Origin of the sequence: Henriciella marina, assembly GCF_027213945.1 — a bacterium.
GTDB classification, from domain to species: Bacteria; Pseudomonadota; Alphaproteobacteria; order Caulobacterales; family Hyphomonadaceae; genus Henriciella; species Henriciella marina_A.
Genome location: NZ_JAPWGW010000004.1, coordinates 1 through 55922, shown reverse-complemented (window position 1 = coordinate 55922; position 55922 = coordinate 1). Strand labels below are relative to the sequence as shown.

55 protein-coding genes and 3 tRNA genes (1 of these 58 running past the window's edge) are annotated in these 55922 nt (G+C 59.4%); 22 read left to right on the top strand and 36 right to left on the bottom strand.

The genetic code is table 11. The features are described from left to right. Positions 1-638: the beginning of an RsmB/NOP family class I SAM-dependent RNA methyltransferase gene (locus tag O4G74_RS12215; RefSeq protein WP_269402888.1), read on the bottom strand. Its footprint begins 670 nt before the window's first position; 638 of the gene's 1308 nt are visible here — the first part of the coding sequence; it begins with the start codon at positions 636-638; its stop codon lies off the left edge, out of view. Positions 639-757: 119 nt separating this feature from the next. Between O4G74_RS12215 and O4G74_RS12210 the strand changes: the two genes are divergently transcribed. Beyond that, positions 758-1051, top strand: a complete 294-nt coding sequence (locus O4G74_RS12210; RefSeq protein ID WP_269402887.1) for a DUF1330 domain-containing protein — start codon at positions 758-760, stop codon at positions 1049-1051. Continuing rightward, positions 1048-1686: a GNAT family N-acetyltransferase gene (locus O4G74_RS12205; RefSeq protein WP_269402886.1), complete on the top strand. Its 639-nt coding sequence runs from the start codon at positions 1048-1050 to the stop codon at positions 1684-1686. The genes O4G74_RS12210 and O4G74_RS12205 overlap by 4 nt, the downstream gene beginning before the upstream one ends. Here O4G74_RS12205 and guaB read toward each other — a convergent pair. Continuing rightward, positions 1668-3122: an IMP dehydrogenase gene (guaB, locus tag O4G74_RS12200; RefSeq protein ID WP_269402885.1), complete on the bottom strand. Its 1455-nt coding sequence runs from the start codon at positions 3120-3122 to the stop codon at positions 1668-1670. The genes O4G74_RS12205 and guaB overlap by 19 nt on opposite strands. Before the next feature lie 202 nt (positions 3123-3324). Between guaB and O4G74_RS12195 the strand changes: the two genes are divergently transcribed. The 3 genes from O4G74_RS12195 to O4G74_RS12185 all read left to right on the top strand — a co-directional run bounded on the left by O4G74_RS12195 (position 3325) and on the right by O4G74_RS12185 (position 7941). Beyond that, complete coding sequence (locus tag O4G74_RS12195; protein ID WP_269402884.1) at positions 3325-5043, top strand: M28 family peptidase; 1719 nt, start codon at positions 3325-3327, stop codon at positions 5041-5043. Positions 5044-5145: 102 nt separating this feature from the next. Beyond that, the gene (locus tag O4G74_RS12190; RefSeq protein ID WP_269402883.1) at positions 5146-6342 is read left to right on the top strand and encodes an indoleamine 2,3-dioxygenase; all 1197 of its coding nucleotides are present in this window, start codon (positions 5146-5148) and stop codon (positions 6340-6342) included. A 723-nt stretch (positions 6343-7065) separates the two neighbouring features. After that, the gene (locus O4G74_RS12185) at positions 7066-7941 is read left to right on the top strand and encodes a hypothetical protein (RefSeq protein ID WP_269402882.1); all 876 of its coding nucleotides are present in this window, start codon (positions 7066-7068) and stop codon (positions 7939-7941) included. 75 nt (positions 7942-8016) lie between these two features. On the opposite strand, the gene O4G74_RS12180 is transcribed toward O4G74_RS12185, so the two are convergent. Next, positions 8017-8295 (bottom strand): hypothetical protein, encoded by a 279-nt coding sequence (locus O4G74_RS12180; RefSeq protein WP_269402881.1) that lies wholly within the window; start codon positions 8293-8295, stop codon positions 8017-8019. 148 nt (positions 8296-8443) lie between these two features. Between O4G74_RS12180 and O4G74_RS12175 the strand changes: the two genes are divergently transcribed. Further along, positions 8444-10030 (top strand): sensor histidine kinase, encoded by a 1587-nt coding sequence (locus O4G74_RS12175; RefSeq protein ID WP_269402880.1) that lies wholly within the window; start codon positions 8444-8446, stop codon positions 10028-10030. Continuing rightward, positions 10020-10436 (top strand): response regulator, encoded by a 417-nt coding sequence (locus tag O4G74_RS12170; protein ID WP_269402879.1) that lies wholly within the window; start codon positions 10020-10022, stop codon positions 10434-10436. The genes O4G74_RS12175 and O4G74_RS12170 overlap by 11 nt, the downstream gene beginning before the upstream one ends. On the opposite strand, the gene O4G74_RS12165 is transcribed toward O4G74_RS12170, so the two are convergent. Both O4G74_RS12165 and O4G74_RS12160 read right to left on the bottom strand, forming a co-directional pair. Beyond that, positions 10429-10887, bottom strand: coding sequence for a response regulator (locus tag O4G74_RS12165; RefSeq protein ID WP_269402878.1), 459 nt, complete (start codon positions 10885-10887; stop codon positions 10429-10431). The two genes, O4G74_RS12170 and O4G74_RS12165, sit on opposite strands and share 8 nt — an antisense overlap. Before the next feature lie 129 nt (positions 10888-11016). Further along, positions 11017-12450, bottom strand: a complete 1434-nt coding sequence (locus tag O4G74_RS12160; protein WP_269402877.1) for an amidase — start codon at positions 12448-12450, stop codon at positions 11017-11019. Between the two features lie 186 nt (positions 12451-12636). Here O4G74_RS12160 and O4G74_RS12155 point away from each other — a divergent pair, with 186 nt between their 5' ends. The 5 genes from O4G74_RS12155 to O4G74_RS12135 all read left to right on the top strand — a co-directional run bounded on the left by O4G74_RS12155 (position 12637) and on the right by O4G74_RS12135 (position 18537). Next, the gene (locus O4G74_RS12155; RefSeq protein WP_269402876.1) at positions 12637-12792 is read left to right on the top strand and encodes a hypothetical protein; all 156 of its coding nucleotides are present in this window, start codon (positions 12637-12639) and stop codon (positions 12790-12792) included. Positions 12793-13031: 239 nt separating this feature from the next. Then, entirely contained in the window at positions 13032-14627 is a 1596-nt protein-coding gene (locus O4G74_RS12150; RefSeq protein WP_269402875.1) for an ATP-dependent nuclease, read from the top strand. Next, positions 14614-15714 (top strand): UvrD-helicase domain-containing protein, encoded by a 1101-nt coding sequence (locus tag O4G74_RS12145; RefSeq protein ID WP_269402874.1) that lies wholly within the window; start codon positions 14614-14616, stop codon positions 15712-15714. Before O4G74_RS12150 ends, O4G74_RS12145 begins: the two co-directional genes overlap by 14 nt. Positions 15715-15946: 232 nt before the next feature. Continuing rightward, a complete protein-coding gene (locus O4G74_RS12140; protein ID WP_269402873.1) occupies positions 15947-16582 on the top strand; it encodes a hypothetical protein in 636 nt (211 codons plus the stop codon). 95 nt (positions 16583-16677) lie between these two features. After that, on the top strand, positions 16678-18537 hold the full coding sequence (locus O4G74_RS12135) for a putative bifunctional diguanylate cyclase/phosphodiesterase (protein WP_269402872.1): 1860 nt from the start codon (positions 16678-16680) through the stop codon (positions 18535-18537). A gap of 21 nt (positions 18538-18558) precedes the next feature. Here O4G74_RS12135 and O4G74_RS12130 read toward each other — a convergent pair whose 3' ends face one another. Genes O4G74_RS12130 through O4G74_RS12120 form a run of 3 tightly spaced genes read right to left on the bottom strand, consistent with a single transcriptional unit; the run spans position 18559 to position 22078 of the window. Continuing rightward, complete coding sequence (locus tag O4G74_RS12130) at positions 18559-18756, bottom strand: hypothetical protein (protein WP_269402871.1); 198 nt, start codon at positions 18754-18756, stop codon at positions 18559-18561. Then, the gene (locus tag O4G74_RS12125) at positions 18753-19889 is read right to left on the bottom strand and encodes a PepSY-associated TM helix domain-containing protein (protein WP_269402870.1); all 1137 of its coding nucleotides are present in this window, start codon (positions 19887-19889) and stop codon (positions 18753-18755) included. Before O4G74_RS12125 ends, O4G74_RS12130 begins: the two co-directional genes overlap by 4 nt. Positions 19890-19906: 17 nt before the next feature. Next, positions 19907-22078, bottom strand: coding sequence for a TonB-dependent receptor (locus tag O4G74_RS12120; RefSeq protein ID WP_269402869.1), 2172 nt, complete (start codon positions 22076-22078; stop codon positions 19907-19909). Between the two features lie 178 nt (positions 22079-22256). On the opposite strand from O4G74_RS12120, the gene O4G74_RS12115 reads away from it, so the two are divergent. Further along, positions 22257-23933: a diguanylate cyclase domain-containing protein gene (locus O4G74_RS12115; protein WP_269402868.1), complete on the top strand. Its 1677-nt coding sequence runs from the start codon at positions 22257-22259 to the stop codon at positions 23931-23933. A gap of 5 nt (positions 23934-23938) precedes the next feature. On the opposite strand, the gene O4G74_RS12110 is transcribed toward O4G74_RS12115, so the two are convergent. Genes O4G74_RS12110 through O4G74_RS12090 form a run of 5 tightly spaced genes read right to left on the bottom strand, consistent with a single transcriptional unit; the run spans position 23939 to position 27465 of the window. Then, complete coding sequence (locus O4G74_RS12110) at positions 23939-24337, bottom strand: hypothetical protein (protein WP_269402867.1); 399 nt, start codon at positions 24335-24337, stop codon at positions 23939-23941. Positions 24338-24396: 59 nt separating this feature from the next. Continuing rightward, on the bottom strand, positions 24397-24582 hold the full coding sequence (locus O4G74_RS12105; RefSeq protein WP_119380229.1) for a DNA gyrase inhibitor YacG: 186 nt from the start codon (positions 24580-24582) through the stop codon (positions 24397-24399). Continuing rightward, positions 24579-25634 (bottom strand): ribonuclease E/G, encoded by a 1056-nt coding sequence (locus O4G74_RS12100; protein WP_269402866.1) that lies wholly within the window; start codon positions 25632-25634, stop codon positions 24579-24581. The genes O4G74_RS12105 and O4G74_RS12100 overlap by 4 nt, the downstream gene beginning before the upstream one ends. Continuing rightward, the gene (locus tag O4G74_RS12095) at positions 25631-26344 is read right to left on the bottom strand and encodes an RlmE family RNA methyltransferase (protein ID WP_269402865.1); all 714 of its coding nucleotides are present in this window, start codon (positions 26342-26344) and stop codon (positions 25631-25633) included. The genes O4G74_RS12100 and O4G74_RS12095 overlap by 4 nt, the downstream gene beginning before the upstream one ends. Next, the gene (locus O4G74_RS12090) at positions 26341-27465 is read right to left on the bottom strand and encodes a Ppx/GppA phosphatase family protein (protein WP_269402864.1); all 1125 of its coding nucleotides are present in this window, start codon (positions 27463-27465) and stop codon (positions 26341-26343) included. The genes O4G74_RS12095 and O4G74_RS12090 overlap by 4 nt, the downstream gene beginning before the upstream one ends. Positions 27466-27678: 213 nt before the next feature. Here O4G74_RS12090 and hspQ point away from each other — a divergent pair, with 213 nt between their 5' ends. Beyond that, a complete protein-coding gene (gene hspQ / locus O4G74_RS12085) occupies positions 27679-28005 on the top strand; it encodes a heat shock protein HspQ (RefSeq protein ID WP_419715402.1) in 327 nt (108 codons plus the stop codon). Positions 28006-28017: 12 nt separating this feature from the next. On the opposite strand, the gene maiA is transcribed toward hspQ, so the two are convergent. Continuing rightward, on the bottom strand, positions 28018-28665 hold the full coding sequence (gene maiA, locus O4G74_RS12080; protein ID WP_269402862.1) for a maleylacetoacetate isomerase: 648 nt from the start codon (positions 28663-28665) through the stop codon (positions 28018-28020). Next, a complete protein-coding gene (locus O4G74_RS12075; protein ID WP_269402861.1) occupies positions 28662-29669 on the bottom strand; it encodes a fumarylacetoacetate hydrolase family protein in 1008 nt (335 codons plus the stop codon). The genes maiA and O4G74_RS12075 overlap by 4 nt, the downstream gene beginning before the upstream one ends. A gap of 89 nt (positions 29670-29758) precedes the next feature. Here O4G74_RS12075 and phhA point away from each other — a divergent pair, with 89 nt between their 5' ends. Further along, a complete protein-coding gene (gene phhA, locus O4G74_RS12070) occupies positions 29759-30640 on the top strand; it encodes a phenylalanine 4-monooxygenase (protein WP_269402860.1) in 882 nt (293 codons plus the stop codon). Continuing rightward, positions 30637-30957, top strand: coding sequence for a hypothetical protein (locus O4G74_RS12065; protein ID WP_269402859.1), 321 nt, complete (start codon positions 30637-30639; stop codon positions 30955-30957). Before phhA ends, O4G74_RS12065 begins: the two co-directional genes overlap by 4 nt. Here the strand turns inward: O4G74_RS12065 and O4G74_RS12060 are convergent. Next, on the bottom strand, positions 30954-32276 hold the full coding sequence (locus tag O4G74_RS12060; RefSeq protein WP_269402858.1) for an N-succinylarginine dihydrolase: 1323 nt from the start codon (positions 32274-32276) through the stop codon (positions 30954-30956). The genes O4G74_RS12065 and O4G74_RS12060 overlap by 4 nt on opposite strands. A 107-nt stretch (positions 32277-32383) precedes the next feature. Between O4G74_RS12060 and O4G74_RS12055 the strand changes: the two genes are divergently transcribed. Then, positions 32384-32920, top strand: coding sequence for a DsrE family protein (locus O4G74_RS12055; RefSeq protein WP_269402857.1), 537 nt, complete (start codon positions 32384-32386; stop codon positions 32918-32920). Positions 32921-32923: 3 nt separating this feature from the next. On the opposite strand, the gene astD is transcribed toward O4G74_RS12055, so the two are convergent. The 3 genes from astD to O4G74_RS12040 are packed head-to-tail and all read right to left on the bottom strand — an operon-like array spanning position 32924 to position 36663. Further along, positions 32924-34378 carry a succinylglutamate-semialdehyde dehydrogenase gene (gene astD / locus O4G74_RS12050; RefSeq protein WP_269402856.1) on the bottom strand — a complete coding sequence of 485 codons (1455 nt, stop codon included), beginning with the start codon at positions 34376-34378 and terminating at the stop codon, positions 32924-32926. Positions 34379-34387: 9 nt separating this feature from the next. Continuing rightward, a complete protein-coding gene (locus tag O4G74_RS12045) occupies positions 34388-35410 on the bottom strand; it encodes an arginine N-succinyltransferase (RefSeq protein WP_269402855.1) in 1023 nt (340 codons plus the stop codon). Then, complete coding sequence (locus O4G74_RS12040) at positions 35407-36663, bottom strand: hydrolase (RefSeq protein WP_269402854.1); 1257 nt, start codon at positions 36661-36663, stop codon at positions 35407-35409. The genes O4G74_RS12045 and O4G74_RS12040 overlap by 4 nt, the downstream gene beginning before the upstream one ends. A gap of 144 nt (positions 36664-36807) precedes the next feature. Between O4G74_RS12040 and O4G74_RS12035 the strand changes: the two genes are divergently transcribed. Further along, the gene (locus O4G74_RS12035) at positions 36808-37557 is read left to right on the top strand and encodes a DUF481 domain-containing protein (protein ID WP_269402853.1); all 750 of its coding nucleotides are present in this window, start codon (positions 36808-36810) and stop codon (positions 37555-37557) included. Between the two features lie 6 nt (positions 37558-37563). Here O4G74_RS12035 and O4G74_RS12030 read toward each other — a convergent pair whose 3' ends face one another. The 9 genes from O4G74_RS12030 to O4G74_RS11990 all read right to left on the bottom strand — a co-directional run bounded on the left by O4G74_RS12030 (position 37564) and on the right by O4G74_RS11990 (position 45503). Continuing rightward, positions 37564-38853, bottom strand: coding sequence for a cystathionine gamma-synthase family protein (locus O4G74_RS12030; RefSeq protein ID WP_269402852.1), 1290 nt, complete (start codon positions 38851-38853; stop codon positions 37564-37566). 137 nt (positions 38854-38990) lie between these two features. Continuing rightward, positions 38991-40382, bottom strand: coding sequence for a hypothetical protein (locus O4G74_RS12025; protein ID WP_269402851.1), 1392 nt, complete (start codon positions 40380-40382; stop codon positions 38991-38993). A 350-nt stretch (positions 40383-40732) separates the two neighbouring features. Then, positions 40733-41359: an energy transducer TonB gene (locus O4G74_RS12020; protein ID WP_269402850.1), complete on the bottom strand. Its 627-nt coding sequence runs from the start codon at positions 41357-41359 to the stop codon at positions 40733-40735. Positions 41360-41368: 9 nt separating this feature from the next. Further along, positions 41369-41785 (bottom strand): ExbD/TolR family protein, encoded by a 417-nt coding sequence (locus tag O4G74_RS12015; protein WP_269402849.1) that lies wholly within the window; start codon positions 41783-41785, stop codon positions 41369-41371. Between the two features lie 11 nt (positions 41786-41796). Next, positions 41797-42204 carry an ExbD/TolR family protein gene (locus O4G74_RS12010; protein WP_119380247.1) on the bottom strand — a complete coding sequence of 136 codons (408 nt, stop codon included), beginning with the start codon at positions 42202-42204 and terminating at the stop codon, positions 41797-41799. Next, positions 42204-42719 carry a MotA/TolQ/ExbB proton channel family protein gene (locus O4G74_RS12005; protein ID WP_269402848.1) on the bottom strand — a complete coding sequence of 172 codons (516 nt, stop codon included), beginning with the start codon at positions 42717-42719 and terminating at the stop codon, positions 42204-42206. Before O4G74_RS12005 ends, O4G74_RS12010 begins: the two co-directional genes overlap by 1 nt. A 30-nt stretch (positions 42720-42749) precedes the next feature. Further along, on the bottom strand, positions 42750-44156 hold the full coding sequence (locus tag O4G74_RS12000; RefSeq protein WP_269402847.1) for a MotA/TolQ/ExbB proton channel family protein: 1407 nt from the start codon (positions 44154-44156) through the stop codon (positions 42750-42752). A gap of 26 nt (positions 44157-44182) precedes the next feature. After that, positions 44183-44962: a DUF3450 domain-containing protein gene (locus tag O4G74_RS11995; RefSeq protein ID WP_269402846.1), complete on the bottom strand. Its 780-nt coding sequence runs from the start codon at positions 44960-44962 to the stop codon at positions 44183-44185. A gap of 466 nt (positions 44963-45428) precedes the next feature. Beyond that, positions 45429-45503: transfer RNA gene (locus O4G74_RS11990), tRNA-Gln, on the bottom strand. 148 nt (positions 45504-45651) lie between these two features. Here O4G74_RS11990 and O4G74_RS11985 point away from each other — a divergent pair. From O4G74_RS11985 to O4G74_RS11975, 3 genes are all read left to right on the top strand, one after another. Next, positions 45652-45728: transfer RNA gene (locus O4G74_RS11985), tRNA-Pro, on the top strand. Positions 45729-45845: 117 nt separating this feature from the next. Further along, positions 45846-47630 (top strand): signal peptide peptidase SppA, encoded by a 1785-nt coding sequence (gene sppA / locus O4G74_RS11980; RefSeq protein WP_269402845.1) that lies wholly within the window; start codon positions 45846-45848, stop codon positions 47628-47630. 110 nt (positions 47631-47740) lie between these two features. Continuing rightward, entirely contained in the window at positions 47741-48085 is a 345-nt protein-coding gene (locus tag O4G74_RS11975; RefSeq protein ID WP_269402844.1) for a chorismate mutase, read from the top strand. Here O4G74_RS11975 and O4G74_RS11970 read toward each other — a convergent pair. Next, positions 48034-48417: an Hpt domain-containing protein gene (locus O4G74_RS11970; RefSeq protein WP_269402843.1), complete on the bottom strand. Its 384-nt coding sequence runs from the start codon at positions 48415-48417 to the stop codon at positions 48034-48036. The two genes, O4G74_RS11975 and O4G74_RS11970, sit on opposite strands and share 52 nt — an antisense overlap. Before the next feature lie 161 nt (positions 48418-48578). Between O4G74_RS11970 and O4G74_RS11965 the strand changes: the two genes are divergently transcribed. Continuing rightward, the gene (locus O4G74_RS11965) at positions 48579-48722 is read left to right on the top strand and encodes a hypothetical protein (RefSeq protein WP_269402842.1); all 144 of its coding nucleotides are present in this window, start codon (positions 48579-48581) and stop codon (positions 48720-48722) included. A gap of 107 nt (positions 48723-48829) precedes the next feature. Here the strand turns inward: O4G74_RS11965 and acs are convergent, their stop codons facing one another. The 7 genes from acs to O4G74_RS11930 all read right to left on the bottom strand — a co-directional run. After that, positions 48830-50779: an acetate--CoA ligase gene (gene acs, locus O4G74_RS11960; RefSeq protein ID WP_269402841.1), complete on the bottom strand. Its 1950-nt coding sequence runs from the start codon at positions 50777-50779 to the stop codon at positions 48830-48832. 128 nt (positions 50780-50907) lie between these two features. After that, on the bottom strand, positions 50908-51708 hold the full coding sequence (locus tag O4G74_RS11955) for a copper resistance protein B (RefSeq protein ID WP_269402840.1): 801 nt from the start codon (positions 51706-51708) through the stop codon (positions 50908-50910). Beyond that, entirely contained in the window at positions 51705-53786 is a 2082-nt protein-coding gene (locus O4G74_RS11950; RefSeq protein WP_269402839.1) for a copper resistance system multicopper oxidase, read from the bottom strand. The genes O4G74_RS11955 and O4G74_RS11950 overlap by 4 nt, the downstream gene beginning before the upstream one ends. 80 nt (positions 53787-53866) lie before the next feature. After that, a complete protein-coding gene (locus O4G74_RS11945; protein ID WP_269402838.1) occupies positions 53867-54295 on the bottom strand; it encodes a hypothetical protein in 429 nt (142 codons plus the stop codon). An 81-nt stretch (positions 54296-54376) separates the two neighbouring features. After that, a tRNA-Trp gene (locus O4G74_RS11940) sits at positions 54377-54452 on the bottom strand. Positions 54453-54525: 73 nt separating this feature from the next. Further along, the gene (locus O4G74_RS11935) at positions 54526-55275 is read right to left on the bottom strand and encodes a sulfotransferase domain-containing protein (protein ID WP_269402837.1); all 750 of its coding nucleotides are present in this window, start codon (positions 55273-55275) and stop codon (positions 54526-54528) included. A gap of 107 nt (positions 55276-55382) precedes the next feature. Then, positions 55383-55922 (bottom strand): EF-Tu/IF-2/RF-3 family GTPase (locus tag O4G74_RS11930; protein WP_269402836.1); only part of this gene is annotated, 540 nt, incomplete at its 5' end.

Sequence of the window (55922 nt, the reverse complement as noted above, 5' to 3'; positions counted from 1 at the left end):
TCGACCCAGCCTTTCGAGTAGGCCGGAATGCTCTCCAGAGAGGTCTCACGCTCAGACGGGTCACGTGCCGGAATATGATAGGCATTCTTCAAGAGCGATGAGCTTTCCGCATTCGCAGACCGCATCGGCCCGCCCGCCTTCTCGGCGTCCACTTTCAGCGTATTCACCCGGATATCGACGTCGGCGCGCACGGCCATGGCCTGCGCCTCGACGACTTTCTCCTCACCGAAAACGCGGTCCATCATCGGCTCCATCCAGTCAGGATAGTCGCCAGACACCCAAGGCTCGGCCGTCACATCCGGCGCCATGACCAGCCGCTCGCGCTCTTCCAGCGTCAGCTTGGACGGCGCATGCTCCTCATCCATGGCCCCATCGATCTTCATGATGTCCCAGCCCCAGGCGAAGCTCAGTGCACCGAGCACCAGCGCGCGTGGCTCATCAGAGCCCATCGCATGGGCAATTGAGTTCTTCTTGCGCAGCGCGTCGAGCACCAGACCTGACACCCAGGCCCGGTCCTTGGAACCCGCATACCGCGCCCGCTTGCCCCAGTCGCGCGCAGCCGACTTCACAGGCTGGTGCCGGTTCAGCACATCACCCAGCACATCAATCGCCGCCGCTATCCGTCCACCGTCGCGCATATTGCTACCTCTTCAACATTCTGGCGCAGGCTTTACGCGCACAGGCCGCGTTAGAAAACCGATGGACTCCACATGCCGACAGGTTTTCAATCTGCATCGTCATTGAGGGAGGACCCGCCATGAGCGTCTATATAAATGCGCAGATCACCATCCACGACCGTGAAGCCTACAACAAGTATGAGGCCGGCTTCATGGAAATCTTCAACGCCCATGCCGGCAAGCTTCTGGCCGTCGAAGAGGCGCCGACGGTGCTCGAAGGCGACTGGGCCTGCACGAGAACCATCATCGCTGAGTTTGCGGACAAGGACAGCGCCCTCAACTGGTACAATTCAGACGCGTATCAGACCCTCATGAAGCACCGCCTCGCGGGCTCGACAGGCAGCATCGCAATTCTGAACGGTTTGCCAGCATGACGTCCAGCACGCGCTTCGAAGGCATGAACATCAACCTCCCCACCTCCATCCGCTCGGCCAACCGCAGAGACTGGCGCCAGATCGGCGACATCACGGCTGAAGCCTTCTCAGAAGACCCCTTCAATCTCTGGCTGTTTAGCGGCGGGCGCGCCCTGCGCCCCCTCTTCCGGATCATGGCGCGCGATATCTATCTGAAGGAAGGCTTCTGCCACCTGCACGGCGATGAGGCTGCCACCATGTGGGCCACCCACGAGTCCAATCTGCGCTTCCCGCCGCTTTCGCTGTTTCAGCTCATGGCGGCTCAGATGATCCACGGAACGAAAGGTGCGATGAAGCGCGGCATGGCTGCAGGTGAAGCGCTCGAAAAGCACCACCCGCACGCGCCGCACATCTATCTTTTCACGATCGGCACAAGGACAACCGCGCGAGGCAAAGGCCTCGGCACGACCATGCTAGCGCCCGTCCTCGCCGCCGCCGACCGGGAAGGCCTGCCCGTCTACCTAGAAAACTCCAATCCCGCCAATCACGGCTTCTACACCTCATTCGGCTTCGAAAAGATCGGCGAGTTCAGCGTCCTCGATGAGAGCCCACCCATGGCCCCGATGTGGCGAGAGCCTCAGCGCCCGATCGAATAGTTCGGCGCTTCCCGCGTCATCGTCACATCGTGGACGTGGCTCTCCGAAAGGCCCGCGCCGGTGATCTGGACGAACTCGGCTTTCTCGTGCAGCTCGGTGATCGTCCTGGCGCCGACATAGCCCATGGCTGCGCGAAGGCCGCCGACCATCTGGTGCAGGATATTGCCGATCGGCCCCTTGAACGGAACCTGTCCTTCAATGCCCTCTGGGACCAGCTTGTCTCCCGACACTTCCTTCTGGAAATACCGGTCAGCTGAGCCGCGTGACATCGCGCCGAGTGAGCCCATACCGCGATAGGCCTTGTAGCTCCGTCCCTGGAACAGGAAGACCTCGCCCGGTGCCTCTTCGGTACCAGCAAAGGCAGAGCCCATCATCGCCGTCGAAGCGCCGGCCGCCAGCGCCTTGGCAAAGTCGCCCGAGAATTTGATGCCGCCATCGGCGATGATCGGCGTGCCCGATTTCGCGGCTGCATTGGCGCAGTCCTCGATCGCCGTCAGTTGCGGCACACCCACGCCGGCAACGATGCGTGTCGTACAGATGGAGCCTGGGCCGATGCCCACTTTCACCGCATCTGCACCTGCATCGATCAGCGCCTTGGTGGCGTCGCCGGTCGCGACATTGCCCGCGATGATCTGGACGGAGTTGGAGAGCTTCTTCGCACGCGTCACAGCGTCCAGCACGGACTGCGAGTGGCCGTGCGCCGTATCTATCACGACCGCGTCCACGCCCGCCTCGATCAGCGCCTGCGTACGTTCAAAGCCTGCATCCCCCACGGTTGAGGCCGCAGCGACGCGCAGGCGGCCCTGCTCATCCTTCGCGGCGTTCGGGTTGAGCTGCGCCTTCTCCATATCCTTGACGGTCAGGAGGCCAACACACTTGCCAGCGTCATCGGTGATGACCAGCCGCTCGATACGGTGTTTGTGCAACAGCTGGCGAGCTGCCTCGATCGGCTCTTCCATCGTGACCGACACGACATTGCGGGTCATGAATTCGGCGACTTTCCCATTCGGGTCGTCGACAAAACGCGTGTCACGATTGGTGATGATGCCGACAACTGTGCCATCGGCCTCGACCACGGGCACGCCGGAAAAACCGGTGCGCGCCTTGATGTCGTTCAGCTCTTTCAGGCTGGCCGTCGGAGCGATGGTGATGGGGTTCATCACGACGCCGCTCTCATACTTCTTCACCTGCGTGACCTGACCGGCCTGCTCTTCAACGGTCAGGTTCCGGTGCACGACACCAATACCGCCAGCCTGCGCCATCGCAATCGCAAGGCGCGCTTCGGTTACCGTATCCATGGCAGCGGAGAGTAGCGGAATATTGAGGGGGATGGCTTTGGTCAGCCAAGTCGACGTGTCCACATTGGCGGGCATGACTTCGCTCGGGCCGGGCTGCAGAAGCACGTCATCGAAAGTAATGGCTTGTCGGATTTTCATGTGGGGAGCTCCCTTTTTGGCCCCTTAATAGAGTCGCGGCCTTTCTGGAACCCCCTTTTGCAAGGAAAACTGAAACCGATTGGGGCCGTGCCGTGCCGCTCATCGCGGTCAAACCTCAGCCCGGACTTTGGCCCGCGCCAAAAACCCGTTAAACCCTCGTGGTTTGACCCATCCGGACGGGTCGCAAGCGGAGGTTTCACAGATGATCAGGACACTCATCAGCACATTAGGCATGGCAGCCCTCATCGCAGCTTGCTCACAGCCCTCTGATCCGCAGGAGAGCGACCCGGCCGCTGCCTCACAGCAAGACGAGGCCACCACTGAGCCCGCTTCGGTCAGCACAGAAAACCTCTCCGATATCGTCAGAGTGCTCGCCTCTGACGAGTTTGAGGGCCGCGCCCCCGGTACGCCAGGCGAGACGAAGACCATCGACTACCTGATCGAGAAGTTCGAGGAGATCGGCCTAGAGCCCGGTGGACGTGATGGCGGTTGGACCGATCCTGTCACCCTCGTTCATTCACGCGTCGTCGACCTTCGCACTCTTGATGTCCAGTCCAGCGAGACCACGATCGACATGCGTCAGGGCCGCGACATCGAGATCAGCTCGGCCAATCCGCGCGAAACCATCGCGATTGAAGACGCCCCCATCGTCTTTGTCGGCTTCGGTGCCAGCGCGCCGGAACGCGACTGGGACGATTATGGCGACATCGATCTCACCGGAAAGGTCGCCCTCTTTCTCGTCAACGATCCTGATTTCGGCGTCGCAGAGGATGACCCGGTCGCGGGCCGTTTCGGCGGCAACCGGATGACCTATTATGGCCGCTGGGTCTACAAGTTCGAGGAGGCCGCCCGCCGCGGCGCCGCCGCTGCCCTCGTTATCCATGAGACAGAGGCCGCAGGCTATGGCTGGAACGTCGCCGCCTCCGGGCCGGGCGACAATTACGCCGTCGCCAGTGACGGGTCCGGCAAGCCTTCGGTCGACCTGCAAGGCTGGCTCCACCTCGACATGGCGAAGCAATGGATGGAAGCTGCCGGTCAGGACCTCGACGCCCTTCGTACCGCCGCCCGCAGCGAGAATTTCGAAGCCTTCACCCTCGAGGGCCTGACCTTCAACGCCGACCTTGGCATGGAGGTCGAACGCATCGAGAGCCAGAACGTCCTCGGCAAGATCACTGGCACAGAGCGTCCTGACGAAACCATCATGCTGTCCGGCCACTGGGACGCCTATGGCAAGGGCATCGCCGACGCGCAGGGCCGCACCGTCATGCCCGGCGCAAATGACGACGCCCTTGGCATGGCAGGCATCATGGAAATCGCCCGCGTCCTGAAAGCGGGTGAACCGCTGGAGCGCACTGTCGTCATTGCTGCATGGACTGCTGAAGAACGCGGCCTTCTTGGCTCAGAGGCCTATGCGCAGGACCCGATCTATCCGCTCGAAACCACGGTCGCGAACTTCACCCTCGACATTCTCAACACGGCTGGTCCCGCAAAGGATGTCATCCAGGTCGGTGAGGGCCAGAGCGAGCTTGAAGACATGATGGCCGAAGCCGCAGACGCCCAGGGCCGCTATGTCTCGCCCGAAGGCCTGCCGCAAACCGGGCTCTTCTACCGCGCAGACCATTTCTCGCTCGCGCGGCGCGGCGTGCCGGTCATCCTCATCATGGGGATCGCAGGCGGGCCGAACCTCGTCGAGGGCGGACGTGAAGCCGGCGCTGAATGGGTCGCTGGCTATATCGCCAACCGCTACCACAACCAGAATGACGCCTGGGACCCGGACTGGGACCTTCGCGGCGCCGCGCAGGATGTTGAGCTTATCCTCAACATGACCCGCTCCCTCGCAAACAGCACGAAATGGCCCGCGATCAAGGACACCTCAGAGTTCAAGGATATTCGAAATGAAAGCGCAGACGCCCGCGACTAGAGAACGAGCCTTTCCCATGAAGCCCCAGCCTAAAAGCTGGGGCTTTACGTAACGTCCGTTCGGTGTGAGATAGTTTCAAAAGAAACTATCAAGGGGGAAATCATGCCGAAGCTCAAACCACTCGACCAGTACGACATCTCGCGCGATCGCGGCTTTCTCTGCCGCCATGATGCTGGCGCCGTCACCCTTCCGGCAGAGCTTCAGCCCGCCGTGGACGCGGCCATGGCCCTCCCTCACTCCATCGTCACCGGCCGCGTGCGTGAGATCCTCGCCCGCCTGCCCGTCATCGACCTCACAAGCTTCTGCGTGACCGCCAGCGATGAGCAGATCCGCAAGGCGTTCGTGCACTACACTTTCATGATCCAGTCCTGGGTCTGGGGTGAACGGGACGCGCCAGCCTCCCTGCCCAAATGCTTAGCCAAACCTGCCTGGCAGCTTGCCGACGCGCTCGATTCCAAGCCGCTGCTGACCTATGCCACTTACGTCCTCGACAACTGGGCCAAGATTGACGCGGACGGGCCCGTGGACCTTTCGAACGTCTATATGATCCAGCCTTTCCTCTCAGGGGAGGATGAGGCCTGGTTCGTCCTCGTCCACGTCGCTATCGAGGCACGCGCGGGCGATATGCTGGCCACCATCCCAGAAGTGATCACCGCCTGCGAGGCCCATGACGCGCCCGCCGTTGCTGCGGGTCTAGCGCGCATGTCCGAGGGCTGGAACGCCGTCAACGCCATCTTCGACCGCATGCCGGAGCGCTGCGACCCATACATCTATTTCAACCGCGTGCGCCCCTACATCCATGGCTGGAAGGACAATCCTGCCCTTGGCGACGGCCTCATCTATGAGGGCGTCCCGGCTGGTAAAAACAAGCCGCAGGCCTTCCGCGGCCAGACCGGCTCGCAATCTTCCATCGTGCCCACCATGGACGCCTTCCTCTCCATCAGTCACGCCGACGACCCGCTGCGCCACTACCTCGAAGAGCTGCACGCCTATCGCCCGACCGGCCACCGTGCCTTCATCGAAGATGTGCGCGCCGCGTCCACCCTGCGGGACTGGGTCAGCCAGCATGGCGACGCGGCCACCCGGCAGCTCTACAATGACAATGTGATGAAGCTTGCCCGCTTCCGCACCCGCCACCTCGAATACGCCGCCACCTACATCAACAAACAGGCTGGCAATTCACCGGGCAACGACACCGATGTCGGCACCGGCGGCACACCCTTCATGAAATATCTCAAAAAGCACCGGGACGAAGCCGAAGCCCATCTGCTCGACGTCGAGACCGCAGGCGCTCATTAGCGTTTCGGTCGAGAAAGACGGTGCAGGACACTAATTTACCGAGATCATTCGATCTCGAACCACCCATTTGGGTGATGCGCAGCCTTATGCCTCATTGCTAGCCTGGCCTCACATCAAAACAGCGCGAGACCGCTGTTGCAGGTCTGGGGGACGTCGATGGATTACGTATCAGGATCAAGCAGAGGCGGTGGGACTCGCCAGGCTTCATATCACACATCGGGAGTGGGGCTGGCGAGACTGCTGATGGTGTCGACGGCTATCGCGGTCGCGCCATTCCTAATTCCGGAGGCGGTCATAGAGGCTGCCGCGCAGGTCGGGCCGCCCGGTCCTCCCGGCCCACCGGGTCCTCAAGGACCTTCTGGTCCGCCCGGTCCTCAGGGACCGATGGGCGCAGATGGTGCGCCGGGGCCCGTAGGTCCTCAAGGAGCAACTGGTCCTCAAGGTGTACCTGGCCCGCAAGGCCCTGCAGGCGCGGACGGGGCTGATGGAGCGCCGGGACCGGTCGGGCCTCAGGGCGTGCCGGGACCTCAAGGACCGCAAGGTGCAGACGGTTCGCCCGGCCCGCAGGGTCCCGCTGGGGCACAAGGTGCAGCCGGTTCAGATGGCCCGCCGGGGCCGGCCGGGCCGCAGGGCAACGCCGGGGCAACAGGACCCGCAGGTCCTGCGGGCACCACAGGCGCTGCAGGTCCCGCAGGTCCTCAGGGTCCCGCCGGATCGGACGGCGTGCCAGGTGCTCAAGGCAAGGCAGGTCCGCAGGGGCCAGCGGGCGCTGATGGTGTTGCCGGTCCGCAAGGCCCCGCAGGTGCTACGGGCACTGACGGCGCAGACGGCAAGGATGGCGAGGACGGCGAAGCCGGTCCGCAAGGCCCCGCAGGTCCGGCAGGCGCCGACGGCGCGCAAGGTGAGCAGGGTCCAGCCGGTCCCGCAGGGCCGGCAGGCCCTCCCGGGCCTCCCGGCCCACCTGGCTCAGACCCGGAAATGGTTGAGACCGTCACGACGATCGTGAACGAAGTCACAATCATCCAGAGCACACTTGGTGATGTGGATGATCTCGATGTCTTCGACGAGTCCGAAACCGCGAGGAGCGCAGCGGTATCGACGTCGGCCCAGTCTTACACCGTACAGGTTGGTGGAACTGGAAACGCGATACGTTCGGGCCCTAGCGCGGCGCAACCGCGTGCTGAAACGGGCCCCGTCGCCTCTCAACGCACCATTGTCGGCGCGATCAATATGAACACGGCTTCGATCAACCAGAATGAAGACGCGATTCAACTGAACGCTGCCTCAATTGATGCCAACTCGCTGAGGATCAATTCACTGGAAAGCCAGTATGTCCTGCTCAATGACTCGGTGCGCGCCTCGACACGGCGCATCAAGGAAGTCGAGGGCGGTCTGGCGGCGGTCTCATCTATGCCGGACCTCTATCTTGAAAAAGGCGAGTCGATGTCGGTCGCTGCGGCCATTGGTGGATACGACGACAATATCGGCTTCGGCACTGCAATCTCGGTGCGCGCTAATCAAAATGTGACCTTCGGCGTCGTTGCCGCGCACAGCAACGGGCACTCAGCGGGCAAGCTGCAAGGCCGCATTGGATGGTAGAGTACAGAAAGCAAAAAGCTTGAAAGGACGAGTGGCGCAGCTTAGCTGCGCCACTCTCAACTTCGCTGGAAACACTTACTCTACTGGCTCCAGCGGCTTCGGCACGCTCACCTTCCGCTCGACTGTTTTGCGGGATTTTGGCTTCGGCAGAAGGCGGAAGCGGGACTGACACCAGGCAAAGCCGACGCCCACATCTATCAGCGCGTCGGATCGCCCGCATGGGCACATGAACTCCCACACACCCCAGATGCGATAGGTTTCCCCTTCGACCAACGGCACGGGGTCGCCTGTCACATGGTTCGGCGCAGCGTTCACGCACAGCACCAGATCGCCATCATTCACGTCATAAGACATGAGAGAAGGATAGCATGGGTGGTTTAGGCACGAAAGGAAGAGCGCGTCAGCCAGGCAGGTTATCATCGCGAGAAACCCAGGCGCAGTCGCAACATTTGCGGATCAGGCGAATTTCGCTAGGGCGATAAGAGATTCTCGGGAGACCGCAATGCCCAAGCAAGCCATGACGCCGGAATTTACGGGTCCCGAAGAGTTGCGCACAGAGCTGTTCCATTTGCTCGCAAATGACTCTCGCGCGGTCGACCTCGTGCTGCAACACTGCTTTGACGGTGTGTTCTATTGGGACCTCAAAGACTTCTCACGCCAGTTCGTCGGCCCGAAATTCTGGGAGATGCTCGGCATCGACGCCAGCTCGAAGGAGGCCAGGGACTGGCATAACCGGGTTCATTCCGAAGACCGCCAGAATTTCTATGAAGCGATCGAAAAAGCCATTCAGGATCCGGATGTCGGAATTGACCAGATTGTCCGTTACCGGATGCCGAATGGAGACTGGCTGTACATCCGTACACGCGGAATGATCATTCTCGATGAAGCTGGATTGCCGTTCCGTCTGCTCGTCCTCAATAGCGATATCAGCGACCAGATCTCACTTGAAGCATCTGAGCGGGAGAGCCGTCAGCGACTGGAACAGGCCTTACGCGACAAACAGACCTCTGAAGAGGAGCTGCAATTCATCTTCGATGCGATGCCGCTCCAGGTGTTCTACAAGGACGACAAGAACGTCATCTTGCGCGCGAACAAACTCGCAGCCGAGAACCTTGGGATGAACGCAGAAGACCTCAAGGGCGCCGATACCTACGACCTCTTCCCCGACATGGCCGCCAAGTATCACGAGGATGACCTCAAGGTGATCGACAGCGGCGTGCCAGAGCTTGGCATCGTCGAGGCCTATGCACCGAAGGACCGGCCGACAGGTTGGGTCAAGACAGACAAGATCCCGATGCGTTTCGAGGACGGCAGCCGGACACTGCTCGTTGTTGCGGCCGACATCACCGAGCTCAAGGAGCAATCTGCCAGGCTCGAGAAACTGTCTGAAGCGTCCAGTCAGTTCGCCTCCATTGCCGCCCATGACCTTCGAAGTCCGCTCCGCCAGACGCGCGCCCTGATGGACATGTTGCTGGGCGAAGTACGCGAAGCGGGCGTCGAGCTTTCAGATGATGGCGCATTTGCGCTGGACCACATCACCGTCAGCCTCAACAAGATGGAGAAGATGGTCTCCGACCTGCACATGCTCTCCAAGCTCGAAAGCCGGTCGGTGGAGCGCCTGCCTGTCGACATCAATGTCGTGATGGACCGCGTTCAACGTGCGCATGAAGACCTCATCGCCGAGGCCAATGCGACCATTACCGTCGCGCCGATGCCACAGATCAACGGCTCGGAACGGCTGGTCGAATATGTCCTGTCGAACCTTCTTCGAAACGCCTGTAGCTTCCGCAAGGGCGACAGCGTGAACATCGACCTTCACGCAGAGCTCGACGTGCCAAACCAGCGCCGGAAAATCTACTTCAGCGACAATGGCATCGGGGTGCCCGAGGGTCAGCACAAACGCATATTCGAACCCTTTGCGCGCCTTGAAACCGGCAAGTCCGGCGAGGGGACCGGCCTTGGTCTCGCGATCGTTTCGCGAATCATGACTGCGCATGGGGGCGATGTTTCTATTGATTCTTCTTTCAAATCGGGCACAAGATTCATCCTGGAGTTTCCCGTGGCAGGAGTATTGACCCATGGCTCGTGAGCTAAGTGTACTTGTGGTAGATGATGATCCGATCGATCAGCGGCTGATCAGCTCCGCGCTGCGCAAGTCCAGCGATTCCATCAATATCCGGATCGCCGATGGCGGGATCGAGGCGCTCGACTCCTTTTCCAAGGATGGCCTGCCCGATCTGGTCGTCACAGACATCAAGATGCCCGGGATCGACGGCCACCAGCTGGTTGACCTCATCCGCGGCACGCCGAAATATTGCTGCATCCCGGTCGTTGCCTACTCCACCTCCATGGATGAGCAGGATATCCGCAGCGCCTATATGGAAGGCGCCAACGCCTATATCGTGAAGCCGTCCTCACAGGCGAACTATCTCGAAGTTGGCCGCGCAATCATCGACTTCTGGACCAAGACCGCAGAGCTGCCCCGCCTTAACTAAGCGGCCTTGCCAGCTTCGGGCCCAGCACCGCCGCCGCCTGCAGCAGCAGCCACACTTCCTCGGGTTCCAGCGAGCCCTTTTCCATGACGGCAAAGGCGCCTTCCTGAATGGCGCAGGCGCGCAGGGACGGCGTCAGCGCGCTCGTATGCATCACGAGCCCCGCCTGCGGACAAGCCGCGCGCAGCTCCCTGATACGCCCCTCCGAGAGGCTGCCATCGCCCAGCATCCGGTCCAGCACGATGACGTCAAACGCCGGCGCCTCGACCGCCAGAAGCGCATCGACGCTGGCAAAGCACTCCACCTCACCCAGCCAGCCGCCAATCTCCTTGACCAGGATCTTCATCAGGAACGCATCCACCGGATCGTCCTCGATGACGGCAACCTTCAGCTGCGCGTTGGGCCGGAAAAGATTATCGTCGAGACCAGACTCGAAACTTCTGAAATCGTCCATGCTGGCCTCCCGCGCGCTACGTTAAGCCAGAATGATTCTATTGAAGCTGTCCACAGGTTTTTCTCAACCTTAAGGCAGCACAGCGCCCTGCCCCGCTTGCCCAGCAATCGTCCCGACCCCGAAAGCGCCCTACCCCCAGATCGGAGGCCGCACCGCCTGCCAGGGCCGCGCCTCTTCCAGCTGCGCCGCCAGCCGGAACAGCGTCCCTTCATCGCCATAGCGCCCGGCAAACATCATCCCCACCGGCAGGCCATTGCCATCGAGGCCCATCGGCACCGACATGGCCGGCTGACCGGTAAAGTTCTGCGGCGGCGTGAACGGGAACACCTCGGCCTGGCGCTTGTCGACATCGCGCGGCGCCATGTTCACCGGGTCAACCTCGCCGATCTTCGGCACCCCCTCCGCCAGCACAGGCGACAGGATCACGTCATACGTCTCATGCAGCGACAGGATCTCCCGGCTCATACGGCGCAGGGTCGCCCAGCCCGCCATCGCCTGCGATCCCGTCAACCCTTTTGAGCCGCGATAGTTGCGCCAGGTCAGCGCCTCCATCTCATCGGCCTCAGGCTCGCGCCCCTTCGCCTCGATCAGCCCGTCCACCGTCGCCGCAAAGTTGCTGCCGGACACAGCCCGCTGCGCGAGGTAGAGCCGCCGGTAATCAACGCCCAGCCCCCGCTCCTCCACATCATGGCCGAGCGCCTCGAGCAGCTTTGCCGTCTCCTCCAGCGCCGCGCGGATCTCAGGCGCCACTGGCCGCCCGCTCGGCGTCTCGGAGTGGAACGCCACTCGCAGCCTCCCGACAGGCGCGCCCACTTCCTCTGCATACGGTCTTTCCTTGCCCGGATAGGCAAAGGGCGCCCCGGGCTCCGGATACCCCGTCGCATCGAGCAGCGCCGCGCTATCTCGCACACTGCGAGAAACGACATGCTCCACCGTCATGCCAATCGCCGCCGCATCATCATAGGACGAGTTCGGGTTGCGATCGCGCGTCGTCTTCATGCCAAACAGGCCACAGCACGCCGCCGGAATGCGGATAGAGCCGAGCCCGTCACTCGCATGCGCCATGGGCAACACGCCCGCCGCCACGCTCGCCGCCGCCCCGCCAGACGATCCGCCGGTGATATAGTCCGTGTTCCACGGGTTGCGGCAGGGCCCGTGAAACGCGCCCTCCGTCGTGCCGGTGATGCCAAACTCCGGCGTATTGGTCTTGCCGAACAGGTTCAGCCCCGCCTCGCGAAAGCGCCGCGTCAGCGCGCCATCCTCGGGCGCGATATCATCGCCCAGAAAACGAGACCCGCTCGTCTGCGGCCAGCCCTTCACCGGGCTCGCAATATCCTTGATAAGGAAAGGCACCCCCCGGAACGGCCCGTCCGCCAGCCTGCCGCCAGACGCCGCCGCCCGCGCCTCGTCAAAGGCCTTGTAGGTGATCGCATTGAGCTTCGGATTATACGCTTCCGCGCGGGCAATCGCCTCTTCCAGAACCTCCAGAGCGCTCACCTCACCAGAGCGCACCATCCCCGCCAGCGCCGTGGCATCCAGCTCCGCATAATTCTCGATGGTCATTGGCTTTCCTCCTGATCATGCGCCGGCCTTCATGGGCAGGCGCTGTTTTGAGAGGAAGCTTGGCTGAAGTGGGGTGCGGCGGCAAGAGTGGGAGGTAGAAACCGGTTGGGGGCACAGCTGATGACCCATGTTGCAGGGCTCGCCGGGCACTTGGCGACACATGTCTCGCCCCGCTCGCTCACCATCATGAAGCGTCAAATTCGCGAAACCTACGCACAGACCTTCGCCCGGTACCTCGCTCTTGCCGACATCGAAACGGAAAACAGCTTCGCCAGCTTTGACCTGGAGGAAGGCGTCGCGAGTTTCGCCGAGAAACGAGCGCCTGCGTTTGAAGGGCTGTAGCGGGGCGGTCCTTTACAACAGGCCGCGTGCCCCGCACCCGTCAGCCTTAAATTTGCGAAAGCAAATCTCCGGTGCTTTGAAAGCGTCTGCACTTCGCTCATCGAATTAAACGAAATGCGTGCTGATCAACCCAAAAATACGCTGAAGTTCCAAGATGGAAATATGCACATTTTATTCCGGCCACTGGTTAAGCGACTGAGCATCAGTCTACTATAGCGCGAGAGATGCAGGAGAACTTGATGACCATCAGCCGCGTGATCATTGAAAATTACCGATGCCTAAGAAAAACGGACCTGCAATTTAGTGACGGCCTGAACATTCTGATAGGAGACAATGAAACTGGAAAGTCCAGTGTCCTCGAAGCTATCAACCTTTGTTTGACTGGTCAGATTAGGCGCAGAGATGCATCTTATGAACTCCATCCTTATCTCTTCAACAAACAAGCAATCGACGACTACGTAGCAGCGTTGCGGAAAGGATTGAAACCCGCTCCTCCGAAGATATTGATTGAGATCTACTTTAATGATTCACCTGACCTAGCCGAGGCTAAAGGCACAAATAATTCTTTGAATTTGGACTGCCCTGGACTCAAAATTTCGATCGGACTCGATGAGGAACATTTCTCTGAAGAGTATGCAGCGTACATTGAACATAAAGATCGTGTGTCCACGATTCCGGTAGAGTACTTCAAAATCGATTGGTTCAATTTCGCCCATGATCCGGTAAGCACCCGATCTAAACCGCTCCGTCCGGCGCTCATTGATCCGAGCTCACTGACAAACGCCTACGCAGCCAACCGATACGTTTTGGATTTGGCCCGCGACTTTCTGAACCGAAAGCAAAAAGCCGACTTAGCGCTTTCTTTTCGACACCTCAGAGAGGTCTTCCAAGAAGACGATAGCGTTAGAAGCATCAACGACCAGCTCTTAGAACACAAGGGCGAGATCAGTGATAGATCGCTTTCGGTCGCATTGGACCTCTCGGCAAAAACTAGCTGGGAAAGAAATGTAACTCCGCACCTTGATGACATACCTTTGGGCTTAGTCGGGAAAGGTGAGCAAACCGCAATCAAAATAAAATTGGCACTTGCCGCAAATGACGCGTGTGACTTGCTGCTCATCGAAGAGCCTGAGACGCACCAATCTCACGGCAACTTGTGCAGACTGATCGAATACATTTCTGACCGATCCAACCACAAACAACTCATACTCACGACGCATTCAAGCTTTGTCCTCAACAAGCTTGGAATTGATGCAGCCATCATGTTCAACGGAAGGACAGGCCTAAGGTTAAACAATCTGAGTGAAAGTACGCGAGATTACTTCATGAAGCTGCCGGGGCACGACACTCTGCGAATGGTGCTCGCCAAAAAGTCGATCTTGGTTGAGGGTCCATCGGATGAGCTAATTGTTCAAAAAGCATATCGGCAGAGTCACGGAAAATCTGCGCTGGCAGATGGAGTTGAAATCATCAGCGTACGTTCTCTAGCGTTCAAACGCTTCTTGGAAATCGCCGCCAAGCTACAGCTGGCTGTGTCAGTCGTGACAGATAACGATGGCAATGTAGAAGCATTAAAGAATAAGTATTCAGAATATAATGGAAACCCCACCATTAGAATTTGCTTTAGCGAAAATGAAAAACTACGAACGCTTGAGCCGCAATTGGTCGACATAAATGATATCGAAATTTTCAACGCTGCACTTAAACGTAACTTCGAGAATAAACAACAAATTCTCAAATATCTCATTTCAAACAAGGCAGATGCAGCGTTAGCTCTCTTTGAAACAGAGCAAGCTTTAACACTACCAACTTACATTGCTGATGCCGTCCAATAATCGCATCATTTTGGCAGCTGCCGGTTCTGGCAAAACGACTACTATCGTATCCGAAGCACTGGATAAGAAAGAAAGTCGATCCGCGCTCGTTACTTTTACAACGAAAGCTGAAAGCGAACTACGCGCGAAATGCTACGAGATTGGCGGTTATGTGCCTGAGCATGTGAAGCCGATTACATGGTTCACGTTCTTGCTCAGACATTTCATTCGTCCTTACCAGCGGGTGATGATCGAAAAACGTATTTCAGGTCTTAACTTCGTAGCTGGTCGATCTGCAAAACGCGTCTCGAAGCATAAAACCATTCAGTACAACACCGACGGCGCTGGCAAAGTTTACTCTGATAAAATTTCGGAGATGGCGTGTACAATAATCAACAAAACAAAAGGCGCTTCGCTAAAACGTGCCGAACAGATTTTTGACCGCATCTACATTGACGAAGTTCAAGATTTGGCGGCTTACGACTTAGATTTCATCGAATTGCTTCTAGGGTCATCGATAGAGATCGTTCTCGTTGGCGATCATCGGCAAGCCACCTACAAAACAAATCAATCAGCCCGAAACAAGCAGCATAGCGGGACCAATATCATTTCCAAGCTCACATGCTGGGAAAAAACGTATGGTGCTTCCATCACAATCCACAACCATAGTTATCGCTGCGTCCAACCAATCTGTGATTTTGCCGATCTATTCTTCCCCGACGCAGAGCCAACTATTTCCCGGAATACTCATCAGACTGATCACGACGGAATTTTCATTGTTCAAGAAAAAGACGTCGGTCACTATATTTCCAGATACCGACCTCAATTGCTCCGATATGACAAACGGACTGTGATTAACGGAGCGCCAGTTTACAACTTTGGGCAGTGTAAAGGCATGACCTTCAACCGCGTGCTGATCTATCCGCATGGCCCCCTGAAAAAGTACCTACGCACGGGCAAACTAGGCGACGCTGGAAAATCGGTGGCCAAGCAATACGTAGCGGTCACACGAGCCCGTCAAAGCGCGGCATTCGTAGTGCCGAACACACAGGTTTCATCACCTATAGCCGGAGTTAGTTGTTTCAATTTCGACAATGTCTCCTCGTAGCGGTCATCTCGAACTTAAAGGGTAAGCCTTTGAATGCTCCTGACGACCACTTCTAATTCACACTAATAAACCCATCGGCCACATCATCCTTAAACCTTTATAGCAGCCGAACGGGCTGTCGGTGGGGGCGCATTGGCCGTTAGTGGGGCTGCTGACGCAGATTCTCTGTCCGCACATTGCGAAATCAACCACACTTTCCCACCGTATAGCGCCCCGCCCTATTCTCCCGACCATGCGGGATACATCCAGCTTTGTGGCGGCGGGCCTTCGGGCTTTGCGCGAAGAGATGGCCGATCTGGGCTTCGTCGCGGGTCTGTCCTCTGGCGAGGGCGGGCTGGGCCGGCGGCTCTATGCGCAGCTGCGCGCCCGCCTCATCCTGATCGAGACATTGCTGCGCCGCCTCCTCATCCTGATGGCGGCGTCAATCAATACACCGATCATCCCCGCGAAGGCGGGGACCTCGTGCAGCAACACCGCTCCCTCTCAACCTCCCTCCGCACCCTCACACCCCAAACACCCCCGCAGGCGAAGCTTCCCCCTCCTCCCCCGTTTGAGAGAGCGCACCCCACCAGGGTCTGACGTGTTTGCCCTCCTGTCGGTCGAGCATTCGGGGCCTCCGGGCTCCTTCCGCTCAAAAACACCGCTGGTACACCGCTACTGCACCATCATGGGTGTACTGCGCCGCCCCGAACGCGCCGCCCGGCGCATGGCCTTCACGCTCGCGCGCCTTCGCGCCGCCGGTGCCCCGCGCCCGCTCTGCCTCACGCCGCTCAATCTGAAGCGCGCCGGTGAAGAGATCTCTCTCATCGCCGCCACCCTGCCCGAACGCGTCGCGCGGGCGCTTGTCGGCTGGTATGATACGGGGTGACGGGCCGGGGCGCGCTTAACCCGCTCTTACCGGCGCGCCTCCGAAATCTTCTATCTGATTACGCATAGTTTACCGCTTCATGCCATGAACCATGGATGGACAGGAAACGACCCGAACGCATACCGGGCCTGGCGGAGCTGCATGAGCGCTTCCGCAGGATCGCGCTGCGCGTGGGTCTGGTGGGGCTTCTTCTCGTCGGCGCGGCGTTTTTCGTGTCGGTCATTACCGGCGGCGTCAATGCAGAATCCTACATGGAAGCAGGGACTTATATCGTCATCCTGTCGGCGATCGCGCTCTCGGCGCACCGCGATTACAGGACACGCCTCGTCCTGAATGGCGGGCTGACCTTCCTCTTCCTCGCCTATTGGGCCTTTACCTATACCGAGTTCCGGATGGGCGATATCGCGGTCGATACGCTGCTCTATCCAATCTTCATCCCGGTCTTCATCGCCATCGGCCTCGACTACCGCCTCCAGTTTTCCCTCGCGCCCCTGCACGGCGTGATGATCTGGCTGGTGACGCCGCTCTATATCGAAGTTGTCCCCTTTGGCGCCGAAACACTGCTCCAGCAGCAGATCCTGACCGCCACGATGGCCTGTTTCTGCGCGCTTCTTATTGTACTGCTGGCTCTGGTCCAGATCTCCCGGCAGAAGACGGATGAGCGGCTGGTCGCTGTTATCATTGAGAAAAACCGGCTCGCGACCACCGATCCGCTGACTGGCCTCCTCAATCGCCGGGCCTTCATCGAAGCGCTCGAAAGGACGGCCGAGGAATATCCGGCGCTGACGCTCGCCTTTATCGATCTCAACGGATTCAAACCACTCAATGACCAGTTCGGCCACGCCGCCGGCGACGCCGTCCTGAAAGCAATCGCGGCCCGGCTGGAACATCATGAAGCGGTGATCTCAGCGGCCCGGCCCGGCGGCGATGAATTCGCTGCGATTATCGACCCGAGCCTTTCTGCCGCCGAAACTGACAAGGCCATCGCCGAGATCCACGCCTCGCTGATCCATGATGTAAGCTGGCAGGATCGCCTCATTCACGTCGGCGTCTCCCTCGGCTACGCCGCGACGGACCGCACTGAAACCGATACGCAAGCCTGCCTCAGCCGCGCCGATACGGCGATGCGGCGGGTCAAGGCGGCCGGCGGCGGGTTCGGTCGCTATACAGCCGCCACCGACGCGGAAGCTGTTTCGACTTCGCGGCTCGCCATCTCCTTCCCGCCGGCGCTCGCAGACGGCCAGATCCGCCCGGCCCTCCAGCCGATCGCTGACGCGCGCACCAAGGAGATCGTCTGCCATGAGTTGCTTGCCCGCTGGACATCCAGTTCCGGCGGCCGCCAACCAACGCCAGGCGAGTTCATCCCTGTCGCCGAAAAGCTCGGCCTGATGAACGAGTTGCTCTGGACCACACTGGACCAGGCGATGAAGCATTGGCCCTCTGATATCCGCGCGGTTTCCGTCAACATATCGCCGGGCCAGCTACAGACGCGCAACTTCGTTCCAAAGCTTCGCCGCATCATCGACCGGCATGGATTTGCTCCGGGCGAGCTTACACTTGAAATCACCGAGAACGTTGCGCTTCGAAACGTTTCGGCGAATGCCGAAGCCCTTGAACAGGCAAGGCGCGCTGGTATGAAGATCGCGCTGGACGATTTCGGGACTGGCTATTCCTCCCTTTCGTTGTTGAGCCGCCTGCCGCTCGACATGATCAAGATCGACCAGAGCCTGGTCCACGCCGCCAGCCGTGACGGTGACTCAACGCAAACGGCCATCCTGCGCGGCGCGCTGAGGCTGTCACATGAGCTTGGACTGGTATCCTGCGTCGAAGGCGTCAGCTCGGAAGAGATGGCGCTCCAGATGAAGATATTCGGCGCAGACCAGATCCAGGGGTTCTGGGTTGGTCGTCCGACGCTCGTCACGCCGCGCCCGGCGAAAGTAAAGCTCGCATCCTAACAGCTAGAGCCCGCCTGCCGGCTATTTGCGGAATATAATTGCCGCCGCGGCGAGCAACCCGGCCCCCGCCGCAATTGCAAAAAAGAGGTCCGCGGTGCCTTCCACGAGAAGTGCAGCGACCAGGCCGGCAAGGCTGATCACGAAGATCAATGCTGGCATCATGAAAATCGCTACGAGACGCCTCGAGGATAGCCTTGTCCGGGGATTTCCAGCGCTCATGCTTGTACGCCTATAATATCATCAAGCTGTCTCTCAACCCGCATCCGGCGATTGCCCCGCGCGAGCCAGAGATAAACGCCGGTTACGAGCAGGAAGATGGTCAGAAGGTCCAGCACGGCCCAGACCAGCTTGAGCAGAAGACCGCCATAATCACCGAAGTGGAGCGGCCTCGAAAGCGATAGCGCCTTCGCATACCAGGGCATTTCGCGAAGTCCGGCGACCTCACCCGTTCCGGCATGGATAAGGACCGGTGCGATGACATGCTCGCTGACAGGGGTCCTACCGTGCAGGAAAACGGCGTAATGCGCCTTCGTTGAAAAACCGCTACCCGGGAAAGCCACGAACTGGAGCTCCATCTCCGGCGCTTCCTCGATCGCGGCGTTCACAGCAGCATCGAGCGAGGCCCGGGAGGCTGAAGCGGACACACCTTCATTCGAAGCGATGAGATCGGCCAGTTCCTGCGATTTCCACGTCTCGATTATCGGCTCTTCAAGCGTGTTGATGACGCCGGTCAGCCCCACGACGAGCAGCCATGCGACCGCAACGATGCCGAGGAAGTTATGATAGTCGAGCCATTTCAGCCGCTTCGACTGGTGCCGCCGAAGGGTGCCGAACTCCAGCTTGCGCATGAAGGGAGCATAGAGGACCACACCGGATACGACGGAAAGTGCAAACAGTGTCCCCATAAATCCGAGAAAGAGCATGCCCGGCAGACCGAGAAACATGTCCGTATGAAGCTGGAGAATGAACTCCATCACGCTTTCGCCCTTGTCGGCAGGCGGCACGAGATCGCCGCTGGTAAGGTCAAAGGAGGCAAAGTGCATGGCACTACCGGGTGCGTCAGCACTTGGCCCACTTGTGACGTTTACGACCGGCCGATCGATGTCAAAGCTCATGAAGATTGGCACTTCACCCGGGCGGGTCTCCAGCGCTGTGTCGAGGATTTCGTCGAGCGTCAGGTGTTCTGCCGCTGGATTGGCCGGTGTCCAGCTATCCGGGTTCAGCGCGCTATCAATCTCATCATGGAAGATGAGCGGCATGCCGGTAAGACAGAGCATGAGCAGGAACAGGGTACACAGAAGGCTTGTCCACTTGTGGACCCAGCTCCATGCCTTGATCGTCTGCTTACCCATGCCCTGTCCTCTGATGCCTAGAAGTCCACCGAAGCTGACAGCATAAGCGTGCGCGGATTGCCGAGGATGAGATAATTTGCCCCTGGGAAGCCGCCCGTAGACGCCCAATAGGCTTCATCGGTCATATTCTCGATCCGTGCACGGAGCGTCACTGGCCGGGCGGCAAAGTCCGTGGTGTAGCGCGCGCCGAGATCGAGACGCGTCCACCCATCGAGCTCCACCGTATTTGCCGTGTTCACATATTGATCGCCCGTATTGACGACGCGGCCATCGAGCGTGAGGCCCGGCAGCGCGGCGACGTCCCATTCAGCATTCAGGTTCGCCTGGATTTCCGGCACGCCGATTGGCGCATTGCCCTCATTCACGCCGTCCTGAGTGCGAGACAGTTCTGCATCGATGAATGTTGCACCGCCAATGACACGCAAGCCTTCGACAGGTTCGCCAAAAATGCTGAACTCAAGGCCGGAATTTACCTGCTCACCGGATGCGGTGAAGCGCTGATTGGCAACAATCGCATTCGGACGGGTGAGCTGGAACACGGATACAGTCGCACCGTAACTACCGGCATCATACTTTGCGCCGACTTCAACCTGCTCGCCCGTAAAGGGCTCAAGCACTTCGCCTGCATTGAAGATGGGGGTGCCCCCGCTTGTAGATGGCGCAATCTGTCCGGGCTGAAGGCTCTCGGCATAGTTGCCATACAGCGAGAGGTTCGGGCTAGCTTTCCAGACGAGACCGAAGGCTGGCGTCACCTTCTCATCGTTATAGCCAGAAAGGCGTGCGCCCGTATTGTAGTTGAATGTCGCCGTTTCGATCTTTTGCTGGCGGAGACCGATCGTCGCCAGCAGGCGATCATCAAAGAGTGATAGAGTGTCTGCAATCGCGAATGATTGATTGTCCACTTCCTCGGTAACGAGCGGGTCATCGAGATCGCCGCCCGTGAAGAAGTCAGGCGCTGGTGGAGCGACGAAAACTGGATTATACAGATCGCTCGCGAAGCCCGCAAAATTCGAGAACGCGTACGCATTCCTTGATTCAGAAGAAATGCTGGAGGCCGACAGCACAACACGGTGACCTATAGGGCCCGTATTGAATTCGGCGCGCAGACCTGTGTCGAAAGAAACGACATCGTCCTCTCGCGTATTGTCAAAACGGTACGCCGTCAGCGAACCATCAGCAGAAGCCCTTGGATTGGAGAGAACATTGGCTTCTTCACCATTACGGGCGCCACCACCAAGCCAGAGCGTGATGTTGTCGGTCATGTCGAATTCGCCGCGAACAACGCCGAATAGCTGCTCTTCGTCGGTGTAGGTCCATGGCTGGGCGTAGTTGCTGTCAGCGTCAGGCGCTTCGGGGATAGCGCCGAGCGGGGTCACCTGCGGGCGAGGCGCGTCGATGCGGTTATCGTGATAACCGAAATCAGCTGAGAAGCGGAACCGCTCGCCGTCATAGTCGGTACCGATGGAGGCAACGCCGAGCGAGCGGTCCTGGCCATCGATTGAGGTTTCGCCATCGCGCAACACTCCGTTCACACGCACGCCCCACTCACCGATGGGGCCAAAGCGCTTGCCGAGATCTACTGCACCATAGGCCTGGCCAGAATTCTCGTAGCCCACGGTCAGGCGGCGAATGCCTTCGTCTGGCGCGCGCTTTGGCACGAGATTGATTGTGCCGCCGACACCGCTGCCACCTGGGGCTGCACCATTGATGAAGGCGTTCGCGCCACGAAAGACTTCCACACGCTCAAGCAACTCAGCTGCCACAAACTGACGCGGCAGGATGCCGTACACACCGTTGAGGGTGACGTCGTCTGAATAGACCGGAAAGCCGCGGATGACGTAGACTTCCTGAAAGTTGCCAAACCCCTTGGCGATACGAACGACGGGATCGTTCTGAAGCACATCGCCAACGCTTTCTGCCTGCTGCGCGGTCACAAGATCGGACGTGTAGGCAGTTCCAGAAAATGGCGCGTCAAGAAAATCAAGATTCCCCAAGAGGCCAGCGCGGCCACCCCGGGCGACCTGCCCACCTTCGAATTCCTCAAGAAGTTCAACCTGAGAAGCTTCGCCCGTCACAATAACTGGCTTGAGCCGCGCCTCATCGGACGCAGCGTCTTGCGCCATAGCTGCGGGCGCTAGCGCCAATAGCGAAACGCCGACGGCGAGCATTGATCCATGTCTTTTCATCATTTGGCGGAGTCCCTGAACATTTTGAGGACACGACGTAAATGCAATTCATTCGCATCTCAAGGGTTGTCTGCATTCTGGCCGTCGACACGTCGAGGCAAGCCGGATCCGCTTAATTCGCGTATTCTCTTAACGGGGCCGCAATTTAGAATTGATACCGCTATGGCTGAGGGACGGTGAGATGCGCTCAGTTATTTTTATCTTGATACTGATCGTGTCTGCGAATTTCGCGGCAGCTGGCGCGCAAGATTGTAAATATGAGGCGAGCGTATTCGAGGACACGCAGCCTTCTCTCAGCATTTCAGACCTTAGCGATCATACTGACAGCTTTGTACCGCTCCAAGAGCGCAATAGCGGCCTGTACGAAGGCCGAAGCGCAACCGGGACTCTCTGGCTAAGACTAAGGCATTCGGCGGGGGGGCATTGTGAGACGCCGCAATGGCTTCAACTAAAATACCCTTATCTCAAGGACGTCGAATTGCACGCAGTCCGACAGGCCCCAAACGGGCGCACGGACGTCACGAGCGTCACGCCCCTGCCCTTGCAATATCCAGTCTGGGCGCTGCCGCCTTCGAGTGACGTGCCTGCCAGCGACTATTATGTCCGTATTACCCATCCAGACTTTCTGATCCTTCCATATGAGATCGGAAGCCCACGCCGGATTATCGGCGAAGTGGCCGTGTTCGGAACCATCAGTGTTTCGCTAATCGCTCTGTTTCTGGCGCTCGCATTCCAGACAGCGGCGCTCGGCAGGGTACTGGATCGGTCAGACACGGCCGCTTTTATTGGTTTTGCAATCAGTGCGGCTTTCTACGTCCTCATTTCCAGTGGTTTGCTGGGAAGCCTTTTTCGAGGCGTCGTCCTCGACACACGTCATCTACTCCTGACGTCGCAAGCCGTCCTGCTCTGGAACGCGGTCGTTTTCCTGCGCGCCAATATCAAGCCGGTCGCGACGCCGCGGATCAGTGGCACATTTCGAATTCTGCAATATGCCGCCTTGCCAACACTGCTCGCGCCGCTTCTTGGCCATGCCTTCGCGTCGCTGGCTTTCCTCTTTGCGTTTATCGCTGCCCCGCTCATCATTCTTGGCTTGCTGGCCGCTCTTGCCTATCAGCGCCAGGGGCAAGCGACAGGGCTCCTGATTGGCTGGTGTCCGACCATTCTGGCAACGGTCTGGATCTATGGCCGTCTCCTTGATCTTACCCCCTACCTGTCAATTAACCATCACCTGGTCGCCATAGGTCTTTTTCTGACGGCGCTCAGATTCAATGGCGTACTCGCCTTCAAATATCGCGGGGAGGCTCGCGCGGCCCGAACCGATATTCTGACTGGCCTGCCCAACAGACGAGCGATGACCGAAAGCGCGAGGCGCTTTGATAGTGGTCATCTCGACCTGAGCGCGCTCGCCCTGATGGACCTTCGCAAGTTCAAGGCGGTGAATGACACTTACGGACATGCAGCTGGCGACCACCTCCTGAAAGAGATCAGCCGCCGTATCTCAGCCGTCCTGCCCAAACAGTCCGATTTCTTTCGGATTGGTGGAGATGAATTCATCATTCTCGTCCGCGCCGGGATTAGCCGGGACAAAGTTGACAAGCTGCTTTCAGACGTCAGCGAACTTGTCAGCCAGCCAGTCAGCTATGCAGGCAACAGCTTTTCTGTGCAGGCCAATATCGGCGCGATCGCAGGACCGATGCCCGACAATGTCAGCTTTTCAAGCTTGATGGGAGCGGCCGACAAGCTGGCTTACATGGCCAAGCTCCCTCACGCCGCCGACATTCTTATTCAGCCATGGTCGAGTGCAGGGACCCTTACTCATGAGGAAAGGCCCGGCGCCATGCGGACACGGCCGACCTGAGCCGCTCAGTCGACGCAGAGCGCGCCGCCTGCGCGCCCGTTTTCGATCGTCTGGTAGCAACCGAAGACATTGTCATTCACGGTGCACTGGCCGGTTGCAGGCGTGCCCGCTTCAGCAAACTCGCCGGTATTGCGGCACTCACCCATACAGTCGGAGCTGTCAGAGCAGGCCTCACCGCCGTCCGCGAAAGTTTGGATGCAATTTTCCCAGCCAAGCATGCCGGCCCGCTGGACCGTGCCACCTGCAGCTTCGCAGCGCGCGCGTTCAGCCGGGGTGGCGACTTCGCCTTCGAAAGTGATGCGCTCATAGTTTGTGCCGGCATGGCCGTCGTCAGGCGTGGTTTCGCCCGGCACAGCGCAGGCAGCAAGAAGGATGAAGCTGGCGGAAAGAAGGTAGGTGCGCATGGCTTAGCCACTTTCGTTTTTCAGGCAAGCGGTATCCTGCCACCAAAAACGCTTGCCCGCTACTCGTCGCGCTCTTCCTTGTAGCTTGGTGTCTCTTCTGCCTGGTCAGAGGGGCGCCCAGGAATGGCATACCCACCCTTTAGCCAGCGCGACAGATCCACATCGGCGCAACGTTTGGAACAAAAGGGCCGGAATTTTGGATCGGCTGACCGGCTTTCGCAGATCGGACAGATCGACTTGCTCATTCTTTTCTCACCACGGATTTCTCGCCCTTGCCGCTGGCGATCTTCACCCGGCCCGAAAAGGCCTCTCGCAGCAGGTCATCGCATTTCTTTCGCCGCGCTATATAGGCCTGCAGGGCGTGCGCCGACAGGGTGAGCCTGTAGAAGCCGGTGCGATTGGCAGCCGTTTCGCGTGCGGCAGCCCTGAAGAGAGCGAGGAGTTCAGTCTCTGGCGTCTGTCGTCCCTGAGCGTCCAGCAGCCAATCTTCGACGGGCGCATGTGTCCAGGCAAGCTGAGCCTGAAGCAGGCCGAATGGCGAGGGTTTGAGCGCCTCGATCTGACGGCTTGAACAGGCGGCGAAGCTTTCCTGCAGACCGGCGCGCAGCTTGTCGGCTGTCGATTGCGTGATGGGGCCGACGCAATCGAGCACGACGAGGCCGCCAAGGTTGCGGAGAGAGAGCTGGCGTGCTGCTTCCTGCACAGCTTCGCGGTTCACGCTGAAAGCGCGCGCGCCGGCGCTGCCCTTTGAGATGCGCCCTGCGGTGTCGATGTCGATGGCGGTCAGCGCGCGGGTGCGCTCGATCCCGAGATTGCCGCCGCCGGGCAGCGGGCACCAGCTGGCGAGCGCTTCGTCGAAGGCGCTGTCGATCTGGTCAAAGTCAGATGTAGTCTCGGCGGTGTCGACCGTCGCAGCCTCAGAGATAAAGGCACGCCAGCGATCGATTGCGGAGACGGTTTCGGTGGGCAGCGACTTTCTGGGTTTGCCGCGGGCGAGCTTGTCACGGCGCGCTTCCATGACGATTTCGACCGGTGCGCTCGCGCCTTCGGTCCGCTTGCCGGTATCGTTCGTACGCACGAAGATTTCTTCGCCAGAAGAGGCTTCAAAGAACGCCCCGCCCTGCTCTGGCGCGCGGCGACGGAGGCGGGCTTCGACCACATCACCTAGGCGCAGGCCACCTGCTCCGCCGCCCCAGCGCTCAACAAAGAGGCGGAACGGCTTGCCTGCGCTATCGAACGCCGCAGCACGGACCTCTCCCGGCGTGCGATGCACGAGGATCCGCGGCGGCTGGCTCATGAGCGTCCGCGATATCCGAGCGCAACGACAAACAGCTCTGGCGAGCCGGCCCGGCTCGCAGGCGGCTTGATGTGTTTGACGGTTTTGAACATGCGCTTGAGGTCATTCAGCATGTCAGGCGTCGCCCCGCCCTGGAAAACCTTGCTGCAGAAATTGCCGCCCGGGGTCAGATGCTCACTGGCGAACCAGAGCGCCATTTCAGCGAGCGCGGCTGTGCGCAGGCTGTCTGTCTGCTTATGACCGGTCGTGTTCGCTGCCATGTCGGAGAGGACGAGATCTGGCGGGCCGGACAGCCCTTCCATCATCTTCTCGACATCCTCGCCTTCATTGATGTCGCCCTGGATGATGTGCGCCCCTGGGATGGGATCGACAGCCAGAAGGTCGATGCCGACAATCTCTTTCACGCCGCTACGCAGGCAGACCTGAATCCAGCCACCCGGCGCGCAACCAAGGTCGACGACGCGCTTTGCGCCGCGCAGGATGTTTGCTTTCTCGTCGATTTCCAGCAACTTGTAGGCTGCGCGCGCGCGGTAATTGTCCTTCTTCGCGCGCTGGACGTACGGGTCCGATAGCTGGCGTTCGATCCAGCGTTTGGAGCTTTCATCCTTGGCGTTGTGGGCAATGATCTTGCGCTCGGTCATGCGGCGACCGGATGTCTGTTGCTTTTCCTTAGGCGGGCCTTTCCAGCGCCGCTTTTCGTCATCGCTCATGACTTTGCCTCCGCCGCAGCCTTGTTGCCGCTATTCTGTTGTAATCTGCGCTTGCGTCCACCCCGGGAGCGCTTGCGTTTCGGCCCCTTCATCATCGACAGGAGGAGGCCTTCGCGAAGCCCCCTGTCAGCCACCCGCATACGCGCATGTGGAGCCAGCGACCAGACCGCATCCATCAGAGCGCAGCCTGCCAGCATGAGCCCTGCCCGGTCATGACCAATGGTCGGGAAGTTGGCCCGGCCTTCGGGGCCGGCTGTGATGAGTGCATCCATGGTGGAATAGCAGCCATCATGATCCATCCACTGCCCGTCTACGAGGTCGCGGCGGTATTTCTCCAGCCCGAAATGGACCCCGGCGACGCAAGTGACCGTGCCCGACGTGCCGATGATGTGAGATGTCTCATCGGCGAGCATTTTGCGAATATCGTGCTTCTCGGCCCATTTTTCGACATAGGATCTTGCCCGTTCCAGCATGGCCGGATAGGCCTCTTCCTCTGTTTCGAGATGAGCAAACGCCTCTGTCAGGGTGACCACGCCAAGCGGCACGCTGGTCCACGCCTTGATGGGCGGCTTTTTCAGCATGCCGTCCAGACCGCTATCGCGTGCCACGGCAGCGTCGACCAGTGAAAGCTCAGTCGATCCGCCGCCTATGTCGAGAACGAGGACAGATTTTGCGTCCTCATCGATGAGGTTATGACAGCCGATCAGGGCGAGGCGCGCTTCTTCCTGTGGGCCGATAATCTTAAAGGTGAGGCCCGTTCGTTCGCGGATTTCCTTGATGAAATCAGCGCCATTCTCTGCCTTGCGGCAGGCTTCGGTCGCGATACAGCGTACATGCCCTACGCGCTTTGCTTTCAGCTTTTTCGAGATGGCGCCGAGGGCGTCAAAGGCCCGATCCATTGCAACTTCAGATAGACGGCCCGATTGCTCGAGCCCCTCGCCCAGACGGGCGATCTGCGAGTGGGAATCGACCACGTTGAAGCCCTTGCGCGTCGGCGCAGCGACCAGCAGCCTGCAATTGTTGGTGCCGAGGTCCACCGCCGCATAAAGCGGTGGCCGCCGGTCGTTGCGCGCGGGCCGGCGGTTACGCCTTTGCCCGCCGCGCGATTTTTTTTCAGCCATGTGAGGCCCAAATCTTGTCGGTTAGTAGCGTCAATATCACATTGAACAGTGATGAGCCAACGACCCAGCATATTCTCGCGACTTGCCGCTTTGTTCAGCGCCCGTAAGCCAGTTGAGCCGGAACACGAAGCTCAGGTCGCACATGTGGATCCCATGACCGAAGCATCACAGACAGACGAATCCTATGGCGAAGACGGCCACCAGCCTTTCGCCATCGACCGCAGACAGGCGAAATTCCAGATCGGTGAGGTTGTAAAACATCGCATGTTCGGATTTCGCGGTGTGATCTTCGACGTCGATCCGGTTTTCGCCAATTCCGAAGAATGGTACGAAGCCATCCCGGAGCATCTGCGCCCGTCCAAGGACCAGCCCTATTATCACCTCTTCGCAGAGAACGATAAGACGCATTACGTGGCCTATGTCTCAGAGGGCAATCTTCTGATCGATGACAGCGACACACCCGTCAGCCATCCGGACATTCCATTCGTCCTGGATCGCACGGCTGATGGTTATGCCCTGAAGCGCGAGCAGGCGAACTAGAACGTCTGCTCCCTAGTCAGGTTTCACCATGTCCGGCGCGGCTTTCGCGAAAGCCTCAAACTTCTGGCAGGCTGCATCGACTTGGACCAGACGCGGGAACTGGCTGAGGTCGGTATCGTAGCGGCGCGCATTCGCCATTTGCGGCACGAGACAGATATCAGCCAGCGTTGGCTGATCGCTGAACAGGAAGGCATTGGCCTTGTGAGGTTCAGCCATTTCCTCCAGTGCTGTGAAGCCACGAATTATCCAGTCGCGGTACCACTCACCAACGCCCGCATCGTCCTGCCCCAGCTCTTTGCGAAGCTTGATCAGCACTGACAGGTTGTTGATGGGGTGGATGTCGCAGGCGATGATGTCGGCGAAGGCGCGCACCTGAAGGCGGGCCCAGGTGTCAGCCGGGAAGAATGATGGCTCTGGATAGGTTTCATCCAGCCACTCCAGAATGGCCATGGACTGGCCCGAACGGCGGCCATCGACTTCCAGCGTCGGCACGCGCATCTGCGGGTTGAGAGCGCGATAGCCATCCTGAAACTGCTCGTCCGCGCCCGGGGCGATGTTCACCGACTGGGAGGTGTAGTCGAGGCCTTTGAGGTTCAGCGCAATCCGCAGCCTGTAAGCTGCGGATGAGCGCCAATAGTCATAGAGTTTCAGCTCACTCATGCCTTCACCACATCCTGCTCGATTGCGCCGAAGACGGTGTGCCCGGCCCTGTCCTTCACTTCGATGCGGATGTTGTCGCCAACATCCATGAAGCTTGTCGCAGGCTTGCCGTCCCGGATCGTCTCGATCATGCGGATCTCGGCGATACAGGAATAGCCAAGGCCGCCATCGGCGACCGGCTTGCCCGCGCCGCCATCGGGGTCGCGGTTAGAGATCGTGCCGGACCCGATGATCGTGCCGGCGCAGAGCGGACGGGTCTTCGCTGCGTGAGCGACCAGCGTGCCAAAGTCGAATGTCATGTCGACATCGCATTCAGGCTTGCCGAACGGCTTGCCATTATAGGTCGACAGCATTGGCAGGTGGAGCTTGCCATCCTTCCAGGCGTCGCCAAGCTCATCAGGCGTCACGGCAACAGGTGCGAATGCGCTGGACGGTTTGGACTGGAAGAAGCCGAACCCCTTGGCGAGCTCATTCGAGATGAGGCCGCGCAGGCTGACATCATTACAGATCATGATGAGCTTGACCTGATCGAGCGCCGACTTTGCGTCGATACCCATCGGAACGTCGCCGGTCACGACGCAAACCTCTGCCTCAAAATCGAGGCCCCAGGCCTTGTCGCCGAGCGGAATATTATCGCGCGGGCCGAGGAAGCTGTCAGAGCCACCCTGATACATGAGCGGGTCGGAATAGAAGCTTTCCGGCACTTCTGCGCCGCGCGCTTTTCTAACGAGCTCCACATGGTTGATGTAGGCAGACCCGTCGGCCCACTGATAGGCGCGTGGCAGCGGCGATTCGCAATCATGCTCATGGAAGCGCTTGGTCGGGACCGAACCGACTTCGACATCAATTGCGAGGGCAGCCAGTTTCGGCGCCACAAGGTCCCAGTCATCGAGCGCGGCCTGCAGCGTCGGCGCGATATGCGTTGCTTCGGCATAGCGGGTGAGGTCTTTCGAGACGACGACCAGCTGGCCGTCGCGTCCCTGTTTGAGGCTGGCAAGTTTCATATGCGGCGTTCCTTTCCTCTGCGGTCGTTGTGCCAGTGCGAAGACCAGCTTTCCATTTCTTTCAGAGTTTAGTGCGCTATAATAGTTGCATGAGCAACCATTCCGAAAAACCCGCCAACGCAAGAGACGACTGGACCATTGATCAGGGCTGGTCGGATTATACGGCCGATGAGCATGTTGTCTGGGACCTGCTGTACAAGCGGCAGATGGACGTGCTGCCGGGCCGGGCGGCGCCTGAATTCCTTGAAGGCCTGAAGGCGCTGGACCTCGGCAAGGGCGGCATACCCGAATTTGAAGCCATGTCGGATGAGCTTGAATCCCTGACAGGCTGGCGCGTCGTGGCTGTGCCAGGACTCGTGCCGGATGAGGTTTTCTTCGACCATCTTGCCAATCGCCGCTTTCCGGCAGGCCAGTTCATCCGCAAGCGTAATGAACTCGATTACCTGCAAGAGCCGGACGTCTTCCACGATGTGTTTGGGCATGTGCCGATGCTGACCAATCCGGTCTTCGCCGACTATATGGAGGCCTATGGCAAGGGCGGGCTTCGCAGCCTCGATTTTGCGGCCCTGAAAAACCTAGCGGCGCTTTACTGGTACACGGTGGAGTTTGGCCTGATCCAGACCGATGAAGGCCTGCGCATCTATGGCGCGGGCATCGTCTCCTCGAAGACCGAGAGCATCTTCGCGCTGGAAGACCCCTCCCCCAACCGGATCGGGTTCGACCTCGAACGCCTGATGAAGACCGACTACCGGATCGACGATTTCCAGCAGACCTATTTCGTCATTGATAGCTATAAGCAGCTTTTCGACGCCACAGTGAAGACAGATTTCGCGCCCATCTATGACCGGATGCAGGGGAAGTTCGCACTGAAGCCTGAAGACGTGGTCGCCAATGACGCTGTGATTACGCGTGGCAGCCAGGCCTATGCAAAGGCCGGCGGGCGGCTCGCCCCGGTGGATGGCAGCAAATGAGGCGCGCACTGGCGCTTTTGGCCCTTGCGGCCACTGGCGCCTTGGCCTCTGCCGCAGAGGACGTGGTTGGCGCGGACTGCCAGTTCGAAGGCACGCCACTGAATGGCAAGGTTCAGGTCGTCAGCAGCTTTCCGGACATCAAGGTCAAGATCGTCGACAGCTTCCCTGACCTGAAGGTCAAGCTGGTCGAGAGTTTTCCCGACGATTGCGGCGAGTGGCAGATGGTCGACAGTTTTCCCGACTTCACCATCCAGTATGTCGAGAGCTTTCCCGACATTGAGATTGAAATGGTGACCTCGTTTCCGGGCGTACCCTAGGCGAGCTCTGACAGTCCAAGACAATCGAGCAGCGCTTCGCGGGCCGTCTGGCACTCGATGGCGAAAGCAGGATCAGCAAGGTCCGCGGCAACTAGACGGTCGCGGTAAGTGTTGGCGACGATGTCCTGCAGCTGGTCGATCTTGTCCTCGTCCAGCAGGACGCCCTGATTGCAGGCGGCAAGCTCTTCGTCCGTCATCACGACGCGCAGGCGCAGGCAGGCAGGTCCGCCGCCATTGCGCATGGACTGGCGCACATCAACATACTGGACCCGTCCGATCGGGCCATTTCCCTCCACCATCTTCTCGCAGAAGGCGCGCGTCGATTTGGTTTCCTGCGTCTCCAGCGGCGCCAGAAGGACGAGACGGTCCTCACCCGGCCATTTCAGAAGCTGCGAGTTGAACAGGTAGGATGTGATCGCGTCGCCGATCGGCACCTCGGCCTCAGGCACCATGACAGTCTTCAGCTCGAACACGCCCTCTCCTGCCTGGCGAATGGCATGGAGGACGGCGTCCGTCGCTTCAAAGGCATGTTCATGATAGAACAGCGTGTCGAGAGAGCCGACACACACGACGTCATTGTGAAAAGCGCCTGCATCAATGGCGGCGCGAGCCTGGCGGGCAAAGATGCTGCGTTCTGTCGGCAGCATGTGCGCACGGGCGATGCTTTCGCTGGCGAGCTTTGTCTGACGCGCAGGAAAGCCAACGGTGCTCTCGCCTGCCTCGCGGCCATAGACGAACACCTCAACGCCCGGCGCGCCATGATCGGCGCAGAGGCGGATATGATTGGCGGCGCCTTCGTCGGCAAAGTCGGTGTGGGCTGACAGCGCGGCATGGATACCGAACCGGTCGGTGTCACCGAAGATGGAGATCAGCGTCGCCGTCGTGTCCGGATGCTCAATGGAGCGGTGCAGCATGGTTGACAGGTTCGCGCTGGTCAGGTGGAGGCGTCCATCGCTCGCGTCCGCGGAGGGCGAGACGGTCGCCGCATTCGCCGCCCACATGGACGAAGCGCTATAGGCGGCTTTGAGGAGTTGCGGATGAGTGCAGGCCGCTGCCTCAATAATATCGGCGTCACTGCCGGTGAAACCTGCGGAAACGAGGAGGTCAAAATTCGGACGCGGCAGCGGTGGCAGGACGGCCTGCTTCAAGCCAGCGCGCACCAGAAGACGCATCTTCTCGAGGCCCTGGATCGCCGCTTCGCGTGGATTGGAGACGTCGCCTTCATTGCGGGCGCTGGCAAGGTTGCCCTCCGACATGCCGCCATAATTGTGGCTCGGGCCAATCAGGCCATCGAAATTGACTTCGTATGCTGTGCTCATAAGGGCCGGATACACTGCCCGGCGGAATGATGGAAGCCGCTCATGGACACAGGGTCCCTGCCGCGCGCATTATCGCTGACATCTATCCTTCAAGAGGAACCGCCACCATGAAGCTGACCCCAACGCTCGCCGCCGTTGCCCTTTTTCTTCCTGGCATGATCGCCCATGCGCAAACACTGCCTGAAGCTTTCGTATCCGGTCCGGTGATCAAGGAATTTGGCCCGTCCGCACAAGTAGAGGGCATGATCCCGCTTGCCGAAGACATCAAACTGAAGGTCGTTTTCGATATTGCCGATACCGAAGAGCGCGGCGGGGTAAACCGCCAGTTCGAGACAGTCGCCCGCTTCCTCAACATGCATGCGCGCGCCGGTGTAGACAGAGACGCGATCAAGCCTGCCATCGTGGTTCATGGCGGCGCGGCTCAATACCTCGTCCAGCCAGGCCCAACCGAAGACGCAACTGACACGTTCCGCCTTGTCTTTGCCCTGCTTCAGGCCGACGTGCCCATCTATCTATGCGGACAGACGGCGGCGGCGCGTGGGCTATCCAAGGACGACCTCATCCCCGGTGTCGAACTATCGCTATCGGCTATGACTGCGCACGCAAAGCTCGCGCGGGACGGCTATTCGCTCAATCCGTTCTAAACGCTAGCCCGGAAACCCTTGCGCCTTGAGGCGGGCAGCCTGGTCGGCAGTCTGGCTCGCCTGCGGCCAGGCGCAGTAATCGGCAGCGTAATAGGCGCCAGGACGGAAGTTGCCCGACAGGCCCGGTCCACCGAATGGCATATTACCGGATGCGCCAGCCGTCGGCCGGTTCCGGTTCAGGATACCTGCACGCATCTCATTATGAGCACGCAGCCAGAGCGCATCGTCGTCGCTGACGAGGCCCCCAGAGAGGCCAAACCGCGTATCGTTCGCGTGAGCGATGGCCGCGTCAAAGTCCTTCACACGGTGGATCTGGATGAGTGGACCGAACAGCTCCTCATCGGGCACGTTGCTCGCATCGGTGACGTCAATGACGCCTGCCGTCACTAAACCCCCGCCACGGTCCATGCGCTTGAGACGGCGTAGCGGCTTGCCGCCCGCCTTGGAAAGCATGGTCTGGAAGTCGACCGCGGCCTGCGCAGCGTCTTCGGACACCAGTGGGCCCATGAAAATATCGTCTTCGTCCCACGCACCGATTTTGAGCCCCCGCGCCCGCTCGACAATGGCGTCAATCACTGACCTGCCGAACGCATTGTCTGGCACATAGACGCGGCGTGCGCAGGTACAGCGCTGGCCGGTCGTCAGGAAAGCGGACTGGGCCGCAATGTCGCCAGCCGCTTCGGCGTCTGCCGGGTTCCAGACGATGAGCGGATTATTGCCGCCCATTTCAAGCGCAAGAATGATATCCGGGCGGCCAGCGAAATGGCGATGGAAGGCGGTGCCGGTTTTGGCAGAGCCGGTAAACAGCACACCGTTGACGTCAGCATCCAGAAGCGCGGCGCCGGTGTCCCGCCCACCATTCACGACATTGACCACGCCCTCGGGCAGACCGGCCGCCTCGAAGCAGTCGATCATGATCTTTGCGACGGAAGGCGCGAGTTCGGATGGTTTGAACACGCAGGTATTGCCTGCGAGCAATGCTGGCACGATGTGTCCATTTGGCAGGTGGCCCGGAAAATTAAACGGCCCGAACACCGCCATTACACCATGTGGACGGTGGGTCAGATGCGCGCCGCCAAAGGCTGTTTCCTGGCTGCGTCCACCGGCGCGTTCGACCTGGGCGTGAATGGAGACCGCGATCTTGCTCTTCATGGCACCGGCTTCCGCCACCGATTCCCAGCGGGCCTTTCCCATGTCTTCGCTGATGGCTTTGGAAATGTCGTCGGTGCGCTTCTCGACCTCTGCCGCATAGGCTTCGAGGATGCGCGTGCGCGTGTCCTGCGGGACATGACGCCAGTCGCGCCCTGCGGCGTGCGCAGCCTCTACCGCGTCATTGACTTGCGCAGCGCTCGCCGCCTGCCCTTCCCAGCTCGTCTCGCCCGTCGCCGGAGAGGTTTTCTCGAACCAGTCCCCGTCGCCGGTGTGCCACTTGCCGTTAATGTACGTGCCTTTCGCCATAGCGCTTGCCTAGCTCCTTAGCCAAAGTCTTGCTGTGCTGCCTGATTGCAGCTTCAGGCGGTCTAGAACCGCCTTTGATGTCACGAACTCATTGTCGCCGCGACTTTCCCCTTCAATGAGGCTCACCCGGATATCGTTGAAGTGGTCATTGGATACAATACCGCTCTCACCGCTCGCCTCACCTTCGATGAGGGTCACGATGCGGCTCTCGCGGATCGTGCGGATCAGCTTGCGGGGCGCTGCAACCAGTGGACCACCGTCAAAAATGTCGACTGTCCGCTCAAACCTGAAGCCTTCCCATTCAAGCAGCTTGAGAGCGCCCACACCATCGGCATGGCAGCGCCCGATCACCTCACGGGCCTCCGGCGGCAACAGGTCCACATAGATCGGGTATTTCGGCATCAGGTCCAGAATGAACTGATTGTCCGAGACGGCAGACAGGATGTCTGCCTCCTTGAAGCTCATCCGGAAGAAGTGCTGACCGATGGCATCCCAGAACGGGGTTTCACCCTTCGCGTCGACCACACCGCGCAGCTCTGCCAGCACCATGTCGCCAAAGCGTTCCGGATGGGAGGCCATGAGAAGGTAGCGGGACTGCGCGGCAAGACGCCCTGCCCCGCCGCCGCGATGGGCGGACCGAAGGAACAGCGTTCCGACTTCGGTAAAGCCGACAAATTCGTTCGTCAGGATCAGCGCGTCCATATCATGGCGGCGATCCGCCGCCTGGCTCGCCTGCGCGAGCGTGATGACGCGATAGTTGAAGAAAGGCTGGTCGATACCGGTGCCTGCTTTAACCGCGCTGCAGCCACCAATCTCGCCGGTCTCATGATTGACCATCATCATGAGATACTTGCCGTATTGTGGCTGATCGAGGTCGCCCGCAAACGACTTTTCGGACTTTTCCAGTCGTTCGCGGATGATGCCTTCATGCACCGGCAGGCTTGTAAAGCCGGGGCCCGATTCTTCCGCCAGCGTCATCAGCGCGTCGAAATCGTCCCTCCGCGCTGGCCGCATGACATAGGGGGCGGTCATTCCATCAGCGCCTTTATCTTCGCCGCATCAATACGGCCATCAGCAAACCGGTTGAGGAGGAGCGCCGAAAGCTGCGCCCGTTCGACCAGGCTCGACATCACGACATATTCCTCGCTTGAATGGATGCGCCCACCCATGACGCCGAGCGTATCGACATTAGGCACGCCAGCCGCGAAGATATTATTGCCTTCGCAGACGCCGCCTGTGTCCTCAAAGGTCAGCTCAAGCCCGAGCGCAGAGCCGGTCTGTGCGACGGCGTCGAACAGGGCCTGCTGCGCGTCGTTGCGCGGCTTTGGAGGACGGTAGAAACCGCCATGCAGATGACCGGTAATGCCGTCGCGGGCCGTCGCCTCCCGGAAGATCCGCTCTACTTCCCAGGTCGCCCACTGGGCGGCATCAGCATCGGGTGCACGCGCGCCAAAGCGGATGATGGCTAGGTCCGGCACGATATTGACGGCGCCGCCGCCATCGATCGCGCCGACATTGAAGGACACGCCTTCACGCCGCCCATTGAGCGCTTCGAGATCAACCACCGCATGCGCTGCTGCTTCGAGCGCGCTGCGGCCGTCTTCCTTGGACCGGCCAGCATGCGCCGAGCGCCCGTGCAGGACGATGTCAAAAACGGCAGACCCCTTGCGACCGCCCGACATGGCGCCTGTTTCCATGCATGGCTCGTAGGTCATGCCAACAAGCGCGCCGGAGGAGGCAGCTTCTTTCAGGGCGCCAGCACTAGCGAAATTGCCGATCTCTTCATCTGGAGAGATCACGATCTGGTAGCCGAGCCTGTCTTTCAGCGGTCCCGCCTCAAACGCCTGCAGGGCACCTAGCATGACAGAGAGCCCGCCCTTCATATCGGCGAGACCGGGGCCGTTCTTGCGTCCTTCACCCAGATCCTCGATCTCGGTGAAGGTGCCCGGCGGGAAGACGGTGTCATAATGACCGCTCATCACCACCTGCACGGGCGCGTCGGGGCGAGATTTGACGCGGAGGATTGGGCCGGTCTCGAAATCGACGGCTTCTCCCTTTTCATCGATCTTTTCAAAAGGCTGGGATGTATCCAGCTTCACATCAGCGTCGAGCGCTGAGAACGCGTCTGCCAGCTTGGGCGCCAGCGTTTTCAATCCGTCAGCATTCCAGCTGCCGGTATTTATCGAAGCCCAGTCGAGCATGCGAGACGCCATTTCATCTTCGGCCGCCGCAACTCGTTCGCAGACGGCTTCGTCTTCTGAATTTTTCTTGCCTAGATCAGTCATACTTCTTGGTTTCATGGGACGTGACGAACTGCAAGCCCGTCTCTGGCAGCTTTTGCGGCTATTCGGCGCGAGATGGAGCTGACGGTTAACATTCAGTCCGTCACGCTTTAGGAGGACCGCTGGCGAAGCTCAGGAGACTAGACTGTGAGACGATTTTTTGCGTTCACCGCCCTTGCCGGACTTGGTTTTACCCCAGCGGCTGCGGCAGACGAAGGCTGGACGGGCGAAGGTTCCTTTTCGGCGGGATACACCACCGGCAACACCGAAACGGCCGATCTGGGTCTCGGCGTGAAATTGAACCGCGAGCGTGGCCTCTGGACCTATAGCGGCGAAGCGAACGTCGAATATGGCGAAACCGACTTAGTCGAGACGCGCAACCGCATCTTCCTCTCCGGGCAGGTCGACCGGCAACTCGGCGACAAGCTCTTTGCCTTCGGCCGCACGTCCTATGAGAAGGACGAGTTTTCCGGCTTCGACTCCCGTCTCTTCGTGGGCGGCGGTCTTGGCTATCAGCTTATCGAGACCGACTCGACGAGCTGGGACGTTCAGGGCGGGCCCGGCATCAAGATTGACGAAGTCCAGGCGACCACAACGATCCGCAATGGCGTGCCTGTCGTCGTCCCGGCTTCGACTGAACAATCAGCCTCCGTGGTCGGGCGTTCGGAGTTCTCACAGAAATTCAACGATGCGGTGAGCCTCTCAAACAATACCGACGTTATTTATGCGAGCGAGTCGACGCAGTTCTTAAATGTCACTGCGCTGACGGCAGCGCTGACTGATACTTTCTCGGCGCGCTTTTCCTTCGACGTGCGCCATGACACGAACCCGCCGCCCGGTTTTGAGGCGACGGATACGGTCACGCGCGCATCGCTGGTTTACGCTTTCGGCGGCTAGGGGCGCCTAGACCTTTTCCAGGGCCTGTTCGAGGTCGACCAGGAGATCTTCTGGCGCCTCGACGCCCACCGAGAAACGCACAAGGCCATCGGTGAAACCAATCCGTTTGCGGATCTCTTCATCCACACCTGAATGGGTCGTCGAACCTGGATGACACATCAGGCTTTCGGTACCCCCAAGACTGACGGCGAGCTTTACCAGCTGGAGATTGTCGAGCAGCCGGAACGCCGCTTCCTTGCCGCCTTTGACGTCGAAGGAGAAGGTTGAACCGGCGGCCTCGCACTGTTCGTCGAACACCTTGCGTTGCGGGTCGCCTTCTTCGAGGAAGGCCGGATACATGACCTTGCCAATTTTTGGGTGGTCGCGCAGGAATTCGGCGCAGATGCGGGCATTGTCGAATGCCTTCTCCATACGCATGCGAACCGTCTCCAGCGAGCGGGTGAGCAGCCAGCAAGTATGCGCATCGAGCGTCGTGCCGAGATAGTTACGAACCCGGCGGATCTTGGCGATCACCGCTTCGCTGCCGATCGCTGCACCGCCGACAAGGTCAGAGTGACCGCCGATATATTTGGTGAGCGAATAGAGCGCGATGTCAGCACCATGTTTGATCGGAAGGTGGCCGATCGGGCCCATCATGGTGTTGTCGCACATGATGATCGGGCGATGGCCCGTTTCCTTCTCGATCGTGTCTGCCACACGCTTACAGGCCGCGATATCGACCAGCGCATTGGTTGGGTTGGCAGGTGATTCAGTGAAGATGACGCTCAGCGGGCCGGTCCTGGCGGCCTCACGTGCGCGTTCGAGAATCTTCTCTTCGCTGGCCCAGGCATCCATCTCGAACGGCGTGACGCCAAAGTCCGGCATGAAGCTGCGCATGAACACTTCGGTACCGCCATAAAGCGGGCTGGAGTGCAGGATCGTGGTCCCTGCCCCGGCACAGGCCAGGAGCGCCGTCGTGATCGCGCCCATACCTGACGAGAAGACGAGCGCCATTTCGCCTGCATCATAAAGAGTGAGGCGATCCTCCAGCACTTCCATGTTCGGATTGTTGAAGCGCGTATAGATGAGATCAGCTTCTTCCGGGTCGTCGGCGAGGCGCTTGCCAGCCAGCTGGCGGAACAGGGCTTCGCCATCGCGGGCCGATTTGAAGGCGAACGTCGATGTCATGAAAATCGGCGGCTTGATCGAGTTTTCCGACATGGCCGGATCGAAGCCGTAGCCCATGACCAGGGATTCAGGCTTCAGCGTGTGTTCGCCAATCTTGCGTTTGCGATAATGTTTGTCGGGCTTGCTCATCAGAGATGTCCTTTGAATTGATTGGTTGCAACTGAAACCATTTACCGGCGAGGTTCAAGCTTTCCCGTAAGAGCCAAAGAAAAACCCCGGCGCCTTCTCAGGTGCCGGGGTCATCGTTTTGGAGTTTCAAGCGCAGCTTAGCTGCCGCTGATCCGCTGGAATTCTTCGCGGGCTTCAGCAAGACGCTCATCGACCGTCGCACAGGCTTCTGGCGCATTGCCTTCACCCAGAACGGCAAGCTGCTCACAGCGACGCTTCTCGTTTTCGGTATCCTGAACAAGGCTTTGCGCCTCGAAGCGGACAAGGGCGACCTCGGTCTGCTCTTCAGAGCGCATGAAGGCGAGCCAACCGCGGCCACCACGATTATTGGCGTTGGAGAAGGCTTCGCGCGCACCGGCACGGTCGTCGCGCTCATAGCGGGACTGACCAATCAGGACCCAGGCGAGACCACGATCCTGCACACCGCCGGTGTTGATCGCACGGACCAGTGCCTCTTCTGCCTTTGCCCACTGCTGGAGCTCAGCATATGAGCGACCAAGACGCTCATACATGGCGCCGCTATTGTTCATGCGGGCCGCTTCTTCGATGACCGGAATGGCGCGGTCAAACTCACGGGCTACCTGATAGAGGTTGGCGAGCAGTTCCATGCGCTCATAGGTCTTGGATACACGGCCGGCATTCATTTCCTTCTCGAGGACCTGAGCTGCCTGATACGGCGCATTGAAGCGGTTGTAGAAGTTCACAATCCGCATGATCTCGTCCTCTTTGGTGAGGATACCGCCAAGATACATGGCTTTCTGGACTTCAAAGGCCTTACGCTCCTGCTCACCGGCGAAATAGTCACCCGCGATGGCGTCCCAGAGACGGCGCTCATTCGGGTTACGCGCAAGAAGGGTCTCGAGGAGTTCGGCCTTTTTGGCGCGCTGGCCCGTCTCGTCATAGAGATAGATCAGGAAGTCATAGACCTGGCGCTCTGCATTCGGGCCGTCTTCGCGGAAGACCTGCTCGGCCCAGCGGAGCGCTTCCTGGTTCCGGTTGAGCTTCTGGTTGACGACGGCCAGCTGCCACTTGGCATCGCGGTCCGGAGACCCGCCTGCCTGAACCCATTTCTGGGAGTATTCCAGCGCCTTATCCAGGTTGTTCTGGCTGAGATAGATCTGGAAGATGTTGTAATAGGTGGTCTTGCGCTCGCTGGCCGGGATGTAACCCTGGTTGATTGCAGCTTCGAGATCGCGAACAGCGCCAGCATAGTCGCCTGCCTCGATCTTGATCGCAGCGCCAAGCTTCAGCACAGCGCCCTGCTCATAGCAGTTCAGTTCCTGATTACGCAGCTGGCTGAGGACACCAAGTGCAGCCTGAGCATTCTTGTTCTGAAGAAGCTCGGTCTCGGCCTTGAGGTAAAGCTCACCTGTGGTCGAGCTGAATTCGGTGGCCTCGCAATTGGCGGACTGCGCCATCGCAGCGCCAGCGCCCATGGCGCACATCGCGCCAACGATGACAGCACTCTTAAGAACGGTCTTGATTCCCATGGTGTCTCACTCCTTTTCGCCGATTGCGGCGGAAACTCTCTCATGCACGTCGCCTGCAGGCTCAACGTGCATCTGCCTGAAATTGATCCGCCGGCGATATATCTGTTTTATCGGCAGTTAGCGTCACTTCGCTTTGTCATAAGATATGCTTGCTCAGCCCCGCCACGTCAACGCTTCAGCAGCCAGCCAGCACACTCAATTCGTTGCCGTATCTAGATTCGGGCAAAAACATTCCGGCCTTCGCGTGCAGGGGGTGCGACATCGATAGACTCGCGTCTGCCGGGCAACCAGAATGTAAGAAAGCCCGGCCATCACAGCCGGGCTTTTCTGATTTGAGTTTCCGAGCGGAATCAACCGTCGAGACGGAATTCCAGCGGATAGACCACGTTGCGGCGCTCTGCAGGCTGACCACGGACGATCTTCGGCGCAAACTCGACGCGCTGGACAGCACGTTCGGCTTCACGTCTGAAGACGCTGTCGCTGCAAGTCGCCGACACATTGTACGGGCGACCACGCGTGTCCACATCGAAGCGGACGTCGCAGGTGCCTTCGATCCCACGTTCAGCTGCACGCTGAGGATAGGTCGGCACCGGCGGACGGATCGGCTGTGCGTCACGGTCCGAAATGGCAACCGGGTCGATCGCAAGCGAGTCGAGACGGTCAACATTGAGTTCCGTTGGCGCAGCGCCCTGGATGTTCGGCGTCGGCAGATCAATGTCAGAACGAGATGCCGACATCTTTGGCGGTGGAGGCGGCTTGTCTGCGGAATCGAGCCGTTGCGGCTTGTTCCGAGCGCGTGTCCGCACCTCCTGGCTGTCGTCTGCTGGCGTGATACGCTCCAGAACACGCTGCTCGACATTTTCGGGCTGCTCGTAGTCCTGGTTGATCATCTTGTACATGAACGTGAAGAGCGCAAACACCACGATCGCCGCGAGAGGAATACCAATGATCAAGCGAATGATTGGATTGGAAAACATGTGTTTCTCCTACTCCTTCTCGACGGAAACCGGCACAGCGGTCAAACCATCTTCGTTATAGATGATCTCCATCAGGGAAATCAGAACACCTGCGTCGGAATCCTCGTCCGCCTGGACGACGAGGCGTCCCTTCGGATTATCTTCGCGAAGCTCGCGAATACGGAAACCAACTTCCTGCAGCGTCACCACTTCCTTGTCGATGTAGATATCGCTCTCTTCGTCGATTGCGATCAGGATGCCGAGCGGGTTCTGCCTCTCGGCATTTTCCACGTCGGTCCTGCTGATGTCGACACCCGGTTCCTTGATGAACTGGGCGGTCACAATGAAGAAGATGAGAAGGATGAACACCACGTCGAGCATGGGCGTGAGGTTGACATCGTCTTCAGCGGACGAATCGGACGCCAAAATACGTTTTCTACGTGCCATATTCCGGTCTCCTAACCTTCACTCTGAACGATGTTCACCCGGCTCATCTGGGCATTGTATGCCTCGTCACGGATCTTGACGATCGTGCCGGTGCGTGCCCGAGGGTGAGCCTGGATGATCAGCGCGCTTTCAGGGTTTTCTGCCCGCAGACGCTCCATGTTCGCCCGAACACCGCCAATATCCGTCAGACGGCCGTTCACGGTAATGAGGTTGTCCTCACCAACATAAACGAGGATGGCCGTATCATCCGGATTGCTTTCCGCCTGGGAAGGCGGCGGCGGTGGCTCGAGGCCAAGAGCCTCTTCCTGGATGAATGTCGATGTCACGATGAAGAAGATGAGAAGGATGAAAACCACATCCAGCATCGGCGTTAGATCGACGCTTGCCTCATCGGCCTGTTTCGATTGTCTGCCTCGCATTATGCAATCTCCATTTCGTCTTCCACACCCTGCACCAGGCGACTGACCTTACGGTCCATGCCTGAGGTGAACAGGATACCGGAGATGGATGCGACCATCCCTGCCATGGTCGGAATGGTCGCGCGCGACACACCGCCAGACATGGATTTAGCATCGGCACCATCGGTGATTGCCATGACGTCGAACACTGCGACCATACCGGTCACCGTGCCCAGAAGACCGAGCAGCGGGGCGAGCGCCACCATTGCCTTGGTCATCTGCACATTCGCTTCAGCTTTCATCCGGACTTCCGAGATCAGCTTGTCGCGAACCCAGTGCGCCAGCACCGATTTACGATCCGACCGGGCGTTCCACTCGTCGATCGCTTCTTTAGCGACCGACTTGTGGGCCAGGCGGAAATAGAACAGCCGTTCCAGAATAAGCGCCCACATGATGAATGTCGCCACCATGATGACGAGCAGGACGGGCCCGCCACGCGCCAGGAATTCTTCAAGCTGGTTAAGTCCTAGTCCCATAAGGGTACCTCCCGAAGGAGGTGACGGCTGTTAGGCCGTCACCGTGTTGGACTCTGCACGCTCAGCAACGAGGCCTGCGGCTTGCTCATCGAGGATCTGCTGGTTGCCACGTGCCATGGAAGACGCGATGGCGTGGAGCAGAAGCAGCGGAATAGCTGCGACAAGACCAAGAACCGTCGTCATGAGAGCAACCGAGATACCGCCTGCCATCAGCTTAGGATCGCCGGCACCGAAGTTGGTGATGGCGGTAAAGGTGATGATCATACCGATAACCGTACCGAGAAGGCCGAGAAGCGGTGCAACAGCGGCGAGAACCTTAACGACGTCGTTGAAACGCTCGATTTTCGGCGATTCGCGGAGGATCTGTTCGTCGAGCTTAAGCTCAAGGGACTCAAGGTCCTGATGCTTGTTCTTCTCATAAGCTTCGAAGACGCGGGCCAGCGGGTTGCCGGTGCCTGCCTTGCGGGTCTTCGCGGTGCGGCGCATCGCGGAACCCATGAGGAAGAGCGTAACGATCTTGAAGAGTGCGAACACTGCACCAACTGCGAGAAGGAACAGGATCACGGCACCAACTGGACCACCCTGCTGGATACGCTGCTCGAGGGTCGGCATTTCGCCAGCAACTGCGAACAGGTCACCCTTGGACGGGTCGATTGGCGTAATGACGGTCTCACCTGGCTCAGAGTTGATCAGGCTGCGCATCGCAGAAGCGAAGCTGCCGCCTGGCTGGGCCTTAAGAACGCGAAGATATGGCTCATCCGTGCCCTCGGTGATGACCTCAACGAAGCGGACATCATCGGTGGTGGCAGCGGTGAAGATACCGACACGCATCAGTTCGATATCTGCGACTTCGCCTTCCGGGCCAGCGCCAGCGACGGACGTGGTGAAGGTCTTGACCTCAGACTGGGCGATCATTTCCTGAAGCATGGCTTTTGGAAGGGCGTCCAGATCTTCGCGGGTCGGAAGCGAACGGGCTTCGGAAACTTCAGCGAGCTTCTCAGCGCGGCCGCTATACTCATAGTTTGAGAGCGACTCCTTGATGATCGGCATCGTCTCGCCAGCAGCGGTGCGGAACTGGCCGAGGAGTTCGCCGAAATCGCCGGCCTGGGTCTCAAGTTCAGCGGATAGCTCGGAAAGCTGACGCTCATTTTCGTCGAACTCTGCCGAAAGGGTGCGGCCGCGAGCTTCGGCAGCCTGAAGCTGCGAACGGGCTTCGGACATGCGCGACTGCTGTTCAGCCGTCTCCTGGCGGAATTCCTGCAGACGGCGCTGATCTTCAGCCGACATCTGTTGGGAATCCTGCTGAACGCGGCGCAGAATGTCGCTCAGCGAGACATTGCTGTTTTGCGCCACGGCAGGTGCGGTGATTGCAAATGCAGATCCTGCAACAAGCGCTGCCGCGCCAAGGGTCTGCAGAGACTTCTTGAAGTTTTTCATCTCATATTCCTCTGGATCGGTTGCGCTTAAATTTCGACATCGAGCTTGGAAGCCGGCGCGTACAGAACGCTCGGCGTCGTGGTGCCCTTGGCGACCTTGATCGCGGTGGCGATGTCTTCCTTGAAGCGGCTCTCAACCGGCACCCACTGCTCTTCGTTGCGGTCCCAGCGGGCTGCATAGCGACGGTCAGGTGACATGTAGACGAGAGCGACGCGGCCATAGAGGAACATGTCGACCATCACGGAATTGCCGTTGATGTCGATTTCTTCCGGCCAGGTGTCGATCGTGCGGCCGTATTCCATCTCGGATTTGTAAGCCTCGATGATCAGGCGGTACTGCTCGACGATCGGGACCTGAGCGTTTTCCATCGCTGCGCGAAGGTTCGCAATACGCTCCATGCGGTCTTCGGTGCGGAACGGAAGGTCCGCCTGAACGAAGGCCTCAAGGTCTGAAATCATGTCGAGAAGCATTGGCGTGGTTTGCGCGGTGATCTCGTCAACGCGGCCAAGCTGCTCCGTAAGCGACTCAAGCTCACGACGCTGGCTCTCTACAACTTTCTCTTGCTGGCGCGCATAAAGCTGCGCTGCCTGGGTGCGCTGGAGAAGCGTGCGGAATTCGCTCACCAGGTCAGAACGCTGATCATCAAGCTGATTGATCTGCTCCTGCACCTGCTCGGCTCTGCGGGTTGCCTGTTCGCCGGTCTCAAGCGCCTGGCGCAATTGGCTTTGCGCCACTGCTGGCATTGCCAGCCCGGCAATAAGAGCCGCCGCGATAACACCCCGCGCCGGTGTCAGTACTTCTTTCATGAGGTTTGCCTCTCACTCTCCGAATGGTCGTGCAGAACGAAGCTGCACGGTGAAATTCCGAAACGGCCTGCACCCCCTGAACGGTGGGCCGCTACTCTATGCTCAATCCGGAAACACACACGTCCCGGCAGTTCGGAGGCGGACATCCTTGAGACACCCGGCACCTCCCCAGTTTTGCGGAGCGCTCTGTCGCACTCTTCTGTTCTCGACTTGATCCGGCAATACCGTCGGTATTCAAGCGCCATGTGAACCGGACGGTAGCAACACGTCTGGTGTGGATCAATGGGTCTTGCTTGCCGTTAAAACGCTAAGTGGATCAAATCGCAAGCACAATCCCGTATCGCAGTAGGTGCGAGACGCGTTTTGCGCCCGTTGGGCGTAATTTTGGTCTGGAAGGTCACCTGAGAGGCGTTTGAGCGCCCACTCATTGTGCAAGCGCAAAACGGTCACCATCAAAGGAAGAGAGTGGCTGGGGTACCAGGATTCGAACCTGGGAATGTCGATACCAAAAACCGATGCCTTACCACTTGGCGATACCCCAACATCTCAGGAAGGCCGGGTCATACTCAAACTGTATGACGGTTGCAACACCCCTCTTCAGGCAATGACAGTGGAACCGATGGCAGCGCACGCAGGTGGCCCTTCTTGTCAGCATTTCTGCGCTCATATATAGCGGCGCGCTCTGACGTCGGAACATAGCTCAGCCTGGTAGAGCACCGTCTTCGGGAGGCGGGGGTCGGAGGTTCGAATCCTCCTGTTCCGACCATGCAGCTCTCGCGGTGCGATCGAGCCAATCAAATATACCATCCACATCTGCCCTTTACTTTTATTCGATATGGCTCATATCGTTAACCGATAAGAACGGGTTTGGAGACTATTTATCGTGAAGACTTTTTTCACAGCCTTCGGCGGCGCCATCATAGGCACTATTCTCGGTGCAGTTCTGCTGGCCTTTCTGGCGGCCGCAATGATTGGCGGCTTCGTCAATTCCCAGCTGTCCTCATTCCAGAGTGATGGAAGCGCATCGGGCAACACGGTTCTAACGCTAGACCTGCGCGATGAGCTGTCCGATCAGCCGGCCACGCAAGGCCTCGGCGCCATATTCGGCCAGAAGGGATTCGTAAACGTCCTCACACGTCTGGACGCCGCGCGAACAGATGAAAACGTTAAAGGCATCCTTATTCGTGCGAGCGAGTACTCCGTCGGGTCTGCGCGCGCTGAAGAGCTTCGCGATTCGATTCTACGGCTTCGCGAAGCTGGCAAATTCGTCGTCGTCTCATCTCAGGGTACATATGCGGGTGGCCCGTCAGCGCTTCGCGCGGTCGCCGCTGCCGATGAAATCTGGGTTCAGCCAGGCGGTGACTACCTTCCAGGCGGCGTCGTGTTTGAAACCCTGTTCTTCAAGGATCTTCTGGACCGCCTGAACGTCACCGCGGAGATCGAACAGTTCTACGAATACAAGAACGCACCCAACATCTACAAGCAGACCGGGTATACCGAGCCTCACCGCGAAGCGATGACTGCGCTCGCCGATTCGCTCTGGACCGTTTCTCTCGAGGACATCGCAACGGACCGCGGGATTGAACTGGCAGATCTTCGCAACGCACTGACCTCCGGTCCGCTCAGCCCACAGGCCATGATCGATGCGGGTATCGCCGACAGGCTTGGCTGGCCTGAAGACGCCATAGCGGCCGCAAAGGAACGCGCTGGCGAAAACGCACAACTTCTCGAAATCCTGGAATATACGCCCTCTTCCGCACCACTTGGCTCAAAGATGATCGCCGTCGTTGGCGGCGAAGGCCCAATCGTGACGGGCGGCGCTTCCGGCGATCTTATCAATGCGGGGTCCGCCTTTGCGTCCGACATGATTGCAAACGCGATTCTCGAAGCGGGTCGCGATGACGATGTCTCCGCAATTGTGTTCCGGGTCGACAGCCCCGGTGGCTCGCCAACCGCCTCTGACCAGATCTGGAACGCCGTCGAGACCATCCAGCGAGAAACGGAAAAGCCGATCGTCGTATCCATGGGCTCAGTCGCGGCATCGGGCGGGTACTATGTCTCGACCGGCGCTGACTGGATCATGGCAAGCCGCTCGACCATCACTGGTTCGATCGGTATCTTCGGCGGTAAGCTCGCCGTAGCAGAGGGCCTTCGCCAGATTGGCGTCAACGCCGAGACCGTTTCGGTTGGCGGGCCGTTCGCTGGCGCCCTGTCGACGCTTGATGGCTTCACAGACGAGCAACGCACCATGCTGACAGCCTGGCTTGAACGAGGCTATGACCGTTTCATTGGCCTCGTTGCTGAAGGTCGCGGCATGAGCGTGCAGGAAGTCGACGACATTGCCCGCGGACGCGTCTGGTCCGGCGCTGACGCTCTCGACGTCGGTCTCGTCGATGAAATCGGCGGTCTGATGGACGCGATCGCAAAGGCTCGTGAGCTTGCAGAGATCGACGAAGACACCGCAACGCGCGTGAAATTCTATCCAATCCCGCAGGGCGGCATCCCCGGTCTTGGCCCGATGAGCGAGGCCTCAGCGACCGATCTGCAGACCCTCGCCCGCCTCAGCGCAATTCTCGACGATGAGCGCGTGCAGATGCTGATCGAACAAGGCAGCATGATGCAGAATGCTCCGATCCAGGCCCGCGGGCCCATGATGATCGAGCACTAGACAGGTCAAGTCCGATACCAATTTCAAGCGGGTGGGCCTGTGTCCGCCCGCTTGATCGTCGGGATTGAGCCGTCTAACCCGCCTCACAGACAAACGGGATTGATGGGCAGATGAGCGAGAGTTCCACTGGCAATGAGCGTCGGCACACGGCCGAAACGGCTGAAAGCATGGCGCACGTCCGATACGAAATCGACCGGCTGGACCGGATTCTTGTCGGTCTGCTTCAGGAACGCCAGTCCTTCATGAACGCTGCAGCACGCATCAAGGGATCGCGATCCATTGTCCATGATCGCGCTCGCATTGAGGACGTGGTGACCAAGGTTCTTGCCGAATCAGAGCGCCAGGGCCTTTCGCCAGCGATCGCGGAGCCTGTCTGGCGGACGCTGATCGATCGTTGCATCGCCTATGAGTTTGAGGCTTTCGATGCCCTCAAGCCAGGTCTCGACAAGGCATGAGATACCCGGCTGCACGCCTCTAGCGCGCGGGAAAGCTGATCCTTCACATCATTCAGAACAAGCGCCGCACCAGCCGGACTTGGCGGCGTGTTCCGGCCCACCTGCTCTGCGGCATCACAGGCTGCAGCCAGGTCGCTGGCGCCGATGCTGAGCGCTGCGCCTTTCAGCGTGTGCGCTGCGTCCGCCCATTGCGATGCCTCAGCCCTCGGGTCGAGCATACGCGACCATATCTGAGCCTGTTGCTGGAAGATGCCGATAACCTCATCCGCCAGATCGGCATCCCCCCCCGTCATGGACAGGAGATGATCTATGTCGATAGGCATGTCGGCCATAGGGAGGCGTCCAGTTCTGTTGGAGGGCTTGGCCGATTATCTTGCATGCCATCCCTTATCCTATGGTTAAACGGGAATCACCTCGCCAGTATCGACAGTTGCGATTGCAAATGATGGCCAAAAACGGTATTGTGAAAACTTCGAGGTGGTAGGGAAAAATCATGATCACGCTTCTTGTTACGCTGCGCGACTTCTTTGTCGCCATCCTGATTAGCTGGCTTGGCCTTACGGCAGAGCCTGCAGACAAGCAGGTCCAGCAAGAACCTGCACAGCCGCAGACCGCATCGCTGGCAGTCTTCCGCTAGTCTGATCGAAATGACTGCCAGGTCTCTGGCGCTTTCGGCATGCCCAAATGAAACAAGGCGCGAGACTTTCGTCCCGCGCCTTTTCTGACCCTGCCTGTCAGCTTTACCTAGGCTTTATTCTGGCGCCCATCGATCAGCTCATCGACCACTTCGGGCTCTGCCAGCGTCGAGGTATCGCCCAGACTGTCGTAACTATCCTCGGCTATTTTTCTCAAGATCCGCCGCATGATCTTGCCCGACCGTGTCTTCGGCAAGCCTGGTGCAAACTGGATAAGGTCAGGGCAAGCAATAGGGCCGATTTCTGATCGAACATGCTTCTGGAGAAGGTCTTTGAGCTCATCGCTTGGCTCAACACCCTGAACGGTGGTGACATAGGCATAGATGCCCTGCCCCTTGATATCGTGCGGATAGCCAACGACCGCGGCCTCTGCAACTGCATCATGGGACACAAGCGCGCTTTCCACCTCGGCGGTGCCCATACGGTGGCCGGAAACGTTGATGACGTCATCTACGCGGCCAGTAATCCAGTAGAAGCCGTCCTCGTCGCGCCGACAGCCATCGCCGGTAAAGTAGTTGCCCGGATAGGCCGAGAAATACGTGTCGACGAACCGCTCATGATCACCGTAGACAGTCCGCATCTGGCCCGGCCAGCTGCCTGTGATGATGAGGTTGCCCTGCGTCGCGCCCTCAAGCACTTCGCCTTCGGCATCAACCAGCTTGGGGACGACCCCGAAGAAGGGGTGCGACCCTGCCCCCGACTTCATCTTCGTCGTGCCCGGCAGCGGGACAATCATCGTGCCGCCTGTCTCCGTCTGCCACCATGTGTCGACGATCGGGCAGCGGCTGTCGCCGACGGTCCGGAAATACCATTCCCAGGCTTCCGGATTGATCGGCTCTCCCACGGTGCCCAGCAGACGCAGCGTCGAGCGGTCGGTCGCCTTTACCGGCCCATCGCCTTCACGCATCAGCGCGCGGATGGCGGTTGGCGCGGTGTAGAAGATGGTCACGCCATGCTTGTCGCAAACTTCCCAGAAACGCGAGGGCGACGGATAGGTCGGCACGCCTTCGAACATGAGAGACGTCGCGCCATTCGCGAGCGGGCCATAGACAATATAGGTGTGCCCGGTGACCCAGCCGACATCAGCCGAGCACCAGAAAACGTCATCTTCCTTGAGGTCGAAGACATATTCATGCGTCATCGATGCCCAGACGAGATAGCCGCCACACGTATGCAGCACGCCCTTCGGCTTGCCGGTTGAGCCAGACGTGTAGAGGATAAAAAGCGGGTCCTCGGCATTCATCGGCTCTGGCGCGCAGGTATCGTCTACCTCGGCGCCGACCTCATGAAGCCAGACATCCCTGCCATCCTTCATCTCGACGCCCACGCCTGTGCGCTCGACGACCAGCACCTTCTTGACCATGCCCTTTGCGAGGTCGCAGGCCCGGTCGGTATTCTCCTTGAGCGGGACCTTCCGGCCGCCGCGCACGCCTTCGTCGGCGGTAATCACAAACTCCGATTGGCAATCGACGATGCGGCCCGCCAGCGCCTCCGGCGAAAAGCCGCCGAAAACGACAGAGTGGATCGCCCCGATCCGCGCGCAGGCGAGCATCGCCATGGACGCTTCCGGGATCATCGGCATGTAAAGCGTGACGCGGTCACCCTTTTTGACGCCCATTTCCTTGAGCACATTCGAGAAGCGGCAGACCGCATGGTAAAGCTGGCGATAGGTCAGCGTATGGCTGTCATCTGGCTCATCGCCTTCCCAGATAATGGCCGGCTTGGCGCCGCGCGTTTCAAGCTGGCGATCAAGGCAGCTTTCTGTGACGTTCAGTGTACCATCAGCGAACCAGCGGACATGAAGGTCATCCTTGTCCCAGGAGACGTCTTTCACCTGCGTAAACGGCTTCATCCATTCGATGCGCTTGCCATGCTCGGCCCAGAAACCGTCCGGGTCCTTGATGGAAGCCTCGTACATTTCGGCATATTTCTCAGGCGTCAGATTGGCCTGCTTGGCAAAGGCCTCTGGCACGGGATGATTGGACACGTCCTGGCTCATGATCGATGCGGCTCCCTTTGGAATTTCTAGAGGCCGCCCCAAGAAGAGCGGCCTCATTTTCTGGCACCAACATGCGCTCTGAGAGGTCCAATGTGAACCCCGGCCGCATGGTCAATATGCGGCCCGCCCTAATACCAGGCGCGAATACCGACCAGCAGAGCGGTCGCATCCGTTTCGCCGCCAGCCGCTTCGATGAAATTCGCCGTTCGGCCAAAGCTGCGCTGGTATTCGACACCGATATAGGGGGCGAACTCCCGCCTGATCTCATAGCGAAGGCGAAGCCCTGCGCTCAGAGAAACCAGACCAGAGCCTGTCTCAAGCTCAGGAATGTCCTGCGCCGAAAGCTCAATCTCGGCCCGCGGCTGCAGGATGAGGCGCTGGGTCAGCAAAAGCTCATATTCTGTCTCTACGCGCGAGGTGAGGTCGCCGTCCGCAGAGAGGAAGGCCGCAGCGTCGACTTCGAACAGATAGGGCGCAAGGCCCTGGACGCCTGCAACGGCGTGCGTTCGCCCCCTTGGTTCAAAGTCCTGCCTGACACCGAGCTGAAGATCGAAGTAAGGCGAGATTGCACGCGACCAGAGCGCCTGTACCTCTGCCTCTTCAAGCTCCCCTTCATCAGGCAGGTATTCGAGCTCCGTCTTGAACCAGAGCTTGTTTACGTCCCCGCCAATCCAGGCATTGCCATCAAGCAGCAGGACATCCTCATCATCGAAGGCTTGAAGCTCGAAACGCTCTGCCTGGAGATAGGTGGTGCGAAGGTCGCCATGGCTCGCCAGCACCTGATCGCGGGCTTCAGCCATTTCAGCCTCGCCCCAGATCTCATCTGCCTGGCTCCATGGTTCGCGGTCTTCCTGCGATATCGCAACGGGCGCAACGCACAGCAGGACAGCTGATACCAGGGCGGCGCGATTGATCATCGACTGTCTCATTGGTGGCCTCCATGGCCCTTGTGCTGACCCATGTCATGGCCTTCATGGGACATGCCCGACTGGCCGTCCTGCTTCATGCTCCCATGATCCATGCCCTCATGGTTCATGGCCCCGTGGTCCATATTTCCATGGTCCATACCGCTCTGTTTCGTATCTCCATGATCCATTCCGTCATGGCCTTCGTGACCCTGATGGCTCTCCGCCGGCGCGGCGGCCGCGCCGCCAGCCTTTGGAATGACAGACACCACATTCATCATTCCGGCATGCATGTGGAACAGGAGGTGACAGTGAAACGCCCAGTCGCCCACATGCTCTGACGAGACGTCAAAACCGACCTTTTCTCCAGGCTTCACGATAACGGTATGCTTGCGCGGACGATGGTTTCCGGCACCGTTCTCCAGCTCGAAGAACATGCCATGCAGGTGGATCGGGTGCGGCATCATCGTGTCGTTGACGAGCATGAAGCGAACCCGTTCACCCTCATTGAGCCGGATGGACTCGGTTACCTCTGAGAATTTCACACCGTTGAACGACCACATATAGCGGTGCATGTTTGACGTGAGGTGGATCTGGAGTTCGCGTTCTGGCGGCCTTGTATCATAATTCGGCTCCAGCGAGCGCAGGTCCGCATAGGTGAGGACCCGGTGGTCGACATCATCAAGGCCGATTCCGGGCTCGTCTAGACGGCTGACAGGCATCATGGCCAGACCGGCGACGCCCGGCCCGTCTGGGTGATTATGGGTCTGCATGTCGCCATTCGTGGCCGACATATCGTGCCCCGAATGATCCATCCCGGACATGTCGTGACCAGAATGATCCATCTCGGGCATCTCGTGCCCTTTGTGGCTCATGCCGCCCATATCGTGTCCCTCATGCGACATGGCGGCTTCCTCATCTTGCCCGGACGTCTTGTCCGACATGGAATGGCCACCATGGCTGCCATGGTCCATAGCCATGTCTTTCATGGTGAGTGTCGGCACGGCGCGCAGCGCTGGCGCTTCTGCTCGCATGCCAGCACGCGGACCGAAGGTCGCAACTGCCTGGCCAGACCGGTCGATTGATTCGGCAACGAAAGCATAGGCCCTGGCGTCCTGCGGCTCGATGATGACATCATAGGTCTCGGCGACGCCGATCTGGAACTCATCCGTCTCGATGGGCCTCACGTTCAGGCCATCTGCCGCGACCACCGTCATCGGCAGGCCTGGCAGTCGGACATTGAAGATCGACATGGCAGACGCATTGATAATGCGGAGGCGAACCCGCTCACCGGGCTCGAAAACCCCGTTCCAGTTGTCGAACGTGGAATGGCCATTGATGAGATAAGTATAGGTCGCGCCGGTGACGTCAGCGATATCGCGCGGGCTCATCCGCATGCTGCCCCACATGGCGCGGTCCGACAGAGCTTCGCCAAAGCCTTCTTCGTCTGCGTCCTCGACAAAATCACCAACCGTGCGCTGATTGAAATTATAGGTCTCAGCCGAGGCTTTCAGCTTTTCGAAGATCCGGTGGGGATGCTCGAAACTCCAGTCCGAAAGAACCATGACATATTCGCGGTCCGAAGTGACGGGGTCGGCGCCGGCTGGGTCGATGACCAGCGGACCATAGTGGCCCTGCTGTTCCTGAAGGCCGGAATGGGAATGATACCAATACGTCCCCGACTGCGGGACGGCGAACTTGTACTGGAAGGTCTCGCCCGGCTTGATACCCGGGAAGGAGACGCCGGGCACGCCGTCCATATGGAAGGGAACGAGCAGGCCATGCCAGTGGATGCTCGTGTCGGCCTTCAGGCGATTGGTGACGTTCAGAGTCACTTCTTCACCTTCGCGAAAACGGATAAGCGGCGCCGGCAGCGTTCCATTCACACCGACCGCGTGCCCCATCTTTCCACCGAGGTTTACGGCGAATTCGCGGATATCGAGGTCAAACTTGTTGCCCGTCAGCGTGGTGATGCCGGTATTGCCGTGTGCCGCGCTGCGCGCCCAGGCCGGAAACAGGCTGGCACTGCCAATTGCAGCGCCGGAGCCAAGTGCGGCGCCGGAGCCAAGTGCGGCGCCCAGAAATGATCGTCTATTGAACATTGTAAAACCAGTCTTTCATCTTGATCTTGAACGGAAAAATCGCAGCGCTGTACGGAGGCGCCACGTCAGTCCCGCAAGGATCAGATGAGAAGGCTGATTTTCTGGTGTGTGAGCGTATTCAGGCGAATCGGGGGTTCATCCCCGGGCGGCCACGAGGCCCGTTCGGGGATGTTCTTCTGCGCGTCGAACTTCAATGCGGCCGGAATGATGAAGACAGTTGCTGGAAGCTTTTCCAATACCGGCATCAGCTCTGGCGCAATCGATATGCGGTTCAGCAGTGAGCGGGCACAGCCATCGCAATCCTCACTGCCATGATCGTGCGCCGGGGGCGGCTCATCAGCCTCCATATGGAGTGCATGGCCATGCTGATGATGCTCGATAGGCGCCGTGGCGGTGCTCGGCGCCGCCTGTGCCGCCGCGCCTGTCGAGAAGACAGCGCAACCAACCAGGCCAGCGCTCACGAAGAGAGCAAGCAGACACAGGCCAAGGAGTCGAAGCGACGCGGTCATCTAATTGAGAATAAGGAGAGTGGGGTCATTGGCAACGTGACAATCCTTCAAAGGGCCACTGAAGCATGCTGGAAATCCGCCTGGCACGGGCACTAGGACTTGAACCCAGGACCTGCGGTTTTGGAGACCGCCGCTCTACCAGCTGAGCTATACCCGCTCAGGCGAAGCGGTGTAATGCCTGATCAGGCGATGAGTTGCAACAGCCCAGATGGGCTGTCCTGCAAAAGGCCTCAGACGCTCCACGGCCACTTGTCCCAACCGAGCAGCCTGCGCGTCTCCTGCGCATCGAATTTATAGGCCTCCTCAAGAAACGCCCTGTCGGCGGGAGACAGGCTCTCACTATCGCTGGCGCTATTGTGGCGCGGTTCTGGTTCAAAAGCGAAGCGGTCAACGCCAAGGAAGTCCGTCACCTTGTCCAGCGTCTCCTGTGGAGACTTGGAGAGGTATTCGCTGCGCAGGAAGAGAAGCTGGTCATCTCGGAAGAGCCGCTGAAGGTTACGAACCTGATGGGCATAGTAACCGCGTGCCAGCTGACTGCGCTCGCGGTCCTGTTTCGGCAGGCTGCGGCGTGCCCGCTCGCGCTCAGTGCGGATCGCGTCAGAGAAATTCGCGCCCTCACGCTGCAGACGCTTATCCATGCGAAAATGTGACCAGGCCCGCTCGACAGGGTCGCGCAGGAGGGTGATCAGCTTGATGTCAGGGTTATAACGCCAGAGCCGCTCGAGTGAGCCAGTCCACCAGGTGAGGATGGGCGTCGCTTCTCCCAGCTTTGCGCCCTCTGCCTGCCGCGACCACTCAAACTGGCGGTGATAGACTGCGTAATCGATGAAAGGGATGTGCGTCGGCGGGCGCTTGTCGAAGAAGTGAACCTCCTTCTTCTTCGCCATGGATATACCCGGATGCTGACGAAGATAGGCATCAAGCGATGTGGTGCCGCCCTTCTGAACGCCGGCAATCATGAAATCGATACGCTTTGGCATGCTCCCGTGTTGGCAAAAGCTGCCTTGATCAGCAACGAAAAAAAGGGCCGCCTCTTACGAGACGGCCCTCTTGTCTGCTTTTCGGCCTGTTGAGAGGCTGAAAGGTCTTACTTGGAGACGCTTGAGACGACGCCAGCACCGACGGTGCGGCCGCCTTCGCGGATCGCGAAGCGAAGACCCTGGTCCATGGCGATCGGCGCGATGAGCTCGACTTCCATTTTCACGTTGTCGCCCGGAAGGACCATTTCCTTGTCCGCTGGAAGCTTCACAACACCCGTCACGTCCGTCGTACGGAAGTAGAACTGTGGACGGTAGTTGGTGAAGAATGGCGTGTGACGGCCACCCTCTTCCTTGGTCAGGATGTAGGCTTCTGCCTCAAACGTGGTGTGCGGGGTGATCGAGCCTGGCTTACAGAGAACCTGGCCACGCTCAACGCCCTCACGGTCGATGCCGCGGATCAGTGCACCAATGTTGTCGCCAGCCTGGCCCTGGTCGAGCAGCTTGCGGAACATCTCGACGCCCGTAACGGTCGTCTTCTGCGTGTCGCGGATACCGACGATCTCGACTTCTTCACCAACCTTGATGATGCCCGTCTCGACGCGGCCGGTCACAACCGTACCACGGCCGGAGATCGAGAACACGTCCTC

Bases quoted from the DNA above. Each gene is read 5' to 3' on its own strand.
- O4G74_RS12090 (WP_269402864.1), bottom strand. From the start codon at position 27,465: ATGGCTGAAAAAAAATCGCGCGGCGGGCAAAGGCGTAACCGCCGGCCC.
- O4G74_RS12075 (WP_269402861.1), bottom strand. From the start codon at position 29,669: ATGAAACTTGCCAGCCTCAAACAGGGACGCGACGGCCAGCTGGTCGTC.
- O4G74_RS12040 (WP_269402854.1), bottom strand. From the start codon at position 36,663: ATGACTGATCTAGGCAAGAAAAATTCAGAAGACGAAGCCGTCTGCGAA.
- O4G74_RS11970 (WP_269402843.1), bottom strand. From the start codon at position 48,417: ATGGCCGACATGCCTATCGACATAGATCATCTCCTGTCCATGACGGGG.
- O4G74_RS12210 (WP_269402887.1), top strand. From the start codon at position 758: ATGAGCGTCTATATAAATGCGCAGATCACCATCCACGACCGTGAAGCC.
- O4G74_RS11955 (WP_269402840.1), bottom strand. From the start codon at position 51,708: ATGAGACAGTCGATGATCAATCGCGCCGCCCTGGTATCAGCTGTCCTG.
- O4G74_RS12175 (WP_269402880.1), top strand. From the start codon at position 8,444: ATGCCCAAGCAAGCCATGACGCCGGAATTTACGGGTCCCGAAGAGTTG.
- O4G74_RS12015 (WP_269402849.1), bottom strand. From the start codon at position 41,785: ATGGCACGTAGAAAACGTATTTTGGCGTCCGATTCGTCCGCTGAAGAC.
- O4G74_RS12165 (WP_269402878.1), bottom strand. From the start codon at position 10,887: ATGGACGATTTCAGAAGTTTCGAGTCTGGTCTCGACGATAATCTTTTC.
- O4G74_RS12025 (WP_269402851.1), bottom strand. From the start codon at position 40,382: ATGGGAATCAAGACCGTTCTTAAGAGTGCTGTCATCGTTGGCGCGATG.
- O4G74_RS12055 (WP_269402857.1), top strand. From the start codon at position 32,384: ATGAAGCTGACCCCAACGCTCGCCGCCGTTGCCCTTTTTCTTCCTGGC.
- O4G74_RS12145 (WP_269402874.1), top strand. From the start codon at position 14,614: ATGCCGTCCAATAATCGCATCATTTTGGCAGCTGCCGGTTCTGGCAAA.
- acs (WP_269402841.1), bottom strand. From the start codon at position 50,779: ATGAGCCAGGACGTGTCCAATCATCCCGTGCCAGAGGCCTTTGCCAAG.
- O4G74_RS12000 (WP_269402847.1), bottom strand. From the start codon at position 44,156: ATGAAAAACTTCAAGAAGTCTCTGCAGACCCTTGGCGCGGCAGCGCTT.
- O4G74_RS12110 (WP_269402867.1), bottom strand. From the start codon at position 24,337: ATGCGCACCTACCTTCTTTCCGCCAGCTTCATCCTTCTTGCTGCCTGC.
- O4G74_RS12150 (WP_269402875.1), top strand. From the start codon at position 13,032: ATGACCATCAGCCGCGTGATCATTGAAAATTACCGATGCCTAAGAAAA.
- O4G74_RS12030 (WP_269402852.1), bottom strand. From the start codon at position 38,853: ATGAGCAAGCCCGACAAACATTATCGCAAACGCAAGATTGGCGAACAC.
- O4G74_RS12140 (WP_269402873.1), top strand. From the start codon at position 15,947: ATGCGGGATACATCCAGCTTTGTGGCGGCGGGCCTTCGGGCTTTGCGC.
- O4G74_RS12060 (WP_269402858.1), bottom strand. From the start codon at position 32,276: ATGAGCACAGCATACGAAGTCAATTTCGATGGCCTGATTGGCCCGAGC.
- O4G74_RS12190 (WP_269402883.1), top strand. From the start codon at position 5,146: ATGCCGAAGCTCAAACCACTCGACCAGTACGACATCTCGCGCGATCGC.
- O4G74_RS11935 (WP_269402837.1), bottom strand. From the start codon at position 55,275: ATGCCAAAGCGTATCGATTTCATGATTGCCGGCGTTCAGAAGGGCGGC.
- O4G74_RS11995 (WP_269402846.1), bottom strand. From the start codon at position 44,962: ATGAAAGAAGTACTGACACCGGCGCGGGGTGTTATCGCGGCGGCTCTT.
- O4G74_RS11965 (WP_269402842.1), top strand. From the start codon at position 48,579: ATGATCACGCTTCTTGTTACGCTGCGCGACTTCTTTGTCGCCATCCTG.
- O4G74_RS12005 (WP_269402848.1), bottom strand. From the start codon at position 42,719: ATGGGACTAGGACTTAACCAGCTTGAAGAATTCCTGGCGCGTGGCGGG.
- O4G74_RS12155 (WP_269402876.1), top strand. From the start codon at position 12,637: ATGAAGCGTCAAATTCGCGAAACCTACGCACAGACCTTCGCCCGGTAC.
- O4G74_RS12195 (WP_269402884.1), top strand. From the start codon at position 3,325: ATGATCAGGACACTCATCAGCACATTAGGCATGGCAGCCCTCATCGCA.
- O4G74_RS11945 (WP_269402838.1), bottom strand. From the start codon at position 54,295: ATGACCGCGTCGCTTCGACTCCTTGGCCTGTGTCTGCTTGCTCTCTTC.
- guaB (WP_269402885.1), bottom strand. From the start codon at position 3,122: ATGAAAATCCGACAAGCCATTACTTTCGATGACGTGCTTCTGCAGCCC.
- O4G74_RS12160 (WP_269402877.1), bottom strand. From the start codon at position 12,450: ATGACCATCGAGAATTATGCGGAGCTGGATGCCACGGCGCTGGCGGGG.
- O4G74_RS12020 (WP_269402850.1), bottom strand. From the start codon at position 41,359: ATGTTTTCCAATCCAATCATTCGCTTGATCATTGGTATTCCTCTCGCG.
- O4G74_RS12205 (WP_269402886.1), top strand. From the start codon at position 1,048: ATGACGTCCAGCACGCGCTTCGAAGGCATGAACATCAACCTCCCCACC.
- O4G74_RS12125 (WP_269402870.1), bottom strand. From the start codon at position 19,889: ATGGGTAAGCAGACGATCAAGGCATGGAGCTGGGTCCACAAGTGGACA.
- O4G74_RS12170 (WP_269402879.1), top strand. From the start codon at position 10,020: ATGGCTCGTGAGCTAAGTGTACTTGTGGTAGATGATGATCCGATCGAT.
- O4G74_RS12120 (WP_269402869.1), bottom strand. From the start codon at position 22,078: ATGATGAAAAGACATGGATCAATGCTCGCCGTCGGCGTTTCGCTATTG.
- O4G74_RS12010 (WP_119380247.1), bottom strand. From the start codon at position 42,204: ATGCGAGGCAGACAATCGAAACAGGCCGATGAGGCAAGCGTCGATCTA.
- O4G74_RS11975 (WP_269402844.1), top strand. From the start codon at position 47,741: ATGAGCGAGAGTTCCACTGGCAATGAGCGTCGGCACACGGCCGAAACG.
- O4G74_RS12105 (WP_119380229.1), bottom strand. From the start codon at position 24,582: ATGAGCAAGTCGATCTGTCCGATCTGCGAAAGCCGGTCAGCCGATCCA.
- O4G74_RS12115 (WP_269402868.1), top strand. From the start codon at position 22,257: ATGCGCTCAGTTATTTTTATCTTGATACTGATCGTGTCTGCGAATTTC.
- O4G74_RS12130 (WP_269402871.1), bottom strand. From the start codon at position 18,756: ATGAGCGCTGGAAATCCCCGGACAAGGCTATCCTCGAGGCGTCTCGTA.
- O4G74_RS12095 (WP_269402865.1), bottom strand. From the start codon at position 26,344: ATGAGCGATGACGAAAAGCGGCGCTGGAAAGGCCCGCCTAAGGAAAAG.
- astD (WP_269402856.1), bottom strand. From the start codon at position 34,378: ATGGCGAAAGGCACGTACATTAACGGCAAGTGGCACACCGGCGACGGG.
- O4G74_RS12045 (WP_269402855.1), bottom strand. From the start codon at position 35,410: ATGACCGCCCCCTATGTCATGCGGCCAGCGCGGAGGGACGATTTCGAC.
- phhA (WP_269402860.1), top strand. From the start codon at position 29,759: ATGAGCAACCATTCCGAAAAACCCGCCAACGCAAGAGACGACTGGACC.
- O4G74_RS12100 (WP_269402866.1), bottom strand. From the start codon at position 25,634: ATGAGCCAGCCGCCGCGGATCCTCGTGCATCGCACGCCGGGAGAGGTC.
- O4G74_RS11950 (WP_269402839.1), bottom strand. From the start codon at position 53,786: ATGTTCAATAGACGATCATTTCTGGGCGCCGCACTTGGCTCCGGCGCC.
- maiA (WP_269402862.1), bottom strand. From the start codon at position 28,665: ATGAGTGAGCTGAAACTCTATGACTATTGGCGCTCATCCGCAGCTTAC.
- O4G74_RS12065 (WP_269402859.1), top strand. From the start codon at position 30,637: ATGAGGCGCGCACTGGCGCTTTTGGCCCTTGCGGCCACTGGCGCCTTG.
- O4G74_RS12180 (WP_269402881.1), bottom strand. From the start codon at position 8,295: ATGTCTTATGACGTGAATGATGGCGATCTGGTGCTGTGCGTGAACGCT.
- O4G74_RS12135 (WP_269402872.1), top strand. From the start codon at position 16,678: ATGGACAGGAAACGACCCGAACGCATACCGGGCCTGGCGGAGCTGCAT.